The following is a 57,671-nucleotide window of genomic DNA, read 5'->3' as shown; positions in this document are numbered from 1 at the left end:
GCCGTCTGCAACAGCATCTGGCTTTATCATTGTAAACGTTCTGTTAGTTTTCATTGAAATAATTGTTTCTTTTTTTGGTTATTAATAGACTAAATGCCTTTGTTGGGTTAATTTTAAACTACACTTACGTGCTTATTTAAAATTTGCCGCAAAAATAGGCTTTTGTAACTGTATCATAAAGCTTTTTGAATTAAATTAGATGGTTTGTATTTCATTTATTTATTTAGCTTTGCAACTCTTTTTTTAAGAATTGATGTTAGATTTAGCTTCGCTTACTGACCTTTTAACGCAACCTCAAAAGATAGTAATCACTACCCATCATAAACCTGATGGTGATGCTATGGGATCGTCATTAGGCTTATATAATTATTTAATACAGCAGGGCCATCATGCCAGGGTTATTGCCCCTACAGATTATCCTGACTTTTTAAGCTGGTTGCCTGGTAACGAGAACGTTATTGTCTATACCGAGCACCGCGAAGAGGCTGCCGCCCTGATAGCCGATGCCAAGCTGATATTTTGCCTTGACTTTAATGCCCTGAGCCGTATCAATGATATGGGCGAACTGGTTGCCGAAAGCAGCGCTTATAAGATCATGATCGACCACCACCTGGAACCGGCTGATTTTGACGATTTCAGGCACTGGGATATCAACGCCTGCGCTACCGCGCAACTGGTGTATGATTTTATCGTAAATGAACTTCACCATAAAGAACTTGTAAATAAGGATGTGGCTACGTGTCTTTACACAGGCATCATGACCGATTCTGCATCGTTTAGGCTTCCTAATACTACGTCTGGGGTTCACCGCATTGTTGCCGACCTGATTGACGCGGGTGCCGTTAACTGGCGCATTCATGAGCTGGTTTATAATAGCGCGTCTGAAAACAGGTTACGCTTTTTAGGGCATTGCCTGGCGAATTGCCTGGAGGTATTACCAGAATTTAATACCGCTATCATTGCCGTAAGTAAACAGGACCTTCAGCGTTTTGACGTTGAAACCGGCGATACCGAAGGCGTTGTGAATTATGCGCTATCAATGGCAAATGTGCGATTGGCTGCTTTTATAGTTGAACGTACCGATAGGGTGAAACTTTCTTTGCGCTCAAAAGGCGAATTCCCGGCCAATGAAATTTGCAAAAAATACTTTAACGGTGGTGGTCATCGCAATGCGGCGGGAGGTCATTCAGATGATACCCTCGAACACGTTATCCAACAGTTTAAACAAATTTTACCTGAATATAAAAAACTATTAATACAGTAAAAAAGTAATGATGAAAAGAAAACTGATGTTTCTGTCACTTGCGGCTATAGGATTTGCAAGTTGCAACGGTGGGTTTAAGCAAGGCGATGGTGGCTTGCTTTATAACATCCACACTTCAAAAGGCAATCCTAAAGTTAAGGAAGGTGACTTTATGACACTGAACATGATCCTTAAAACCGATAAAGATTCAATTATCAACAATTCTTATGATAATGGCCAGCCTATTCCAACGCTGATGCCTAAACCTCAAATGAAAGGTGATATTGTTTCTGGATTAGGATTGTTAGGTGAAGGCGATAGCGCTACATTTAAAATCGCTGCCGATTCGGTATTTAAAGGTGGCCAGCAACGTCCTCCGGGCTTTAAAGGCAAATACCTGGTTTATACCATCAAAATTGAAAAAGTTATTGCTAAAGGTGCCCTTAACGAGCAGGTTTTCCGTGATCGTGTTACTCAGTACATGAAAGGCCAGACCGATGCACTTAAAGGTAAAGAGCCTGCTAAAATTCAAGGCTACTTAGATGCTCATAAAGATTTGAAATTTGTGAAAACAGCATCAGGCTTAAACTATGCTGTTACTACCCCAGGTGCCGGTGCAAACGTGGCCGTAGGTGATACTGCAGTAATTAACTATACTTTAAGACTTGTTACCGGCAAGGTTTTAGAAACCAGCTCTAAAGAAGTTGCTGTTAAAGAAAAAATGCAGATCAACCCGATGAACCCTTACCAGCCAATCCGCATCCCGGTAGGTGAAGGCAAAGTGATCAAAGGCTGGGACGAAGCTTTCCAATTGTTTAACAAAGGCACTAAAGCTGTATTGGTTGTTCCTTCATCATTAGGTTATGGTGACCAGGGTAGCCCGCAAATGCAGCCTTATACACCACTTGTGTTTGAAGTTGAGCTGGTAAACATTGTTCACCCAAATCCAAACGCGCCGAAACCGGTTATGCCGCAAATGCAAATGCCAGCGCCAACTCCGGCAACAAAATAATTATACTATTTTACAAAGCCTTTCCTGCACCAGCAGGAAAGGCTTTTTTATTTATAGCTTATGAAAAAGTACATTCTTTATTTTATAGCACCATTGTTAAGCCTATCGGCTTTAACTGCTAATGCGCAAACCGGTGCTGTAAAAAAACGCCCTGCTACAGCCAAAAGCGGCGTGGCTAAAAAGGCTGTTCCTGCAAAAAAAACAGTTACACCACCGCAGGTTGTTGGCATGTTGAAAACATCCAAAGGTTCTTTTTACAAGATCTATACCGCAAACACAGGGGTAAAACCTAAAACCAGTGATGTGATCACTTTTAACTTTATCCAGAAAACGGATAAAGATTCTGTACTTTATAATAGCTTCGCAGCAGGGCACCCTGCACAGGCGCAAATCCAGCCGTCGCGCGGTTTAGGCGATATGATGGATGTTTTCCCGCTTTTGGCTGCTAAAGACAGTGCTTTGGTAAAAATTCCTGCCGATTCGATATTTAAAGGTCATGAAGAAGCCCGTCCACCGTTTTTTCCTAAAGGCAGTTTCCTGAGCTTTGTGATTAAAATGGAAAAGATCCAGTCGATAAATGAAGCTATGGCCGAAAGAAATGCCGCTTTGGAAAAGCAAAAACAGGCTGAAGTAGCTGCTGCTAACGCGTATGTAGCTTCACACGGTCTTAAAACCACAAGCACAGCATCAGGCTTACAATATGTAATTACAAGCCCTACTGATAAAGGCAAACCGGCAAACGGAGATACCGTACTGGTTAATTACACAGGTAAGCTGCTTAACGGCAAAGTATTTGACAGCAGCATCGAAGCTAATGCCAAGGCTGCCGGTTTAGATCAGCCTGGTCGTCCTTACGAGCCAATTAGTGTGGTACTGGGCGAAGGCAGGGTAATACCAGGTTGGGAAGAAGCTTTGCTTTTGCTTAACGAAGGTTCAAAAGCTACTTTCATTATTCCATCGGGTCTTGCCTATGGTGATAGAGGTTCTGGCGCTATCCCTCCGGGCAGCACCCTTTTATTTGATATTGAATTGGTGAAGGTTAACCCTGCAAAAAAGACCAAGTAATCATATTAAAAGATCATAATAATCAACCTCTTGCCCTAAAAGCAAGAGGTTTTTTGTTTATAGGGAGCAATTTTTAGTTGGATGGGTTTATACTTTACGGTTATAAATTCGTTATTAAGTATTCAAGGTTTATTTTTGCAGCATGGTTTTAACCGACACGCATACACATCTATATTACGAAACCATTTCTGAAAAACGCGCGGCATTAATGCAGCGCTGTATCGATAATAACATTACCCGTTTGTTTTTACCCAATGTTGATGCCGCGTCTGTTCCGCTGGTTTATGGTTTGGTAAACGACTATCCTCAATATTGTTACCCTATGCTTGGCTTACATCCCTGCGATGTAAAGGAGGCCTGGGAAGACGAACTATCGGCCATTATGGATGCCCATCAGCAAAATAAGATCTATGCTATTGGCGAGATTGGGATTGACCTGTATTGGGATAAAACGCATTTGAAAGAGCAGGTAGATGCTTTTGTAAAACAGATCAACTGGGCTAAAAGCCTTGATTTGCCCATAGTGATCCATTGCCGTGATGCTTTTGACGAAGTGTACGAAGTGTTGAAACAGGAAGCGGATGAAAAACTGCGTGGCATTTTCCATTGCTTTGGCGGTACGGTTGAACAAGCGCAAAAAGTAATCGACCTTAATTTTTACCTTGGGATAGGCGGAGTTGTAACTTACAAGAACTCAGGACTGGATAAAGTAATACCGGAAATTGACTTAAAACATATAGTTTTAGAAACAGATTCTCCGTACCTTACGCCCGTTCCGTTCAGGGGTAAACCTAATGAAAGCTCGTACCTGGTGTATATTGCGGAGAAAGTAGCCGAGCTTCACCACACAAGCATTGAAAAAGTGGCCGAGGTCACTACCGAAAATTCCAGGCTTGTGTTCGGAATTTGAAATTGTTTAATATTTTACCACAGCATAAACTTAATTAATGAGCCAAATTTTAATCATCTATACCGGAGGGACAATCGGTATGATGAGTGATCCGGTTACTAAGGTGCTCAAGCCTATCAACTTTGAGCAAATAATGGATAACGTGCCCGAGCTTGAAAAGCTTAATTGCCGTATTAAAGTGCATTCGTTTGATGAGATCATTGATTCATCAAATATGAACCCTGAGATATGGAGCGAATTGGCAGGACTTATCCAGTCTAACTACCATGATAATGATGGCTTTGTAATTTTGCACGGCTCGGATACAATGGCGTACACCGCTTCGGCATTAAGTTTTATGTTAGAAAACTTAGGTAAGCCTATTATTTTTACGGGCTCGCAATTGCCTATCAGCGCTATCCGCACCGACGCGAAGGAAAACCTGATGACGGCTATTGAAATAGCCAAAGCCAAAAAGAACGATCGTGCCCGTGTGCCGGAGGTTTGTATCTATTTTGATTATAAACTTTTCCGCGGTAACAGGGCTTTTAAATATAACTCATCAAAATTTGAAGCTTTCCGCTCGCCAAATTATCCAATATTGGCCGAATCGGGCGTGCATTTGCGTTTCAGCGTAAACGACATCAGGCAACCTGAAGACGAAAGCGCCCTTATTATCCATAATAATCTGGTTAGTGATGTAGGTGTGTTAAAACTGTACCCAGGCATAAGCCCTAAGGTAGTCGAAAACATACTAAGTGCCGATGTGCGTGGCATTGTAATGGAAACTTTTGGAGCCGGTAATACCACAACGGATGCCTGGTTTATAGATTTGCTGAAAAACGCTATCGACAGTGGTAAGGTGATCCTTGATATTTCACAATGTAAGGTAGGCACAGTTGAACTTGGCCGTTATGAAACCAGCAAGCATCTGAAAGATATTGGCGTTGCCAACGGTTACGACATGACCTTTGAAGCCGCCGTTACCAAAATGATGTACCTGCTTGGTCAAAGTGATAACCCGGCCCAGGTTAGGGAATGGCTTGAAACTGATTTGCGGGGCGAATTGACTGTTTCGTAGATTCTCTAAAATAATCTAAGGAAAATAAGTTTATAAAAGCGTCATTGCGAGGAACGAAGCAATTCCCGATTTGCAGGTTCGCCCTGTAGAGTTTGGGATTGCTTCGTTCCTCGCAATGACGTTGTTTTTGGGATTTTATCTTATCGACTTTGCCGATTGAAATTACCCCTCCGGATTAAACATTGCCACCAAATTCTTTAGCCCATCAGCCGAATGCAGTGAATCTGTTTGTTCCAACGTCATAGCGGCGGTTTCGGATGCTCTCGCGCGCATTGTTTTTTCGTAAGCGGCTATAGCATCACGGGTGTTTTCAAACTCATTATTTAATAAGTGTTGGGCCAATTCTAAAGCGTCGAGCATAGCCATGTTAACGCCTTCGCCTGCGTAAGGCGGCATTAGATGGGCGGCATCGCCAAGCATGGTTATATTGGGCAAAGCTTCCCAGGTTTGATCTAAAGGCATACAGTATTGCGGGCGGGGAATAAATACGGGCTCAGCATTTTCAAACAATTCATCCCAGATATTGTCCCAGCCGGTAAACTCCTGCTTAAACCAGGCAAATACTGATGCTTTATCTTTGAAATCAATCCCGCTATCCTGCAGCCATGTTTCTGTTGATTTGATACCTGCATAAAATACCAGGCTGCCATCTCCCTTAGAACTTACTATCAGCGTTTTTTCGTCGCCCATGGCAAATATTTTACCGCCGTTCAGCAGCTCGTGAACCCGGGGACTTGCCTTTTCTGAGTCATAAACGGCTCCTTCTATCACACTCACCCCAGCATAAAATGGTTTAATAGGAGTAATGTATGGGCGGATCTTTGAATTTGCACCATCGGCGGCTATCACCAGATCGGCCCTCGCGGTTGAACCGTTTTTAAAATCCAGCTTAATTTTACCATCCTGCTCATCAAGTGATACAAACTGGCTATCCCAAACCACGGTATCCGGTTGCAGGGAATCGAGCAGGATTTTTCTTAATGGGCCGCGGTCAATTTCGGGGCGATTGTACGAGCCGCCGTCGGCTCCGTGCTCATCGTGTATAATGTTGGCGTATTTATCTACAACTCTTAGTTTATCGGCACCGGGACGATAGTTGGCGTTAAAGGCATCCATCAGTCCGGCTACTTCCAGGGCTTTTAAACCCGACTCTTCATGCAGGTCAAGGGTAGCACCCTGTACACGCACTTCACGATTTAAGTCGCGCTCGTAAACTTTTACGTTGGCACCGTTCATTTGTAAAATGCGTGCGAGGGTAAGTCCACCCGGGCCACCGCCCACTATTGCTATATTTTTGTTTTTAATTGCTTTCATGTTGTTTAATTATTTCATCATACCTTTTATTACCGCGTCACAACAGGCCGCTATCACTTCGTCGGTGATGATTTGTACAGGTCTGTTGAGATGATCAAAATACTCGTTCATCAAATCAAGCAGCGGCGAAAACATCAGGGCCCGCTGAGCATCGAAAGGAAGGTCGCGGATTACGCCTGCCTCGACATTTGACTGAATAAAGCGATGGATAGGAGCGAAGAACTGGCCTTGCTGAATATTTTCCCGTTGATAGGCTTTGTTAAGCAAAGGCGAAGATTTACCATAAAGAATTAAGGCGAAATGCGTACGGTTGTTTTTTAAGTACTGAAAGCCATTGTGCCAAAGCTTTTTGATACCGGTTTCAAAATCCATTTTTTCATCAAACCCCTTCAGAATAGCAGTTTCGTATGCTCCTAAAACTTCGGTGATGAAAAGCTTGATCAGCAGGTCTTCCTTATCCTCATACTTAATATAGATAGTGCGGGGCGATACATTGGCTGCCTTAGCCAGCTTTTGCATACTCAGGTTTTCGAGCCCTTCGTTGGCAATAATATCAAGGGCAATGGTGCGAATCGCTTGTTCCTTCTCTAAATTCTTTGGCCTCATAACACGAGTAATTTGAATTGTTATACAATTATAAGTAAATGTTCATTTACTTATAGCGTTTTTATTTCAAATGACTTTAAGATGATGGGACAAATAGGCCAGAGCCGATGTGCTGAGAGTAAACTAAAGCATTCTAAACAGGTAAGCCGCAACTAAGGTTATCACTCCACTTCAACGCCCTTCGGAAACTTCTTGAATACAGCATCAAAATTCAAGTCGGGATATTGCGCACTTGCCTTGTCCATAATAAACTTTAGCTGCTCGTATTCAAAAGATGCTATTTGCTGGTTTTCCCATTTTTTTTCGCCGGCTGCATAAGGGATCAGCCATTTTACAGCCGCTTTCATTCCCCGGCCATCTACGGTTTGTTTATGCCACAGGTCGATATTTAAATGGTTGGCTAAAATGCCCAGCTGGCACCAGGCATACAGGTTCATATTCACATAATCCCACGATTTGGTGCGGGCGAGTTCAAGGGGCTGGGCACCTTCAGGAGTGAATTGCTTATCAATGCGGGGGATAGTGGTGCTCTTAAGTAATTCTATAGCAGTTTTACTATCACCTGTAAAAAGCGAGTAATCTATAAGCTGTACATCATAATATGAGCCATGGTTGTTGAGCTGCGAATGTTCATCTTTACCGTTGGGGCTGGTTTGGAGCCAACCAGAAAATGCCTTAAACCAGTCTTTTATATCATTTACCAATTTCTCATCCATAGCCTTGCTACCGTTTAACATGGCAATAGCATCGGGTATCGCGGTAAGCTCCCTGCTTTCAATTATACCTATGCCCCGGCCGTCATTAAGGCCTGGAATATATTGCGCATAATTTAAATTAGGGTTCATGCGGGTTGCAGGTTCAACAAACCATGTTTGCAATAAACTTTTAGCTTTTACCGCGTACTTTTCATTCCCGGTATAATAATACGCGAAGCTCAGCTGCTTAACAGCTGTACACATATCGCCCAGTTGGCTGCGGTCATGCAGTAAATAAATTTCGGGGTTGCGTTCGCCATCTTTACGGATGTAGGGCAGGCCCTTAGGCTTTGCGGGATCGGCCCACCAGTAGGGGGCCTGGCTTACATAATCGTGCTTGTCGTTGCTTGGCGCGGTTTTGGTTTTGTTGAAAGTAACCGAATATGGCCTTTTGATAATTGCACTATCTGCCCGGTTAATCATCTTGTTGATTTTGGCAGATGCTTCCTTATCGCCTTGTTTTAACAGTCCTCGTGATTTGGTCAACAACTGTTCATCAACCAACAGAAAGCTTACTTTTTGCTGGGCGAAGGAAGAGTTATTAAATATGATAAATAACAAAAGGCACAGGCCGGATAGTTTTCTGAATTTCATAAGATAGGGTAAAGCCTGGTTCGCTTTACAGAAGCTAAAATATCCTTTTATTAATTATCGCCATAAAACCATCTTTAAATTTTTCGCTCACAGGGATATGTTTATCAGCTATGTAGATGTGATTGTCCTGAATTTTTGCCAGTTGTTTGGTGTTTACAATATAGGAGTTGTGCACCCGTACAAATGGAGCCGAAAGTTGTTCTTCAATATCTTTAAGCCGGCGATAGATCAGCAATTGTTCCTGTCCGGTAACGAGGCGTACATATTCTTTTTCACCTTCAAAGTACAGGATCTCGTCTAGCAGAATGCGGCGTAATACCTTGCCCGATTTTACAAAGAAGTAGCCTTCGTCGGCGGTTTGGCCTTGGGGCATTACTTGATCGATCTTACCAAAATAGGCTTCAATTTTTTGCATGGCCGCCAGGAAGCGTTTTAGGGTGATGGGCTTGAGCAGGTAATCAATAGTTTGATAGGTGTAGCTCTCGGCAGCGTATTCCGAATAAGCGGTAGTGAACACGATTTTGGTTTGCGGGGGTAGCAGACCGGCCAGTTCCATACCGGTTAGCTGCGGCATGTTGATATCCAGAAATATAAAATCCACCTTGTGGCTTTTCAAAAAAGCCAATGCCTCAAGCGCGTTGTAGCACTTGGCTTTAAGCTGCCATTGGGTGCTTTGCTGCACCAGGATCTCGAGCAGGTTTACCGCGTTGGGTTCGTCGTCAATGATGATACAGCTTAAGTTCATGCTACCGGGATCTTTAAAAATGCAGAAAAGGTGTTGTTGCTGTTGTCAATTTTCAGGTCAAAGTCTGCGCCATATAACATGGTTAGCCTTTTGGTTAAATTGGCAATGCCAAAACCTGCTGCGCGTTTGCTTGCTGCCTGAACATGGATGGCGTTATTGGTTTTAAAAAACAGGTAACCATCCTGCTGAATCAAAGATATGCCAATAAGGTTTTGCTCGCTCGATTTATCGATACCATGCTTAAAAATATTCTCAACAAAGGTCATCAAAAGCATGGGCGGAATCCGGAGATCGGAGTTGAAATTCTTTTCAAAAAATACCACTACTTCATGCCTGATCCTGATTTTTTCTAAGGCGATATAGTTTTCAATGAATTGTACCTCGGTACCAATGGTTACATCGTCCTTCGGACTTTCATCAACAAAATAACGCATGATATCCGAAAGCTTTTCTATCAATGCTGCCGTTCGTGGCGCTTCGCGATAGGCTTCGTAATAAATATTGTTGAGCGTATTGAACAAAAAATGCGGCTGCACCTGCGATTTTAACAGGTTCAGTTCGGCCTGGCTTTTTTGTATAATGATCTCTTCGGTTTGTTGTTTCAGCTTAAAATATTCTAATGCTATCCGGAATATCAGGCTTAACATATAAATAAGCACCCCACCCGAAATATAGTTGGTAATAGCTTTTAAGCTTACCGGTTCAGGTGCTTTTGCAAAGAAGCTGTTGTAGAGCAATAAAGTAATATACCCGCGGAGCGTGCCGGTTGCTGCTATAAATATGATCACCAGCAGCACATACCATGCATATTTGCCTTTTTGATAAAACAGGGGATACAAAACCGATATGTTTCCATATATAATGATGGCATAAAAAGCGGTAGTTACGCTGGCGTACATAGCCGATTGGGTTGCGCCATCCATCGGCAAATAAGAAAAAAACAGGAGCAGGCATACCGATATCCATACCAAAAGCTGGAGTTTTTTAATGGATGGCCGGGCTTTAAATAGTTGCATTTTTTAAAATTACTAAGCTTTTTGTTTGTTGATGCCGGCTTTAAACCATTACCTGCATTTATTCAATAAATGACGTTAATGGTTCAATAAACGTTGCTACAGGCACATTATTGAATAAATACCGTATCGGGCTAAAAAGAAAGCGGAAGTGGTTTAACTGATTTTATTTGCCGTTTGATAAAGGACAGTTTTGAACTATTAACAGAAAATTATCCTTATCAAACCATCAAATTATCATGAAAACCGAACATTTAGCTGAAAAGATCGTAGCCGTTAGTCTCAGCCTTTTACTACTGCTTTCACACACGCCTAAAGTATTTGCCCAAACCGATACTATCCGCATAAAAGATAAGCGCTTGCTTACCTCAACGCTTAAACCCGGCTTAAGGCAATACCTTGTTTATTTTCAAAATATTAAAGACAACCGTAGTCTGAAGTTCTGGCTTTGGCTGCGCGATATAAACCTCGAGACCCGTAACGGCGAAAAAGTATTTACCGTAACCCAGCATTGGTATGGTAATGATAGTTCATCGTACCGCTCTGTTTATTCTATTAATAAGGTTGCCGATTTCTCGCCTCTTTATCATTCGGAAACTATCGGAAAAAAAACAAAAGCCTTTAACTGGGCTCCTGATAAAATTGCAAGCGCCGATACCAATGCCAATAACGAAGCAAAGAATTTTAAACTTGATTTTACTTTCCCTAACCTTAACTGGAATTTAGACATTGAAACCTTTGAGATGTTACCGCTGGCCGAAGGCAAAAGTTTCGCTATCCCTTTTTATGAAGCCGGGATCCCGGCGCCGCTTTATGTGCTTTATAAAGTAACCGGCAGTGAGGTAATATCAACTTTAGATGGTAATAAAGTGGATTGCTGGAAACTATACAATGAAAGCGATTACAATGGCCGTCATTTTACAGAAACGTACTGGATCAGTAAAAAGAACCACGAGTTTTTGAAAGAGGAAGACGCTTTTGGCGGAGGTTATCGGTATAAAATAAAAATGATGGGTGCCGCCACTAATCTACTGCCGAGGTTTGTGAAGTAAAAAAATATAAATACCTATTCCTTTGAAAAGCAGCCGGGGTTATGATTTCAGTATCATAACCCCGGCCTTTTATATAAGCAGTTAATAGTTTTATTGGTTTAAGCCGAAAGCTTCCCAACCTGAAGCAGTGGCCCGGTTACAGGTCATGGCCTGGGTGCCATTTTCGCTGGAGATAAATTTGCCGTTGTTGCCCCGAATGGTAATTTTACCATCGGTAGTAACTATCCAGTCAAACTTTTCCCAGTCGCCGGGCGTAGTGCGGTTGCAGGTGATGGCTTGTGTGCCATTTTCTGACGATACATATTTGCCCATACTACGCAGGTAAATTTTGCCTCCGCCGGCGTCCAATACGGTGAAGTGTTCCCAGTCGCCCGCGGTGGCACGCGTACAGGTCATGGCTTGTGTGCCGTTTTCACCGCTCACATATTTATTGTTAAAGCCTTTTAGCGAAATTATGGTGCCAATTGGTGGAGATGATGGCGGTGTTGTGCTGCCATTGATCACAGAATTGATAGCCGATAATAGGGAGTTAGCACCCGTAACATCCTGCGATAGTTCCCACATCATGATACCACCCCCTTGGTTAATGGCGAGGGTAGTTTTGCTTTTAATGGTTGGGATACCGTTGTAGCCAATACCGTTCCAGGTATCCGAATTAGGACTGCCGCCGCCTGCAAGTATATCGGCATAAGAAGTATAAGGCTCCCTGCCGTAAAACGGAACCCCTAAAATGGCTTTGGCCTTAGGCAACCCGCGACCGATCCAGTAGTTTAATGATGTTTGCGCCAGTGAGTATGGTGAGTGGTTTGAGCCATCACCGTCATAAGCCATCAGGTTCAGGAAATCTACATATCCAAATACGCTGTTCAATACGCTTGAACCATCGTTGGATATTACTGCCGCGGTTAACAGCTTACCCTGGTTGTGAAGCGCTGTGCTTAACTGTGACATTAAGGCGGCATAGTTGTTAGCCGAAGCGCCGTCGTCAGGGTATTCCCAGTCGATGTCGATGCCATCCAGGTTGTATTGATTGGCAAAGCTGACAAGGTTGTTTACAAAATTGGTGCGGGATGTTGCGTTGGCGGCCAATGTTTCGAAGGCGCTGTCGTCGCCATTGTTCCAGCGCCAAATGATACCAGTACTTTAACGTTGTTGGCATGACCGGTTGATACCAGGCTTTGAAGTTTAGATACGTTATCAACGGCGCCAATGCCACCCGACGGAGTAGGAGGCACAAAAGCGTAGTTAATGTGGGTAAGCTTCGAGAACTGAACCGCGCTTACAGCGCCGGCCCAACTTGGCAGATAGCCTACTACTTTGAAGCCGGGAACTGCCTCAACAGCCACCGATTTTTGAGGCGCGTTATCAACCGGAGCACTGGGCTGATTGGATGAAAAATTATCCTTACGGCACGATGAAAGCGCAAAGAAAACTACTGCTATACACCATAGCAGGCGGGAGTTTAAAGTTGTTTTCATAATTTGGTTTATTGGTAATTGGATGAAAAGCGATATTCTTCAAATTCCCTCCCTTGGGAGGGGTGTGACGGAAATGTGTGATGGCAGGGAGGGGTTTGTTCGTTCTGCTCATTACAGCATGTTGTTGAAACTCCTCCCTACACCCTCCCAAGGGAGGGAATCGCACAGTACCCTGCTTTGAAATAAAATTTTTTCTATTGATTCAAACCAAAAGCTTCCCAGCCTGAAGCCGTGGCCCGGTTACAGGTCATGGCCTGGGTGCCGTTTTCGCTGGAGATAAACTTGCCATTGTTGCCGCGCAGGGTAATTTTGCCATCGGTGGTGACTATCCAGTCAAATTTTTCCCAGTCGCTTGGAGTGGTTCGGTTACAGGTAATGGCTTGAGTACCGTTTTCTGATGAAACGTATTTACCCATGCTGCGCAGATAAATTTTACCGCTGCCTGCATCAAGCACCGTGAAATGCTCCCAGTCGCCGGCTGTAGTGCGAGTGCAGGTCATGGCCTGCGTGCCATTTTCGCCGCTTACATATTTGCCGTTAAAGCCTTTCAGCGAAATTACAGTGCCAATTGGCGGCGTATTTGGGGGAGTAGTAGTGCCACCTGTAATAACGGAGTTCATGGCCGAAAGTAATGAGTTAGCCCCTGTTGCATCGCCACCCAGGTCCCAGATCATCATACCGCCGGCCTGGTTAAGCGCCAGTGTGGTTTTGCTTTTAATAGTTGGGATACCGTTATAGCCAAAAGTTTGGAAGGTATCGGAATTGGGACTGCCTCCCGCAGCCAGTACATCAACATAATTCATGGTCGAATAATCGTACCGGTTGTCCCTTGCATAGAATGGAACGCCTAATATAGTTTTGGCAACCGGTAAACCGCGACCGGCCCAATAGCTCAAACAATCAACCGCCGATTGGTAAGTAGAGTGCTGGAAGTTGTTGTCATCATAATCCATGATATTGATCCAGTCAAGGATAGTGAACATATTATTGGTAACATAGCTTGCGCCAACCGAGATGGAGGCAATGGTACATACCCTGCCACCGTTGTGCATAGCGGTTGACAATTCCTGCAGCAGCAGGTAAAAATTATTGGTTTCGGTACCGGCGGATGGGAATTCCCAGTCGATATCCACACCATCGACATTGTACTGGTTACAGAAGTTAACCATGTTATTAACAAACGTGGTACGGTACCCTGCATTAGCAACAATAGGATGGAAGGCATCGCCGCCACCGCCGCCGCCAACAGAAATAATAACTTTAACATTGTGACTGTGTGCATTTGATACCAGGGTAGTGAATTTTGAAAGGTTGTCAAGCGGATTTAGTCCCCCGGTGTTTGTTGGGGTAAGGAAAGCGTAGTTAACATGGGTTAATTTACTGTACTGTACCGCGTTTACATCGCCCTGCCAGCTGGGGAGGTAACCAATTACTTTAAATGAGGCAACAGGAACGGCGTTATTAACAGCAACCGTTTTACTGCTGTTGTCGGTGTTAGAGTTGCCCCCGGTTTTAAACTGGTCCATATTATCCTTTTTACAGGATGATAGTGCAGCCATCGCGACCAGGAATAGGCCAAGGAGGTAAGAGTTAGATTTTGATCTCATAAGTTAAGTTTGTTAAGTGGTTTTTGATGTATTATTTGGTTTATAAATAAGCCGGACAATAAAACATAAACCTGTTAACCAAATTCATGATACTTATGAATATCATATACTAATATCAGGAAAGGTGCGTTAATAGGTGTAATAGATGTTTTGGTATGAGTAAAATTATATAAACATCTAATTATAAATACCTAATAATAACCTCAATACGATTCAATCGCAAGCGTAGTAGTGCTTTTGTAGTGCAATCTTAACAGGGAAAATCCTCCTTTTGAGCAAAGAAATATTTTTGTGATACGCTTAACTCACAGTTATATATTATTATAGCAGGAGAAAATGGGTAGTTTGGGTAAATCGCTTACCCGGTTTAAAACCAGATAAGCGGGTGCCTGATAGGTAAATTGCGGATAACTTCTTCAACCTGAGGGTTATGATCCAGTTTTTGCCAGGTTGTTAACCACGCGTTTTCACGGTAAGCGTTAGCGCCGAATAACAGGAATGGCTGGGCAACCGGCCAGTTATCCCAATACATTACATCGGGTTTTAAAGTCCATTTGCTTTTATCTGCTACAAAAGGATATAAATAAGCTATACCTCTTTTAATGGATTTGCCATCAGGAGTTTCAAAGTTCCATAAATTATCCTGTGGGCTTGAAAGGATCTGGCATAACATGGTCATGGCATCAAGATTGAAAATGGAGTAACCATACGGCTTGGTACGCTCCAGCTCTAAGGGGAGGCTGCCATCGGAGCCCATTTGGCGTGGTAGCAGTATCGTTTTATAACGTATCCTTATCGAATCAAGCACTGCACCGTTTTGACAAAGTTTTGCAAACGAGGCAACCTGCATAGCCCAGCAGGTTGCGTGATTATTTTTTACATCTCTTTCCTGCATACCGGGTTTACTGGTCATAAGCCAGTTGGTATAGTCGGCAAACCATTTTTTTACTCCCGATTGGGTAGCCGGATCCATAGCCTTCTCCATCACAATCATACCCTGGGCAACTTCCATCAGGTGGATGGTATCGATAATGCCATAATTACGACCGGTGAATTGACCTTTGACAGCCTGGGCAAACCATAGGCTCGGGTTCATCATGATTTCAGGATCCATAAACCAGGCTTTAAGATGGATCACAGCCTGATTTACATATTTTTCATCTCCGGTTAGTTTATAGGCCGAAGCCAGCGCGCCGATGATCTTGCTGAAGCGGATCATCGCTTTGCGGTGTTCAACAAAGTTATCCGGGTTAGTCATGCCATCGCGGTTGATATATGGCCCTTCGGGATTTTTAGGATCTGGCCAGAAATAATCGGCCTCCGAAAAAAAATCGTGTTTGCCGCCGGCGCTTCTGGGCGATGATGACGCGGTAACCGTAACCGGCTGCTGCTGCATGGCCCAGGCTGCTTCGGCCATTATTTGTTTTTTGAGGGTTTTTTCGGCGATTTTTTCGACAGGGGATTTATCGGGCTTGACTTGTTCTGTAGTAAAAGCAAATTGCGAAAGCGTTGTAACGGCAATTAACATTGCGGTAAATAATTTTTTCATGGCGATGGCTTGTAATGGTGCGCCAAGATAAGAATAGGCTGGGGGAGATTGGGCGTTGTTCTTAGCTTGTAGGGGATTTGAAGGGGGATTGTAATGTTATTCCCGGTTTTTTGCAGAGATCGCATTTGTCCAGTCATATAAACCATCCTTTTCAAATACACCACCTATTAAAAAGTGCTGGAGGAACTCAAAAAATGAAGTGGTTAATACTAAACTGTTTTGATCTTTATCGGTACACGTTATTTCGTAGCAATTATTTGCAGCAGGATTAATGATCAGTTCCCAAAGATCGCTGTAAATCAGGAACTCAGCAATATAAAGAGAGTTGCTGTGAATAAGTTCATTAAGCGGGACAATGCGAAACAAGTCTTCATCCGATATAAAACCATTGCAGAACTGGTAAAATTGTCGGATATCATCAGGTAACTTAACGCCTGCGCTGTTCTCAAATTCATATATTTCCCGGTCCGTTGCACCGGCATACAGGGTAATGTCGGTTTCGTGCAGCCGATTTTTTAGATAGTTAATGATATCGGTAGTGGATTTAATGAGATGCAAGGTGTAGGTTGTTTTCGCTTTTAAGTTATAGCAAATATAAATTGATTGTGTGAGAAAAGCAGTACTGGTGAGGCACCTAACATTTGATTTGATGCTTTTTATTAGGCAAATGGCATAACTATTGATTAAATAATCTACATCTGTACGTAAAAAGCATTATTTAACCATAAAATTATGGTTGGGCACTATAAACATTATGCCAACGTTTTTTATGTTTACGCAAATCATTAGATATGAAAACTCTAAAAACACCTTTATTAGCTCTTGCAATAGCTGTTTTAGCTATCACTACCCAAGCCTGCAAAACCAAAAAAGCCGTGGTGCAAACACCGCCGCCAGCTCAACCGGTACAAGCTGCAACGCCGCCGCCAGTTCAAAAACCAGTGCAAACACCACCGCCGCCACCAGCTCCGGCTCCGGAAAAACCAGACTATAATTTTACCAATATCCAGTTTGAGTTTAACTCAGCAGTGCTAAAAACTGCTTCTTACCAAACGTTAGATCATATAGTTAAGGAACTGAAATTAGATCCGTCGGCTAAATTCATTTTGAATGGTAACGCTTCTGCCGAAGGTACTGCCGAACACAATCAGTCATTATCTGTTGATAGGGCAAATTCTGTAAAACTGTATTTAGTTAACAGTGGTGTAAACGGTGATAACCTGACTGTAAAAGGCTGGGGCGAAAGCAAACCAATTGCTGATAACTCAACCGAAGAAGGCCGTGTACTTAACCGCCGTGTTGAAGTAAAGTTAGCACAGTAAATAAAAACTTTTAATAAAAGTAAAAGGCAGCCCATTGGGCTGCCTTTTTTGTTGGGCAATTATTCGGTACTGTTTACCAGTTGAAAAATCGTGAACAGGTGATGGGCCTCATGCAGTACAAAAAACTCGGTCCATTTTGAAATAGTAAGCCTGCCATATTTAGGGTGTACACCAATACGCAATAGTTCTGTATCAGTGAGCCCGGAGAGCAGATCGAAAATTGTTGCTCTGTCTGCTTTTATAATATCCAGCAGTTCAGTTAGCCCCATCGATCTGAAGGGTGTAAACGCGGGATCAAGATCCCCATTATAACGATCAAACACAGGTACATCATCATTAAGTATCTGGTGTATTCTGTCTATAAATATTTTCTGGTAACGGGTCAGATGGGCTATATTATCCAAAGCACTCCATTTACCCGGTGCAGGTGGCGAAGCCAACTTCTCGTTGCTTGTAGCTGCAACCAATTCTGCTATAGCAAGGTGTTGGTTTCTTAATCTTTCGGTGAGTGAATTATACATTTTTATGTTAGTGATAAATCGGAAAGTTAGTATAAAATGCTGTATTGGTTTTGGTAATAATATTTAATAACTTTATCACTACCATAAGTCTCTTAAAAGTTTCGGCGCCAGCTGTTTACTTTATTATATACCTAAATCGTCTGCCTTATGTTAAAGAAATTGTTTCTGTGCTATTTGCTGGTTTCTCCTTTTTGGTGCCTGGCTCAAACCAGGATAACAGGCAGGGTTATCAACGCAACAGATAAAAAAACTATCGCGAACGCAAGTGTATTTTTAAGTAATGCTACTGTAGGGACAAAAACCACACCCGAAGGAACGTTTACCCTTGTCGACGCTAAAAATGGTAAATATGAGCTGGTAGTTTCCATTGTTGGGTTTGAAACCTATAAACAAAACATAACGGTAACCGGTAGTGATATGGTTTTGCCCGATATTATCATGTCGCCTAAAACCTATGCTTTAAAAGAGGTAATTGTAAAACAGCACACCGACCCCAATCGTGCGCAGTATTTAACAACTTTTAAAGAGCAGTTTTTAGGCAAATCGGAACTGGCCGATCAATGTAAAATTCTGAATCCGGAAATGCTTGATTTTGCCTACAACGATGATACGAAAACACTGGCTGCATCTTCCGTTGATTTTTTAACTGTTGAAAATCGTGGGCTTGGTTACCGGGTAAAGTATCTTATCACAAATTTTATTTATGATGATAAAGACATTTCAAACAGGAAACTGCACTATGAAGGTTCTGTGCTGTTTGAAGAGTTAAAAGGTACGCCATCACAACAGAAAGACTGGGAAAGGGCAAGATTACAGGTTTATAAAGGATCTGCTATGCATTTTTTACGTGCACTGCAGGCTAAACATTTGGATGAGGAAGGGTTTCGTGTATTGCAGTATGCTAACCCTGAACGACGGGACCTGCCTAAATCACTATTAAGCAAAAGAGGGCGCCCAATACTGATGACCTATCCTTTAAATGAAGATGAAATGATGGTTAAAACCGATCAGATTGGCGTACATGCCCTCGGTTGTGATTTTGATTCGTTCCATATCACTTATAATGAAGATCATCGTTTTACGAAACGCGGGCAAATGAATAGTATAAACAGTACCGCTAACCATGATGTAACGGTTTTGAATTTTAACCTGTCTTACGCCCTGTTTGATGATAATGGGGCCCTGCTTGATCCTAATAGCGTAACATATAGCGGCGCATGGGGCAATAACCGGGTAGCCGAACTTTTGCCAGTTGATTATGAGCCTTTAAATACTCGCGCTGTAAATGAAAAACCAGGATTGACCGATGTTATAAATAAGCTTAGAAATTACAATGCTTCATATACTGCCGAAAAAGTTTATTTGCATTTTGATAAACCCTACTATGCAGCCGGCGATACAGTTTACTTTAAAGCTTATATAACCGCGGGCGATCGCCACGAGCTATCGGATATAAGCGGTGTGTTGCATGCCGAGTTGATCAATACAGCAAACAGAATCGATCAGTCAGTTAAACTACAGATAACTGATGGTGTGGCCTGGGGGGATTTTGCCCTGCCGGATACTTTGCCTAAAGGGAATTATCATATTCGGGCGTATACCAAATGGATGCAAAACCAGGGTAGTAACAATTATTTTGACCGGGAAATTAAAATTGGATCGATCAATAATAAAATAGCCGAAAGCGCTGCTAAAGCGCCGTTGCCGGTTGTCGCCAATAAAATTGATGTGCAGTTTTTTGCCGAAGGCGGCAATATGATTACCGGCATTCAGTCTAAAATAGCCTTCAAGGCTATTGGCGCCAATGGAACGGGTGTAAATATCAGCGGGATTATTACCGATGATGAAAATAATCAGGTAGCCACATTTGCTTCATCGCACCTGGGGATGGGATCTTTTTACCTGAAAGCCCAACCTGGTAAAAGCTATAAAGCCGAACTTAATTATGCAGACGGAACAAAAAACACTGTCAATCTTCCAATGCCTATGGAAAATGGAATTAGCTTATCTGTTGATAATAGTGAAATTCCCCGTGCTATTGTTAAAATAAATGCTGCTGATGCTTTTTACCAGCAAAACAAAGGAAGGGAGTTTACATTACTCATTTATTCCGGCGGCACAGCTTCAACCATTGCCTGCAGGTTAGATAGTCAGACAATAACACGTGATATTTTAAAGCGGCGTTTAAAAACCGGGATAGCTACCATTACATTATTTTCTGCCGCTAATGAGCCCCTTTGCGAACGCCTGATTTTTGTGCAAAACTACGACCAATTGAGCCTGGCCATTAACAGTCCCAAAGCAGATTATAAAAAAAGGGAAAGGGTTGATATCAGCCTGAATGTAAAGAACAGGGCGGGTGATCCGTCGGTTGGCCATTTTTCGGTATCCGTTATAGATGAAAATAAAGTTCAGGTAGTTGGAAATTCAGAACGCACTATACTAACTGATCTGTTGTTAACTTCAGATCTGAAGGGAAATGTAGAACAACCCAACTATTATTTTACCAATGTGAATGACGAAACAACGAAAAACCTGGATTTGGTAATGCTTACTAATGGTTATCGTGGTTTTAAATGGAAGCCTTTATTAAGCAGCTCTTATCCGGCTATAGCATACCAACCTGAAAAGGGTTTGGAAATAAGCGGCAATGTAAAGCGTTCGGGAGGGAGCGCCATGCATGAAGGCACTGTTTCTTTGATCTCTTCGCAACCAACAACGGTGTTAAGTCAACCAGTAGACGATAGGGGCGATTTTGCATTCAGTAACTTGTTCTTTACCGATACCGGCAGGTTCATTTTACAGGCTGTTACAGCTAAAGGCGATAATTCAACAAGATTGACTTATAACAAAAACAATCAAAAACTGCCAGTATCGTCATTCGGCTTAAACGTCGTACCCAATGATATTAATTTATCAATGACGAACTATCTTGAAAATAACAAGCTACGGCAAGACGATTATTTGAAGTATAGCAAAATAAAAATGCTGAAAGAGGTGAAGATCAAGGCCGTTAAAAAGAATGAATATCGCTCTTCGGCTTTAGGAGGGCCGGGTAGTGCCGATCAGGTGATACAACTGGGGCAGCTTCCTGTTTCAGGTTCGTTAACTCAAATGGTAGAAAGCAGGGTACACGGCGGACGAGCATACGCAATGTTAAGGAGTGATTTTGATGGTTTAGTAATTTTGGATGGGGTGGCAATAGATAGTCGTATTTCGGCGAACCCAATACCTGGCGGAGGTTCGCTTGATTTTATAGGCGCCTCGGATGTAGAAACAGTAGAGTTTTTTTACAATGCCAATGCGGCAATATATGGAGCGCGGGGAGGCCATGGAGTAATCGTGATAACCACAAAAGCAAAAGGGGGGCTTACCGAAAAAGAAATCACATCAACCGGGATATTACCAATTTCGGTGCCCGGATTTTATAAGGCGCGTGTGTTTTACTCTCCTAAATATGAAAATCTTGAACAAGCCGGTAACCGCCCCGATTTGCGGAGTACTATTTATTGGCAACCGGAGCTGATAACAGATAAAAATGGCCAGGCGCTGTTTAATTATTTCAACGCCGACGGAGCTGGCTCGTATCGCATAGTTATTGAGGGCATTGATGAGGATGGTAATTTAGGGCGGTTGGTGTATCGGTATAATGTTCAGTAATAAATTGAGCTGCCTTATAGTTTAATTAAAGATGCAGATTACCGGGTCGTACCGTGTAAATGCCGCTCCTTTAGCCTGATCGGCATTTTGTCTCAAGATTGATACGATTTTACCAAGTATTGAGCCATTTTGTGCAAAAGGATTGTTTTAATTTGGAACGTGCAAAACTGTTCGTTGTGCTGTATGTTCAGGCATAATAGCTCCGGCCATTTTTAACCTTCCTGCTTTTTATTGAAAACATAAGTTTAACCAGCTTTGGCGCAGGTAATATGATCGCCTATGAATAAATATAAACTATATGCCGGTTTGTTTTTTACCGGTACAATAGCGCTTATTTCGGCTGCGTGGCAAACAAAAGTTGCTAAACAACCTGAACTACCAAAGAAACGGCCTAACATTATCGTTATCATGGCCGATGATATGGGTTTTTCTGATCTGGGCTGCTATGGTGGTGAGGTTAATACGCCAAATATCAATTATCTTGCTCAAAATGGCATCCGCTACAGGCAGTTTTATAATACTTCACGCTGCTGCCCAACAAGGGCTTCGTTACTTACCGGTTTATATAATCAGCAGGCAGGCATCGGCAAAATGACCGACGCTGAAGACGAGCCAGGCTATCTTGGTCATATCACCGATAATGCTGTAACCCTTGCCGAAGTGTTGAAATCTGCCGGTTATCATACGGCTATGTCGGGTAAATGGCATGTATCCAACACCAACGGTCAACCTAATGCACAGGATCAGTTAGCCTGGTTAAATCATCATAAAGATTATTCTGAGTTTTCGCCGATTAGCCAGTACCCAACCAGTCGTGGGTTCGAGAAGTTTTTCGGTACCATTTGGGGCGTGGTTGATTTTTATGATCCCTTTAGCTTGGTTAGCGGCACAACGCCTATTAAAACAGTCCCCAAAAACTACTATCATACAGATGCTATTAACGATACGGCGGTAGCTTATATCAAGGGCTATGCTAAATCGTTAAAGCCATTCTTTTTGTACGTTGCCGAAAATGCGCCCCACTGGCCGTTGATGGCCAAGCCAGAAGATATCGCCAAATATAAAAACACGTACAAAGGTGGCTGGCAGGCTATCCGCGAAGCCAGGTACAAAAAAATGGTGAAGCTTGGCCTCATCGATCCAACAAAAACCAAGCTATCCGACCGATGGAAAGGCGACCTGCAATGGGAAAATAACCCGGATAAAGAGTGGGATGCGATGGCCATGGCCGTTCATGCTGCCATGATAGATAGGATGGATCAGGGCATTGGCCGTATCATTAAAACACTGAAGGAAACCGGTCAATTGGATAATACACTGATTGTTTTCCTGTCGGATAATGGAGCCAGTGCCGAAAATTGTGCCGCTTATGGCCCAGGGTTTGACCGGCCAAACGAGACCCGCGACGGCCGTAAAATAGTTTATGCTACAAAAAAAGAAGCACTGCCTGGCCCGGAAACTACATATTCATCCATCGGTCCCCGTTGGGCGAACGTAGCCAATACCCCGTATGAGTATTGGAAAGCCGAATCATACGAAGGTGGCATTCATACCCCGATGATCGCTTTCTGGCCCAAAGGGATTACTGTAAATAAGGGTGGATTTAATGACCATGTAGGCCATGTGATGGATTTCATGAGCACATTTGTTGAACTGGCCGGCGCTCAATATCCTAAAACCTATAAAGGGCATAATATCCCGCCGACTACGGGTATCAGCCTTGTCCCAAGTTTTAAGGGAAAGCAAACGCCAGGACATGAAGATCTCTTTAACGAACATTTCGGGGCGAGGTACGCGCGGTCAGGGAACTGGAAGCTGGTATCGTTAAGTAATGATACTACCTGGCATTTGTATGACCTGTCGCAGGATAAAACCGAAACTACCGATCTGAAATCAAAACACCCGGAAAAGGTGCACCAACTGGATAGCCTCTGGCATATTTGGGCAAATACGCATCAGGTTTTTCCAAAGCCCGGCACTAAGAGTAAATAATTAAACCCAACAACAAATATTAAAACCAAAAAGTAAAACGTAGTTTATGAATCGCATTTTCAAGAAAACGTACCTCCTTGTTTCCGGACTGGCGGCATCGTTTGTTGCACAAACAGCGTTGGCTCAGGACAAGATGCCATCTTATCCGCTGATCACGCACAACACTTATTTCAGTATTTGGTCAAACACTGATAAGCTGAACGAATCAACCACCAAACACTGGACAGGAAAAGATCAATCATTATTGGGCCTTATTAAGGTTGATGGTAACTACTACCGTTTTTTGGGCGCATCGGCCGTTAATTATAAAACCATTTTAGCCGCTACCGACGAAAAATCATACACCAGCCAGTACCAGGCCGAAACTGCTCCGGCAGAAGGCTGGGAAAAACCGGGCTTTAATGACCAGGCCTGGAAAAGCGGAGCTGCACCATTTGGTGATGAACGCGCAAGCAAAGGCACCGATTGGAGAGGTAAAGACATTTGGGTTCGTCGTAAGTTTAATGTTGCCGAATTACCAAAAGGCCGTTTGATGCTGAAAATCTATCATGATGATGAAGCCGAAGTATACCTTAATGGTCAGCAGATTGCTACCGAAGGTGGTGCTAATGGCGATTTTGAAACTGTTGCATTATCTGCCAGTGCAAAATCAAATTTAAAAGTAGGCGAGAACGTTTTGGCTATCCATTGCAAAAACACCGGTGGCGGCTCATTTATTGATGCCGGTTTGGCCGAGGAAGTATTGAGTAAGGATGATGAAGCCGTTAAACTGGCCGAACAAACCAGCGTTAAAGTTACCGCTACCCAAACCGTGTATAACTTTAAAGCAGGCGAGGTTAACCTGAAACTTACTTTCACTTCGCCGCTGGTTATGAGCGATCTGAAATTGCTTACCACCCCGGTATCATACATTACTTACCAGCTAAAATCAATTGATGGTAAAGCACATGATGTTCAGATTTACCAGGGGATCTCGACTAATCTTGCCGTAAATACGCCATCACAAGAAGTTACCGCATCAAAATACAGCCAGAACGGGCTTAAATTATTAAAAGCAGGTACTGTTGAACAGCCGGTATTGCAGAAAAAAGGCGATAACGTACGTATTGACTGGGGCTATGTTTATGTAGCTTCGTCAACCGCGGGTGCTAAACAATATATCACTCCTGAAAGCGGTGCAGTATCATCATTCCTGGGCGCTCAAACAGGTGAAGCTACAGCTACAGGTAAACAATTCATGTTAAGTACGGTGGTGCCATTTGGTAAAGTGACTGCTTCGCCGGTATCTAAATTTATTTCTGTTGGGTATGATGATATCTACGCTATCCAATACTTTAAGACCAATTTAAGGCCATGGTGGAGAAATACTCCGGGTGCAACTATTGAAGGTGTACTGAGCGACGCTACCAAAGCTTATGCTAAAGTGATGGGAGCCTGTGCTAAAACCGATGCACAAATTTGGGCGGACGCTATTAAAGCCGGTGGTGAAAAATATGCTAAACTATGCGTAATGGCCTATCGCCAAAGCATTGCTGCACACCACGTGGTTAAAAGCCCTGAAGGCGAATTGTTGTTCCTATCTAAAGAAAACTTCAGCAATGGCTCAATCAATACGGTTGACATTACATATCCGTCCGCTCCAATGTACCTGATTTATAACCCTGATTTGTTAAAGGGCATGATGAACGGTATCTTCTACTTCAGCGAAAGCGGAAAATGGAACAAACCTTACTCATCTCATGATTTGGGTACTTACCCATTGGCTAATGGCCAAACTTATGGTGAGGATATGCCGGTAGAAGAAAGCGGCAACATGATCATTCTTAACGCTGCTTTAGCTAAAGTTGAAGGCAACGCCAACTATGCTAAAAAGCACTGGAAAACACTAACCATCTGGACTGAATACCTTGCTAAATCAGGTTTTGACCCTGGAAGTCAATTATGTACCGATGACTTTGCCGGTCACCTGGCGCATAATGCTAACTTATCGGTAAAAGCCATTGTAGCTATTGATGCTTACGGCGAACTGGCTGGTATGATGGGCGATGCTGCTACGGCTAAAAAATACAAAGCGATGGCTAAGGATATGGCTAAAAAATGGCAGGAAAAAGCCGACGCCGGCGACCACTATGGTTTGGTGTTTGACAGCAAAGATACCTGGAGCCAGAAATACAACATGGTTTGGGATAAAGTGTTGGGCTTAAAATTGTTCCCTCAAAAAGTATATGATACGGAGCTTAAATTTTATTTGGCACACCAAAATGAGTTTGGTTTACCATTGGATAGCCGTAAAACCTACACCAAAAGCGACTGGATCCTATGGACGGCGGCTATGGCCGATAACAAAGCGGATTTTAGCGCTTTAGTTGCGCCGGTTTATAAATTCGCTACCGAAACTTCATCGCGCGTACCACTGAGCGACTGGCACGAAACTACTAACGGTAAAATGGTAGGTTTCCAGGCGCGTAGCGTAATTGGTGGTTATTACATGAAAACTTTAAGGGATAAATTGGCAGCTAAATAAGCAACTGGTAATCTCTTCGAATGAAAAAGGGCCTGCAATTGCGGGCCCTTTTTGTTTAAAGCGAAGTCCTGGTTAAAAAACATGTCATTGCGAGGCCCAGCTCTGGTCGAAGTTTAGCGATAGCGTAACTTCGTCCTAAAAAGATGGAAGCATTCTGCTTCCGTGGTTTTGCATAGTTTTAATTACGGCAGGGTTAAGCTGAAAGCTTAACCTGTTTTAGGACGAAGTTATGCTATCGCTAAACTTCGACCAGTTAGGATAAGCTGAAAGCTTAACCTGTTTTAGGACGAAGTTATGCTATCGCTAAACTTCGACCAGTTAGGATAAGCTGAAAGCTTAACCTGTTTTAGGACGAAGTTATGCTATCGCTAAACTTCGACCAGTTAGGATAAGCTGAAAGCTTAACCTGTTTTAGGACGAAGTTATGCTATCGCTAAACTTCGACCAGTTAGGATAAGCTGAAAGCTTAACCTGTTTTAGGACGAAGTTATGCTATCGCTAAACTTCGACCAGTTAGGATAAGCTGAAAGCTTAACCTGTTTTAGGTCGAAGTTATGCTGTCGCTAAACTTCGACCAGGTAGCGAAGATCTTACCTATCCCCGTCACTTTCCCCTAACATTACAATCATCATAATTTGATATCCAATAATTAGGTTTTATGACTATTTTCATGCTTCGTTAGCTATAATAATTTCATATGCCGTTCCCCTTGAAAAAAGTATTGGTTAAAACGCTTAAAATAAGCGCTATTACCGTTGTTAGTTTATTGCTGTTGATGTTCCTGTTGCCTTACCTTTTTCCCGAAACTGTAACGCAAAAAATAAAACAATGGGCGGCCGGCAGCGTAAACAGCAAACTTTCATTTTCAAGTACACGCTTATCTTTCTTTAAAAAGTTCCCGTCGCTAACGCTCACACTTAATGATTTTGTGCTGAATGGTAGCGTGCCTTTTCAGAATGATACGCTGGTTTCGGCTAAGGAAATTTCGCTGGCTATTGATCTTTCTTCAGTGTTCAAAAGCAAGATCAATGTAAACAAGATCTATCTTGATCATGCACTGATCAACATACAGGTGGATAGCGCGGGCAAAGCCAACTATAACGTTTATAAGTCATCACCTCCAAAACAAGATAACAAAGCGGATACCGCAAGCGCATCATTAGGAATTGAGCAGATTCTGATAGATAAAAGCCATCTGGTTTATGACGACCGCTCATTGCCAATGCAAATCAACGCTCGGGAACTCAATTATAAAGGCAGCGGTGATTTAAGCAAGGATATCTTTGACCTTTACAGCCATGTGGATGCCGCTTCGGTTGATTTTTATTACGGTAACAAAGCTTACGTGCTTAAGAAAAAAGTAAATGCCGATCTGGTTACCAGTATCAACACCAAATCATTGGCCTTCGCATTTCAAAAAAACGACCTGCTGATTAACAAGCTCCCGGTTAAATTTAAAGGCCGGTTTGAGTTCCTGAAAGATGGCTATGATATGGATTTCAAGATCAGGAGCGATCAAAATGATCTTGGCGATGTTTTTACCGCCATACCGGATGAATATGCCAAATATGTTGATAACATGGATATCAGCGGTAACGGCATCATCCAGCTTGATCTTAGCGGAAAGTACATCGCCTCAAAAAATATTATGCCTAACCTGGGTATCAGCATGAAAGTGCGCGACGGCTCCATCGTTAACAAGAGTACCCCTGCACCGGTTAAAAACTTGTACCTGAACATGGATGCAAGTTTGCCCGGTCTTAACCCCGACAGTTTAAAATTAAATATAGATTCGGTTTATTTTAATATTGGTAAGGATTATTTTGGTTCGGTGCTGAAAGTAAGGGGGATAAAATCGCCATACATTTATGCTAAAGTGAATACCGAAATTGATCTGGAGCAATGGTACAAGGTTTTTGGTATTAAGCCATTCCAGGTAAAAGGCAGGTATGGTTTACATTTACTGGCCGAAGGTAAATACACTACCGGTATCAGGAAAACAGGGCTAAGGCAAAAGGTTGATACCGTGATAACCAGTATTCCTCAATTTAAACTTAAGTCGACGTTCAGGAACGGGTATTTTAAATACAGCAAGCTGCCGCAAGCTATCAATAATATCAGCTTTGATCTGGATGCCGCCTGTCCAGATCATAACATTGCCAATGCCACTATGGATGTGCGTAACCTGAACATTAATGCACTTAATAATTACATAAAAGGCTATCTGAAACTAAGCAATAAGGCTGGAGCCTTAATTGATGCCGGCTTGAATGCTAAATTTCATTTAGATGATATCAAGCAGTTTTACCCGGTTGACAGCATTGATTTCCGTGGTGATTTTGACGCTAACCTGCAAAGCAAAGGCAGGTATATTCCAGCCCGCCGCATCTTCCCGGTTACAAATGCGGAGATCAACCTGAAAAACGGGTATATCCAAACCAAATACTACCCGCACCCAATGCAAAACGTGCAGGTTAGCGTGAATATCTTTAACAATACAGGCTCGTTGAAAGGGCTTAAAGTGAATATTAAACCGGTATCGTTCAACTTTGAAGGACAGCCATTTTTGCTAAGGGCTAATCTCCGCAATTTTGACGACCTTGATTATAACGTAGCCTCGCGAGGCAGCCTTGATCTGGGTAAAATTTATAAGGTATTTGCCGTTAAAGGTTATGATGTAAATGGCTTTGTAAGTACCAACTTTAAATTGAAAGGGAAACAAAGCGATGCTACCTCGGGCCATTATGATAAGCTGGACAATTCGGGTAGCATGAAGGTGAAAAACATCAAGCTTACAACCGAGCTGTTCCCGAAACCGTTTTTTATCACCAACGGTGTATTCAGCTTTAACCAGGATAAAATGAAGTTTGACCAGTTCAAGGCAAACTATGGTAAATCGATAGTGGTGCTTGACGGTGCTTTATCCAACGTGATAGGTTATGCCATGCAACCAAATTCGCCCTTAAAAGGGGAGTTTAACCTGAAGAGCGATCTGATCATAGCCGATGATTTTATGGCCTTTGCCGGTGTGCCGGCATCTGCCAAGCCAACCAAATCATCAGGTGTGATATTGGTGCCTTCCAATCTCGATCTTAATTTTGTCGCTGATGTAAAAAAAGTAAAGTACAACGGTTTGGATATCAGCGATGCCAAAGGTGCGATGAACATTACCAACGGACAGATCATACTTAAGCAAACCGGCTTTAGCCTGATAGGTGCACCTGTAGTGATGGACGCCACTTATGGTAGCATCAATCTGCAGAAAGCGTTTTTTGATTACCATATTAACGCCAAAGAGTTTGACATTCAGCGTGCTTACCGCGAGATTAAATTATTCCATGATATGGCAACCTCGGCGGCGCATGTACAAGGTGTTGTATCGTTAGATTATAAACTGGCCGGTAAGCTCAACAGCGATATGAAACCTGTTTATCCGTCATTAAAAGGCGGCGGCGTACTTTCTGTAAAACAGGTTAAGGTATACGGATTGAAATTGCTGAGTGCGGTAGGTAAAGAAACCGGGCACGACAGTGTTGGGCATGGGGATGTTAAAAAGGTTGATATCAAATCAACCATAGCCAACAACATCATGACCATTGAGCGCACCAAAATGCGCATTGCAGGTTTCAGGCCGAGGTTTGAAGGACAGGTAGGTTTGGATGGCAAGTTGAACCTGAAATTCAGGCTGGGATTGCCGCCTTTCGGCATTTTCGGAATCCCGATGACCATCACCGGCACCCAGGACAAACCTATTATCCATTTGGGCAAAGGCAAAAAAGAAGACGAGCTGAAAGAAACGCAGGACGAAGAGTAAGAGACTTTGAGGCTGTCATAGTTGACAGAGAAAAAAGCGTTGGATAGTGCGATTCCCTCCCTTGGGAGGGTGTAGGGAGGGGTTTCAGCGAGATGTCTCTGTCGTAGCAAAGCTGTATAAACCCCTCCCTGCCAACACACAATTCCAACACACCCCTCCCGGGGGAGGGAATTAGAAAACTGCCATTGCTATTCAATGAATGTAAAATAGTTAACACATGGCTGTTAGTTAACATTAAGTTCATATTGAAATGCTTTTTTTGTTTGCCTTTTTATGCTCAGGTAGCTGAGGGCGACTTCTTTGCAATGGCACCTGCTCAATTTTCAGATATGATTAAACGCTACATCAGGATTATTCAACTTACGTTTTACCTGTTTGTATTAATATCTGGTACAGCGGCCCGGGCTCAGTTAAGCAAAACGGATCGGTTTGAAAAATTACAGTTACTTGCGCAGCAGCATCCCGACTCTGTACTGCTCGTTCTGAAAAAGATCCATGCCGATGCAATTCAGGATAACGATAACCTTACAGCGGGTATGAGCCTGCAGCAAATGGGGCAGATCTGTTTTAACCAGGGCCATTACGCGCAGGCACTCGATTTTTATTTGCATGCCGATAAAGTATTTGGACAGATAGGTAATAAGGACCTGCTGGCCGAAAATTGGGGCAAAATGGGAATCCTGTATTATTACAACAGGCAGTCGGATAAATCATTTCAATTATATAACCGGGCGTTAAACCTTTACAAGGCGACAAATAATAAAAAAGGGCAGGCCGAAATATTGGGTGCTATTGGTCATTTGTATGAGAAACATCACAAATATGATAGCTCATTTTACTACCAGCGCCTGGCCCTGAACAGCTACCAGCGTATAGGTGACGACTACGGGCAGGCGAAAATTTATGAGAACCTCGGCAGTATCCATGAAGATCTGGCCAATTACGATTCATCATATTCCTGCTTTAAAAAGTCATTAGAGATCTATAATAAGTACAATAATGAGGTTGCCAGTATTGAGGTGATCAATAATATCGGCGATATTTTAAGGAAAACCGGCAAATATGAAGCGGGAATCCAGCAATCGCGCAAGGCTTATGCGCTATCGTTAAAAACAGGAAACCTGTACCAGTTAGCAGCTTCCTGCCGCGATCTGGGGAAATCATATCAGCTGCTTAACCGTATGGATAGCGCTTACCATTATCTTGAGCTCAGCCGTAAGTATTCGCTTGATGTATACTCAAGGGAAAGTTTGAAGCAAACCTCGTTTTTGCAAGTGCTGTATGATATGGATAAAAAAAGCGATGAGATCACTCGTCTTAACAATATCCGTAAAACCAACCAAATTGTCACCATTGCAGGTGTTACTATTTCCTTGTTGCTTATTATACTTGGTTTTGTAACCTTCAGTAGACAGCGCCTTAAAATGCGCGACCAGCGTGCTTTGGCCGAGCAAAACCGGTCAATATTTGAAGCCCAGCGCGATTTAATGGAGCTTGAACTTAAGAACAAACAACTACAGGAGGAAAGCCTTAAGCAGCAACTGGAACTTAAAGGGCAGGAGTTATCGTCACATACATTAAACCTCATTAAGAATAACCAGTTGCTGGAGAGTATGCGCAATACTTTGCAGGATATGGTGAAGGAGGATAAGCGCGATCAGAAACGCCAGATGCAGCAAATCATTCAGCAAATAAATCAAAGCTTTAACCACGAACAGCACTGGAAGGAATTTACGGTTGCTTTTGAGCAGGTTCACCAGAGCTTTTTTGACAAACTGAAGCAACAGAGCAATGATCTTACCTCAACAGATCTGCGTTTGATAGCCCTGCTTAAAGTAAATATGGATTCAAAGGATATTGCCGGGTTATTAGGCATCTCTATTGACAGTTTGCGGGTTGCCCGCTACCGTTTGCGTAAGAAACTCAATATTGATCAGGGTGAAAACCTTACCACTTTTATACAGGCCCTGTAGTTTAATTGCTGTTGATTTCTTTGTCTTTTTGCAGCTTAACATTAGCTTAATGTAACGGTAACTGAATGATAATGGAGGTTTGTGTTTTTGTTATATTATTGAAAATCAACTAATTGTAATTTTGTGCTGCTGTTGCGTATACGCCTCATGTAACGCTGTTTCCTTTTTGTAACGGCATGTTTTAACAGATGTATTGTTGGTTTAAACACTTTTGCGCCGTCAAAAAGCAAATCACAATTGCATTAATCGTTTCGCAAAATGAAAAAATACTTACAAACATTATTACTCCTGCTTTTGTGTGTTACCGCCGCTAACGCACAAAAGTTAAAAGGTCATGTTTATGACCGTAAAACCGGCGAGCCTATGGTGGGGGCCACCGTAAGTCTCGACCGAACGAAGATTGCCACGACCACTGGTCTGGATGGTTCGTTTGAATTGAAGAATTTGTCTAAAGGTTCTTATACGGTACGGGTATCTTATGTTTTGTACACAACCACAACGCAACAGGTAGAAGTATCTAAAGATGATAACCCGCACCTGAAAGTATACCTCGAAGAATCGAACAAGCAATTGCAGGAAATCACCGTATCATCTCACGGAAATGGCTCGACCGAAAGGACGGCCCGCCGTATTGAGCAGCAAGCTACACAGGTAATGAACATTGTATCGGGCAGGGCTATCGAAGTATCTCCCGATTTGACAGTGGCTAACGTGATCTCCCGCGTATCTGGTGTATCAGTTGAGCGTAATACCAACGGTGATGCTCAATATCCTATTTTACGTGGTATGGATAAGCGTTATAACTATACCCTGGTAAATGGCATCAAAATCCCAAGTCCTGATAACAAATACCGCTACGTACCGCTTGATATTTTCCCTTCCGACCTGCTATCAAGGCTGGAATACTATAAAACGCTAACACCTAATTTGGAAGGTGACGCTGTTGGCGGTGTTGTTAACCTGGTAATGAAGGATGCTCCTGAACGCTTTGAAGTAAACGCCAATATTGCCGGTGGTTACAGCCAGTTGCTTTTAGATCGTAAGTTTATGAGCTACGATTATTCAAGTATCAACCACAAATCGCCTTATGAGCTTAACGGTAAAGCATACCAGGCAACCCAGGCCGATTTTGGTACCGGAACTTTAAACTATACGCTGAAACACCCTTCGCCAAATGTTGTTGGTAGCTTGTCATTAGGTCAGCGTTTTTTTAACAACAAATTGGGCGTGTTAGTAGCCGGTAGTTACCAGAACACCTATCGCGGTAGCAACAGTGTATTTTATAACACTAAAGTTGTTCCAACAGCCGAGTATGCCGCCGTAACCAGCCGTGCCGATAGGGAGTACTCTGAGCAGCAAAAACGTTACGGCGTATTCTCAAAAATTGATTACGTATTAGACAGCCGCAATAAACTGAGCTTCTTTAATACTTATGTTAACTTAACCAGTATCCAGGTTCGTGACGAAAAATCTACCAGTTTTTCAACTGATTACGACCCGGACAAAGGAAACGCGCAGTTAGGTTATTCAACCCGCAGCCGTTTTACCGAACAACAAATTTACAGCGGAACATTACGTGGTGATCATAAGCTGTTCAACGATAAATTAAAAGTACAATGGTCGGCAGTTTACTCTTCGGCCGAAAACGAAGTGCCTAACAACACAACCATCAGCTTAAATGGTGTGCGCGAAAATTTTGTTGACAGGCGTACTTATCTTACAAACGGTACATCGCTTACCCACCGTTGGGAGCGCAATACCGATGAGGACAAAGCAGGTTACTTAGACCTTACTTACACCGCGCCTATTGCTGGTGTTAATGTTGATTTCTCTGCCGGTGGTTTATATCGTGATAAAGAACGTACCAGCTTCTATAATAACTACAACCTTACTGCCGCCAACCCAAGTGCGTTGTACGGTACCGATTTTACAAATTATACCCAGCTCAACTTTAACGTAACTAACCCGGCTGGCGCTGTAAATAATTCTTTAACCAATGATGCATCTGAAAAAATTGGCGCAGGTTATGGTATGTTTAAATTTACTACAAAAACCATCCAGGTAGTTGGCGGTGCACGTGTTGAACATACAGACCAGGGCTACAGGATGCTTTTCCCTCAGGGCGAGTCAAGACCAAGCGGTAACCAAACCTATACCGATGTATTGCCAAGCTTAACCTTGAAATACTTTTTAAGCGATAAACACCAATTGCATGCTTCTTATTTCAAATCAATCAACAGACCGGGCTTTTATGAGCTTATTCCGGGTGGAAGAATTGGTGACGAGTATAACGAGCGTGGTAACCCCGACCTTAAACATGCCGTTGCCGATAACTATGATTTAAGGTATGAGTTGTTCCCGGACGCAAGCATGCAATTGTTAGCAGGCGCGTTTTACAAAAGGATCACAAATCCTATTGAGTACAGCTTCCAGGCTGATGCCACACGTGGTCAGGATACCTATTATGTGCCGGGCAACTTTGGTACAGCTAAGAACTACGGTTTGGAGCTTGATTTTACCAAATTCTTTAACAAGTTTGGTGTAAAGGCAAACTATACTTACACCCACTCACGCATCACTACACCTAAAGATACTTATGTAACTGATGCCACTACAGGCGATACCCACAAGATTTCGGTAAACCAAACCAGGCCGCTATATGGTCAGTCGGAGCATATTGCTAACCTTTCATTTTTATATAAGGACACTAAAAAAGGCTGGGATGCACAAATTGCCGGATCTTACACCGGGCCGCGCATCAATACCGTATCGCAGTTCCTGAACAACGACCTTTGGCAGCGCGGCTTTATCCAGATGGATGCATCTGCAGAAAAACGTTTCAAAAATAACCTGAGCGTATTTATCAAGGCTGGCAACTTGCTTAATAGCCCGGCTAAGTTGTTCCTGAAAGGTACCAACCCTGAAAACGCGACATTGAAAGATGATAACATCGTAGCAAACGGTCAAACATTGATCCGTAGCGATTACTATAAGCAAACGTATTTGATAGGTGTTCGCTATAAACTCTAACTTAATTTATCAACTATAAATAAAAGGCATTACAATGAAACTAAAACAAATATTCGCGGCAGTGCTGCTATCGGCTATAGCCTTTAGCAGTTGCAGAAAAGCTAACCTTGATGTTGACACGAGCTCTGCCGATGGTTCGGCAAGTGGTGAGGTATCAGGTGTTTGGGCAAAAGGCAGTACGCAGATCATTAAAGGGGATATTATTATTCCCGAAGGTAAATCTCTTACTATTGAAGAGGGTGTAACTGTATTGATGGATACCATAGCAAAACCTGAGTTTATAGTAAAAGGTAACTTATACTCTTTAGGTACAGCCGAAAATCCGGTAAGGATAACCGTAAACCCGGAATACCGTACCGATGCTAAAAAATTCGGAAAAATGTGGGGCGGCATTCTGGCAGCCAAAACCTGTGCCGAGCTGGTACTTGACCATACTATTTTGGAGTACGGTGGTAACACTACGTCTGATGGTTCGTCATCGGTAAAGATGGGACTTTACAAGGCTGTCGCGGGCGAAAACCTGCCTGCGCTTTGGTTCTCAAATGTGAACGGTAAACTTATTGTGGTAAACTCAACTGTGCGCAACTTCCAGGAAGATTGTACTTACATTGAAGGTGGTAAGATCATTTTTGCCAACAATACTTTTTACACTACCGGCGTTACCGGTGGTGAGGCCATGAACTTTAAATCTGGCTGTTTGGCCGATGTTGGTTTTAACTTTGTTTACAGTGCCAATACCAACGCCCTGAAGCTATCAAACTCTGGCGACCGTGATCCGCAGGCTTATATCATTTGCTATAATAATACCATGGTAAACACCGGCTGGCGCAGGCCATCGGCTAAAGGTGGTTCGGTATGGGTGGAGAACAATGTTCGTGCAGATATCCGCAATAACCTGTTTGCAAATACCCGTTTCGGCATCAAACGCGATACTAAATCTACCGAAGATAAACGTACCGTGATCAGCAATAACCTTTACTATGGTTATGATCAAACCACGGTAAACCAGTTCCAGCCATCAAAAGATATTATTGGCGGTGTTAACGAAGTGATAGGTACCAAAGCAGGTGATAACGATCCTAAATTTGTTAACTACCCAGAATCAACCCCGGTATTGAATGCTGTTTTTGATACCAACTGGGATTTCCATTTACAAAGCGGTTCTCCGGCCTTAAATCACGGCGTAACCAACTTTACCCGCCATCATGCTGCCGGTATTACCGTAAACGGGATAACTTACGTATCTCCTGATCCGGCTACCTATATCGGCGCTTTCGGAACAAAATAAATTAACTCATCGCAATGATCCTGCGTACCCCGGCAGGATCATTTTTTTAATAATGATCAATGAATAAATTAAGCAAATTAGCTTTTGTAGCGCTTGCTGTTGCTATAGGTAATACCGCTTGCGGTCAGAGCCAGGTGCGTAACAGTAAAGGCCTTACTATCCCCGGCAGCACAGCCCCCGAAATAAAACCCGTAGTTATTACCGAACCGGTATTGTATGATACCGATGATCCTGCAATATGGGTTAACCCCGCTGATCCGTCTAAAAGCCTTATTATCGGCACCGATAAAAATAGCGAAGGTGCGCTGTTCGTGTTCGATTTGCAGGGCAAAATTATTAAGGATAAAGTTGTGCATGGTTTAAAACGCCCAAACAATGTCGACCTTGCCTATGGTTTAATGCTGGGCGGTAAACCAACAGATATTGTTATTACTACCGAACGCATGACCCACAAACTCCGGATCTATTCATTGCCGGATATGAAACCTGTAGATAATGGCGGTATAGATGCTTTTGTTGGTGAAACCGGTTTGGAATACCGCGATTTAATGGGGATCTCTATTTATACCGCGAAAAATGGCAAGATGTACGCTATCGTTGGCCGCAAAAATGGTCCGCAAAACGGGGGATACATCTGGCAGTATTTGCTTGAGGATGATGGCTCCGGCAATGTAAAAGCTACATTGGTGCGTAAGTTTGGTAAATACAGTGGCAAAAAAGAGATAGAATCAATTGCTGTTGATAACGAGCTGGGCTATATCTACTATTCAGATGAGCAGGTAGGTGTACGCCAGTATTATGCCGATCCTGAAAAAGGCGACCAGGAACTGGCAATATTCGGCACCTCTGGCTTTAAGGCCGATCACGAAGGGATTTCGATTTATAAATTAACCGATACAACAGGCTATATCCTGGTATCCGACCAGGGCTCTAACCGCTTTCAGATTTTTAGCAGAGAGGGTACCAAAGCAAATCCTTTTGAGCATCAATTGCTGAAAATTGCCAACGTTGCCGCAAGGGAAAGTGATGGCAGCGACGTGATTGCTACTCCGTTAAATGATACTTTTAAGCATGGCATTTTTGTGGTGATGAGTACCGATAAAACTTTTCACTATTACCGCTGGGAAGATATAGCTGGTAAGGAGTTGAAGGTAAAATAGCGTAGTAACAGATGTTTGAAAATTCAGTTTTGTGTAGCGACGCATATTTGCGCCTCTCACTGGACAAATCCGTGTTTCCTCAGGGTCGGTCTCTCGCAGAGGACCCTGAGGTTCGCCGCGTTCTAAACATCTAACGGGATATTTAGAACAATGAATCTGCATGGCGTATACATCAGGGTCCTCTGCGAGAGACCCTGATGGGACGGCAAGGAGTTGAAGGTAAAATAACAACAAAACATAAGGAATCGTCATTGCGAGGAACGAAGCAATCCCCGATTAGCAGAGCCGCTCTGTATAGTTTGGGATTGCTTCATTCTTCGCAATGACGACCTTTTTATCTTTTTGGCCAGAATCATAGTATCTGATTAATAATCGTCAAAAACTCCAGCTGAAAGCTTACGCCTTTATCTTCATTATACCATTTTTGTAACACGATCTTCTTCTCGCTCATTTCAACATGGTCTTTAACCATTTGCAGGTATAAGCGCTGACATTCTGCCGGTCGCGGGCCCCAGGTGCCCAGGTCCTGATTGTTTTCATCCGAGATAATGATCTTCGGGATTGACCGGGTGCCGTTGGTAAGGTAGCTTTCAATCAAAAATGGCGGCGAATCCCTTAACTCGTAATCAACTTTAATAAGCGGGTTAAGCTCCGAAAGACGGTGCAGAAACGGTATAGTGTGTGAGGCATCGCCGCACCAGGCTTCGGTAATTACCGTCCATGTTTGTGGTTTACTGATCTTTTCAATAGCGGCAGTCAGATCAGGATTTAATATCCCTACTTTTAGCCAGCGTTGCTGGCGCGACCAATTAAGCTTTGTATAATTTAAATAATCCGGGTTATCATACGGAGCCGGGGGATTAGGGCTGTTTAAAATATCGAAAAATAGCTGTTGATATGCTGTGAAATCCATAATAATTGCATTTGGCGCCATGTATGGCAATTCCTTTTACGATATGAAATTAAATAATGTGCAGGGTAATTTTGTTGATGCAGGTCAATTTCTATAACCTTTACAGGGCTATGATAAAATATACTATGTAAATTTGGTTATCAATACAGCCAATATGAGAGCCAGGGTTAGCATAAACAAAATATTACTGATAGCATTAATTATCATAAGTATAGGGGCATTATCGGCTTATAAATCTTCGCCGGCTAAAAATGTTCCCGTTAAGTCTAAGTTGATTATGGGGGCCGATATTTCCTTTATCCCTCAACTGGAAGCCGAAGGACATAAGTTTTATGATAATGGCGTAAGCAAAGATCCGTTCACTATTTTGAAAGACCATGGCTTTAACTACGTGAGGCTTCGCGTTTTTAATAACCCCAAAGCCGATAGCGGCTATTCGGTAAAGGGCTATTGTGGTTTAGAGGATACCAAAAAGATGGCTTTACGCATTAAGGAAGCCGGAATGGGCTTTTTGCTTGATTTTCATTACAGCGATACTTGGGCGGATCCAGCCCATCAATATAAGCCGGCCGCATGGAAAAATCTCAATAACCAGCAATTACAGGATTCTATAAAAGCATTTACCAGGCTTACCCTGCTTGCCCTTAAACAGCAGGGCACACTGCCCGATATGGTGCAGGTAGGCAATGAAATTAATCATGGTATTTTATGGCCCGATGGCCGCGCTAAAAACCTGGATACACTGGCCGGTTTCCTGAAGTCCGGTGCAAATACGGTAAGAGAGGTGAGCAGCAAGATTAAGGTTATGCTGCATATAGCCTGTGGCGGGCAAAATGCCGAGTCAAGGTACTTTGTTGATAATATGCTTAAGAGAGGGGTTAAATTCGATATTATTGGCGAATCATATTATCCCGAATGGCATGGCACGCCCGATAGTTTACGGAACAATCTGACAGATCTTAACGCCCGTTATAAGCAAGACGTTATTGTAGTTGAATATTCACAACGCAAACGCGAGGTGAATGACGTCGCGTTTTCATTACCCGGCAATAAGGTTAAAGGAACTTTTATTTGGGAGCCCTTTAGCTGGGGCGAAACCTTTGTTGATAAACAAGGAAACACCAATGCACATATGGCTACTTATGATAGCGTCAAAACTCAATATCACATTGCAGATAAATAAAAGGCGTTAATAAGGTTCGTAATCATAAGGCAATTTGGTTGCCATTTTTTCCCACCATCCCCAAAAGCCGTTCAGGTACAGGTTGGTATTGTTGTAATAGCCATTTTCTGTAATTTCTACGGGGATGCCTTTCTCCAGCAGTAGCTCGGTGAAAGGATACTGTTTGTTGGGCATAACCAGCTGACTTGTACTTATGCCGCTGCTTTGCACCGTTGTGCTTTCGGTGGTTAGGGCGGCGTGGTTACGGTAGTTATAATATTCTTCCGGTTCTTTAATCTTTTTATAAACGACTTGCAGCTGATCTTTAAAATTTAAGGTAATGTTATTTTCTGATTTTGCAGAAATGTCTTTTGCCCGTAATGGCTCACTCATTTTTATTTCGGATTTATCAGACAGTATTTTTTTGTAATACCGCAACGAGTCTTTGTTGAATATTTTGGAAGCTATTTGATTGGTGTCTAAGAGTTTGTTTTTCTCAATTTTTGCCGAGTCCAGGTATGTGTTAAGTTTTTGTGCATAAAGTTTTTCAATTCTTTCTTTTTCCCTGATGTTTCCCGCGCTAAATTGCCGCACTTCAAAACCTTCTTCTTTTAATTTGTCGTTGTATAACGCCCGGGTAAAATGCATAAACGACAATGAATAAGCTTTCAGCCTGTTTTGCTCCCAGGTAGCCTTCTTCCGTTCGTTTCCGTCTATTTCTTTAAACAGATAATACCCCTGGTAATCGACTTCGTTTTTTGATGTGTAAAATGTAAAGTCAACCAGTGTCAGCGATACCAGGTAGCCAAGATCTTCATTCCTGATAATTAATGGTTCGGAGGCGTAGGCATGAAGCTCCTGTTTGGCGTTGTCATAATCAAAACCAATCGCTTCCGGATTGGTAATGGTACAGTGTGCGGCGAATGCCGATGTGCCGATAAATTGTTCTGTAAACATTGCTCCCCAACGTTTCCAGTTATCATTGGCTTTAGACGTAATGATTACGTCTTTTAGTTGATGACTTACGGGAGTTAAAACAAAATCAATGTTTGATGAAATAGAACTGGTGTTTAATGCCCTGGCGGTGGTTTTATAGCCGATATAAGAAACTACAATTTTGAAATTCCCTTTGGCCTGCAACGTGAGTTTAAAATGCCCGCTGGTATCGGTCATTGTGCCGTTTTTTGATTCAGCAACGAATACGCTTGCGTTTACCAGCGGGCTGCCTTTTTCATCGGTTACCTTACCGCTAATTTGCTGCTGGCCAAAAGCATGAATAACAAAAAGACAAAAAATGATAGTTAGTGCTTTTTTCATGACCCTGTTGCTCTTATTTAATAGCATATTCCTGGTATTGATAACCTATTTTTCCATCGTCTGAAATACCTTCAATCGTAAGAGCTATATTTTTTACCTCAGCGCTAACAGGAAACTCCAATACCGATTGTCCTTTATCATTAGTTTTTACTACCGGGTTCCAAAACAGAGTTTCGGGCGAATTCCTTTTTGTCCTATCGGCTACAGGATACTTCGGCACATAAAATTCCCGGTATTTTTGATAACCGTTATAAGTAAAGTTAATTACACCAGGTGTTGATGTAACCGTGATATCCTCCGGCTCATCCATCTCATTATAATTAATGCCACCTTTTTTCGTGGTGATCACCAACACACCGCCGCTGCCAGCCAGGCCATAAGCTGCAATTAATGAGCCTGAACGCAGTACTTCTATACTCTGCACATCGCGTGCAGGTATGCTGTTTAAGGATATCTGGCCTGGCTGTATCGGAACTCCGTCAAGCACAAATAACATTGGTTTGTTCAATCCGCTGGTGCTGTAAGGCACTTTTGTATAGCCATGGCTAAACGGGTCTTTTTTTATTCTAAAATATACGCCCACTAATCTTCCCTCCAAACAAATTTCCAGGTTATCGCAATGGTTGAGGTCTTTATAGGTTATGATTTGATTGGCATTTCCTGCACCATTAAAGTTTGCCGATGGCGCGACAGCCTTTTCAGTGGCGCTTAGTTTTTTTGATTTCACCACAACTTCACTTAACTGGCGCGTTCCGTTTTTGATGGTGTGCGCTTGATTAGTTGGGGATTGTGCAGGGTAATTTGACAGTTCTTCCTTTATAACATGGCTGGTTGAATCGGCAGGTGCAAATTGATCAAGAATAATGTTGATATCTTTACTATCTGTAGATGCTATTACCGAAAATTGATGTTGCTCCTGCAGTTCGGGCAAATTAAAAGTAAACCTTCCTTTGCTATCGGTCACGGTGCGTATTGTAAATGCCGAATCGCCTTTTGATACCAGCATAACATTTTGCTTGGATAAAGCTGAGCCTTTGCCTGTTTGTATTTTGCCGCTTAACGTTTGTTGTGTTTGAGCCGGGTAAATCACATCCGGAAATTTACCGGCTAAAAGATCTTTCCATATAAATCTTCGCCAACCCTGTGTCAGCATTAAATTATCGAGCTGTAAGCTGATTTGCGGTTCCCGGCTTTTGAAGTAATGGTCGGGATATTCAATGTAGCCACTAAGATCGGATGTCAACAGCAGATCGGATAAAATAGAAGGAGTTGAGGTTGTGCTATCAACCGGAGCTTTTCTGTTTACAACAGCAACTGAAAAATTTGCGCTAACCGGATTGGCTAACTGATCTGTAGCCTCAATCGGGATTTGAATAACAGAATTTGTTGATGATACTTTTGGCGTACCTACATTTAACCGTAGCTGATCATGCCGGTCTATAAATATCAAACGTTCGGCTTTAGGTTCTGAAAGGTTATTAAAAAGGGTGAATTGAACAATGCCGGTGGGTAGCGTTCGTTTTGGGATGGAAATACTGCCCTGATTGCCAGTAAGATTAAGTTTTGTTAAGCTGATCAGCTTATTGTTTGCCTGAGCGGCCAGCCAAACCGGTTCAGTAGTGTTTAAGCCACCGGCCATCACTTGTACAATCACATTAGCTTTATCCTGATTATTTACAGCCAAAGCATATCCGGAGGGTAAGGCAGGGGGTAAAGTGATCTTTTTTGTAACCCCATCCTTAAACCTGACATGGGCTTCATAACTATGGCCTTGAGTAGGTGTAAGATTAAACCTGCCCATGCCCGCAAATGAAGATTGAAGGTTTGACAATATCTTTCCGCTTTCATCGGTAATTGTTCCTGACACATCTTCGCCCAATCCCGTATTGCCAATGGCTTTAAATGCTATAACTGATGTAATACCGTTTACCAGATCACCACCTTCGGGGAAAAATTGAATGTTGTGGAGTTCTTTACTATTTGTCTTTTGGGTTTCTCTGGAGATATTCTGTTTTGAATTTGCCGGGTTGTCTATTTTTAAGGTGGTACGATAAAATAATTCAGGTTTGAAATTTCGCATCCAGGCGGTGTAGGCGCGTAAGGTATAAGTGCCTTTTTCCAAGCTGTCTGGTAGGGCAACCCAACCGGATACGCCGCCATCATCAATAGGAAACCGGAGTTCGATAACACGGGAATCCTGATTGTTTAAAAGATCAATGTATAATACTTTGCTTAGGTCTGTAAGCTGATTGTTTTGGGCATTTACTACATAAGCCCTAAAGCGTAAGGTATCGCCGCTTGAGTGATAATTTCTATCCAAATGCAGGTGCACTTTTTCCTGCGGAAATTTCTCTCCCAATTGTTGTAAAAGCGGGAAGATTCTGCTTTCAGGACTTACTGTTTGACCAAAAGCAACCATCCTGAAAAAAATAGCGGGCAGGAGAAAAAGCAAACCTTTTTTAATGATCATAAGGCAATAGGTAATGGTTTGTTAAAATCCGGTATCGGTAAGCCGGAGCAAGTGCGTACTGACACTTGATTGTTTATAACTGGCTGTTTAAAGCAAGATAAAAATGCCTTATTATTTATTCAACCTATTAGTCAAATACTCTCATTGTTTGGTTGTTTTATCTCGTTTTACACGAAAGTTGTTGTTGTACCGGCTGGTAATCAAGAATATTGGATAAAAAACTTGCCGAACGACAAAGGGAAATATGTCAGCGAAGCAAAATTTGATTAATCGATAGCTCCTGAATTTTTTATTGATATCCGGCTGCCTGTAAGTTGAAAAGTTCGGCATAGCGGCCATTGTTGGCCATAAGCTGTTCATGTGTGCCGGCTTCAAGAATACTGCCCCTTTCTAATACAATGATCCGGTCGGCCAGCCTTGCTGTTGAAAACCGGTGTGAAATAAGCACTGCCGATTTGCCCCGGGTTAAAGACGAAAAACGCTGGAAAACCTCGTACTCAGCACGGGCATCAAGAGCGGCTGTTGGCTCGTCAAGAATAAGCACTTGTGCCTCTTTCATATAAGCCCTGGCCAGCGCAACTTTTTGCCATTCCCCGCCAGATAGTTCCACCCCCTCGTTAAACCGCCTGCCCAGCCATTGGTCATATCCCAATGGAAGTCTGGCAGCCAATGTATCGGCGAGGCTCTCATGTGCTGCCTTGCGGATCAATTCAATATTGGCCTGCTCATCAATATTTCCAACCGCGATATTCTGCGAAAAGCTCATCTGGTAACGGATATAATCCTGAAAAATAATACCGAGGTTTAGCCGGAGATCGGCAATGTCGTAGTTTCGCAGGTCGGTGCCGTCCAGCAGGATACGCCCCTCAGTAGGGTCATATAAGCGGGCAAGTAATTTAACAAGTGTAGTTTTGCCTGCGCCGTTTTCACCAACCAATGCTATTTTTTCGCCGGGTTGCAAAGTAAAGTTCAGGTGCCGGTTGGCCCATGATTCGGTATTGTTATATTTGAAGCCTACATCTTCAAATGTGAAGCCTTGCTTTATCGGTTTTGGAAATGGCAAAGGAGATGAGGCTACAGTAATTTTGGGTTTGATCTCAAAAAACTCATGAAAATCATTGAGGTAGATGGCTCCCTGTGATACCGATGTAAAACGGTTTAACGAATTTTCCATCAGGCTGCTAAGCTGCCGGAAAGACCCGGCAAGGAAAGTAAGTGTACCTACCGAAGACTTACCTGTAACCGTTTGATAAATAATGAACCCATAAGCCGTATAATAGCCGGCGCTACCCAAAACAGAAAAGAAAGTGCCCCAGGCCGAGCGTCTTACAGCAAGTTTACTATTATCGGTATAAAATTTATCTGATAGCGTTTTAAAGCGGTTGATGATAAAATCAGCAAGGCCAAAAATCTTAACTTCTTTTGCCGTTTCATCGCTTGCGCCCAGGTAGCGTACATAATCCAGCTCTCTTCTTTCAGGAGTCTGGCTCCTTGTTAAAGCGTAATTTTGACTGTTAAAATAGCTTTCGCCCATAAATGACGGGATAATGGATACGAGTAATAGCAGGATTAACCAGGGGTTTAAAGTTAATAAGCCGGTAAGCAGAAAAGCGATGGATATAAAATCTTGTATCTGGCTCATTACTTGCGATAAAAGCACCGTGCGGCCTACGGTTTGCTGCCTTGCCCGTTCCAGTTTATCATAAAATATAGAATCTTCAAATTGCTCGAGATCAAGTGTGGCCGCATGGCGCATGATGCGCATGGATGTATAGTTAGAAAAAAGATCGCCAAGCAGGCTATCTATCAGGCTTATCATCCTGTTTAAGCCGTCGGTTACTATAGCCAGCAAAAATTCGATGATAACCAATTTCCATAATTCGTGCTGACTTCCCCCGTGGCGGTTAAGCAATACCACTTGGTCGATGATTAGCTTGCCAACGTACAATAGGGCAACCGGCATAGCCGAACGGATAATACGCAGCAGAAAGCTCATTGTTGTTTTGCCCGGACTGCTTTGCCAAACCAGCCCGAAAAATTCAGGAAGGTTACTTAGTGCAGACAGCCGTTCTTTGAATGAGATCTTTTGCTCGGGTTTGATATTTCTTGTTTTAGCCATCCGCCACCTTTAATAAGTGCGATGTTAAACAAATTAATATTCAAATGCAGATAATCAGCATACTTATGAACATTTACTGACTAAACTTATGGTGCCTCAAATAGGGAGATATTTTATCTGTTTTGATGCCTTAAATTTTGTACAGGTTGAAAGTAAATAAAGATCAATTTGCGCAATCGATTGAATGATTTCCTTTCATTTCCTACTTTGGTAAGATAAATACTATTAAAGTACATGCCATCAGTATACTTATAATCGTTTAACAACTAAACTTATTTCGTTTGAAATAGATTTGTGCAATCGATTGAATAATTAATTTTTATTTCTATCTTGGTAGGATAAACCGCAAATTTCAATTTTTCAAAGTTATGAGGCCAGTGAAGCTACTGATGCAGTACTGTGCATGGGACGGAGAAGATCTGTCGCAATTTGTGATAGCCGGTGCTGATAAAAAGTTTGTTTGGGGCAAAGGCCTTTGTTAAGGGAGACAAATAAGGGTTTGGAATGATAAAATACATACATGATTTATGTAAGGTATGCCAGGACTGATAATCCGAATGGTGTAGAATTGTACAAAAAAAGGCCTGCATCACCTTTGTGTACCAGCGATAAATGATAACAATCTTTAAATAAGAAGAAATGAAAACCACAGCTTTGTTTTTCTTACTCACATATGCCGTGATGGCAAAGGCGCAAAATACCCCGCCGGTAAACTTTACAGCCGATCAGGATCATCAGAATATGATGAAACAATTGGGAATTAAAACATTGCGTAATGGTCCCAGTGGCGATGAATCGGCTCCCAACCACGCCAATTATGACGAATCGTTAGCAAACCCTTATCCGGATTTGCCCGAAGTACTTACTTTAAAAAACGGCAAAAAGGTTACTACCTCCCAAATGTGGTGGAAGCAAAGACGCCCCGAGATTGTGGAAGATATGGAGCGCGAAGTTTACGGTCGTATCCCCGCCGATGTACCCAAAGTAACATGGACAGTAAAAGTGACTGATAAAGAGCGCGTTGGTTTCTTTCCGGTGATTGCCAAACAACTGATAGGGCATGTTGACAACGCGGTATATCCGCTTATTAACGTAAACATTGAAATGACTGTGGTGTTACCCGCCAATGCCAAAGGCCCGGTTCCGGTGTTGATGATGTTTGGCCGAAGTGTTTTACCTGCACCGGCGCAGCCCCCTGCTGCTGATGTTGAAAAGGTTAACAACGCGTTAAAGGAATTACTGGTAAAAGATCATCCTGAACTGAAAACTATTTTTGAACAGTATCCGGCTTATAATCCGATAGCTGAACAATCTCCCTTTGGGCCAGGCGGTTTTCCGACGATGAAAGGTGATCCGCCGACAGCCACTCAACTGATAGCCAACGGCTGGGGGTATGTACTGATAGATCCTGCTTCGATCCAGGCGGATAATGCCGAAGGTTTAACCAAAGGAATTATTGGATTGGTAAACAAAGGTCAGCCGCGAAAACCTGAGGATTGGGGGGCTTTGCGCGCCTGGTCATGGGGAGCAGCACGCGCCCTCGATTACCTGGAAACAGAATCCGCCGTAGATGCTAAACATGTGGGTATTGAAGGGGTATCCCGCTATGGAAAGGCGGCGCTGGTAACGTTGGCCTTTGAACAGCGGTTTGCAATGGGATTGATTGGTTCGTCGGGAGAGGGTGGGGCAAAGCTGCACCGCCGCAATTTTGGCGAGGCGGTTGAAAGCCTTACCGGGGGCGAGTATTATTGGATGGCCGGCAACTTTATGAAATATGGCGCTGCAGAAGGTAAGTTTGGCGTCAAAACCGCAAAAGACATTCCGGTAGATGCGCATGAACTGATTGCCTTGTGTGCCCCACGACTTACTTTTATTAGCTACGGTATCCCTGAGCAAGGTGATGCCAAATGGCTCGATCAGCAGGGGAGTTATATGGCAACTGTAGCCGCCGGCCCGGTATTTAAGCTGCTTGGCGCAAAGGACCTTGGTGTTTCAAGTGATTACAAAACTGAAAAAATGCCGCCGGTAAATACCGGTTTACTTAATGGAGAACTGGCCTGGCGGCAGCACGACGGAGGCCATACCGATGCGCCAAACGTAAAATATTTTATTGCATGGGCAAATAAACTGATGGGCTATGGCAAGGAGGGTGCAGATAAAAATAAATGATTTTAAAGGCGCATGTTTGCATCAATTGTAAACAGGATTTTAAAAACTGCATCCTGCAGCGGGTGTAATTCCTTCCTTATCCTGTGTTAACGATGGATTACCTTTTTTGAAGGTCACTATCCAGATGCTGTCAAAATCATTATCGGGCCATTGCAGGTCTTTAACTTTAAGGCCTAAAGCTTTCAGCAAAGGTTTAAGCTCGTTGTGTTCCCAAACAATAAGGATGGTGCCTTTTTTTGATGTAAGCTCCTTGGCCATGCCGTTATCATCTTCTTCCTCAAAACTACTGTTGATGGTAAGGTTGTATTTTACAGCAAATGGCGAGATAGTTTGGAACATACGCGACCTCGGGGTTGATTTGCCCTGGTGCATTGCCGGTACATAAATATGATCGGGCAAACCAAATTTGGCTTTTAAAACCTCAGGCAGTTTAAGCGAACGGTTAAAGCCGGCACAGGAAAGGTTATCTCCTACTTCGGGCTTTTCGGCATGACGGATAAATACCAGTTTCAGGTTTTTCCCCTGGCCGCAGGCGGTGAGGCTGGCCCAACCGACTATTAAAAAAAGTATGAATGTTCTTTTTATCATGCCGGTTATGGTTAGCGTTTTATTCAACAGAAACTGTTAACCCTTCCTGCTGAAGGATTTTGCGGTAGATCTCCATCTCGGTAAAGGAGCCTTCAAGTACGGCGCATTTGCCTTCATTGTGTACTTTCCAAGCTATCTTTTCGGCTTGCGGTTCAGAGTAATCCAGGTACTTCATCATACAGTGGATCACGTGATCAAAAGTGTTAAAATCATCGTTCCAGAGTATCAAACGATGTGTCTCTTTAAGTCCTGCAAGTAACTCTTCGAGGGTAAATGTTTCTTCCTGTACTTCGGTTGGCATACGTAACTACAAATTTACTCAAAAACAATAATAAAAGTGTTAAAATCGTGTTCCATGGTCTTAAAAATCATGTTACACACAAACCCCTAAAAAATTTCACATGAAAAAGGCATACCCGGCTTTTGCTTTGGCATTAGCTGCACAACTTTTAACCGCTCATCATTCATCTGCTCAAAACACAAAAAACAATCTGCAAGGCCCGCCTGCTAACATCAATGTTGACGGCGACCTGAAGGAGTGGGGCGATAGTCTGCGTTATTATAACGACGAAAAGAAGTTAAATTATGCATTGGCTAATGATAAGGATTACCTGTATGCCGCCATCAGGGTGAGTGACAGGCTTGATAAAATGAAAGTGCTGAATGCCGGTATTACTTTAACTATAGATCCCAAAGGAAAAAAGAAAGATAGTTTTACCCTTACTTTTCCGTTAGCCGCCCCTGGCGAAAAGCCCGAGTTTCCAAAGCCCAAAGATGATAACGGAGAGATTACTCAGGCAGATCGTGACGAGCTGATGCGCGAACGCATAACCAAGTTAAGATATATTAAGGTTGTTGGCTTTAAGGATATAGAGAGTGACATGATCACCACATCCAACACCTATGGTATTAAAACTGCCATAAATTATGATGCCAACGGCGACCTGGTTTATGAGGCTGCTATTCCATTAAGTTTTTTTCATGCCGGTAACGATACTTTTAAAAGTGAATGGGCTTTCAATTTTAAAATAAATGGTTTTCAACGGCCAACCGGTGGTGGGGCAGGAGAAGGCGATCATGATGGCGGCGGCTTTGGCGGCGGCGGTCGTGGTGGCAGAGGTGGAATGGGCGGTGGCATGGGTGGCGGTCGTGGAGGAAGGGGTGGCCGTGGAGGCATGGGCGGCGGCATGGGCCGTGGAGCAGCAGGAGGAGCCGGCGAAATGTCAAAATCGGTTGATTTTTGGGAGAAATATTATTTAAGCTCCAAATAAGTTTTTTAAAAGAAAAAGTCCGAAAGAAATAAGCATTGCTCAAATCTTTCGGACTTTCCCACTACGGACTTCCAACTTAAACTATTCCACTTTATACCTGTAAACCTGTCTGCCCAGATTACCATTGGCATCGATGCCTTCAATGGTTACCCGGTAAATACCACGGGTATCGGCGTTGAAATAACTGAAGGATGCTTCGCCCGTTTCATTAGTAACAATGTTGGGCTCCCAGAAAATTGTGGTACGATAATCAGGGGTATTGGTATTAACATTTGCTGCAGTGTATTTAGGCGAGTAAAATGTACGGGCTTTATAAAAACCTCTAAAAGGATAAGTAATTACACCTAGTGACGAACTGGCACCGGTTACATAATTATCTCCACCTTGTTTGGTGGTAATAGCAAGGGCACCTCCCGGAAATTCAGAACCAATCGCTACTGCATAGGAAGCTCCGCGTAAAACTTCTATGCTATAAACATCCGCCGCGCTAATACTATTCAAAACGCTGCCATCTAATACGGCACCATTCAGGAGAATCGCCATTTTTTTATTGTCGCGGCTATTGATGGGATTTCCGTTTACATCAAATATTACCCCAAAAATCTGGTTTCTCAGACAGTCGGATAGTTTAGTGCATCCCACAAGTTTTTCGCCCATAATAACTTGGTCTGGTGGTGGGCCTAATTTTCCTGCAGAGTAACCTCTATAGTTTGCTTTATTTGTTTTGGTAGAGCGGATAGTAACCTCTTTTAAAACAGTTGTATCTGTGCCTGCGTATCGTTTGGTAGTGATATAAATTAGCGGATGGTTTGAATCACTAATAGGTGGCTGCCATATTAAACTTACACTTTCTATTTCATCTACTCTGTAAACTGAAAGCAATGACGCGTCTAATGCTGCTCCGTCAACTATAATTGTTCCATTGCCGTTAAGAATGTCATTTTTGGCCGCAGATACGTTGATATGAGCAAGGGGCTCATTCATGTATAATGCATCCTTTAATGAAGCGTCTTTGTCCACTCTTAATTTAGCCATATTAACAGCGCGCTGTTGGAAGGAGTTGTTGCCGTTAAACTGAGTAGGTTTAAATTGCTTTTTATCCTTTATTACTACTTCATTAAGCACAACCCCGTTTTGCAGTGAGTCTTTTTTTTGCTGAATAGAAGATGCCATCAACTCCGATATTGAAGGCGGCTGCCATTTGGTTGTTATATCGCTTAATTTTTCAACTTTTGGATAATCGGTCTGCTTAACAAATATGGTTACATTTTTTCCATCGTTTTGCTTGCGGGCCTGAACCAGCAGGTGGGAAGTGTCTGAAACATCAACATCTTCAAATTTAAAATCACCATTCAGGTTGGTTACGGTATCTGCATAAAAGTTTTCCCTGTTGCCCAGCAATGTAACCTTGCCGTTGGGTATCGGCTTTCCCCCCGGGGTTTGTAGTGCCCCTGCAAGGCTCAGGGATTTTTCGGCTTTAAAATCTGGTTGTTCCTGTTTTTCGCTTAAAGTTTTGCGCCACTCAAAACCATGATAGCCCTGTGTAAGCATGAGCATATCCAGGTCGCTTTCGGTTTTATCAGTAATGTTATTAAAATAGTAATTAGGTTGCTCAATATATCCCTTAAGGTCGGATGTCAGGAGCAGGTTATTGAGTATGGTGCTTTCGGCATTTTGATTAAAAGGAATACGGCTCTCGTTTATTACAGATACAGAAAAAGCGCCAACTACCGGCTTGCTGGCGTTATTAGCGGCCTCCATAACCACAGATACTGCGTTTCGCGTCGCGAATTTTTGAGCGGCTATATTCAACTTAAGTTTCAATGTGTCGTTGGCGCGTATAAACGCTATCCTTTCATTAAGTGGTTCTGCATCGGCACCAAATAAGGTAAACTGGGCTATCCCTGATGGAAAGCGTTTCTTTTCAATCTTGAATGAATAACCGGGGTCTTCAAGTTTGAAAGAAGTAGTGTAATAAACCTTGCTTCCCGACTGCCCAACCAGGTAGTAGTAAGCGTGCTGCTTTGCCCCGAGGGTTTTAGAAGAGGTTGTTAATTTGATATTAATACTGTCAGTAAGCCGATTGTTCACTGTCATGGTAAAACCTTCATCGCCGGCTTTGGGAAGATCAACAGTAAAAAAAGGAATGCCGTCTGTTGCTATTTTCGCTTTATAGGTTTTACCTGCCCGTGGAAGCAACGCAAATATGCCCATACCGAGGTGAGTGGTTTCAAATTCAGCAACTTCGTTACCGTCATTATCGGTTATTGAGCCTTTGGCATCCCGCCCAAGTCCGTTTTGGCCAATTACTTTAACTGCTATTTTAGATCTTAGACCATTCACCAGGCTTCCACCTTCTGCAAAAAACTGAACGTCAGGTTTATTTTCTGTAGCAGGTTGGTTTTGTGGTTGATTTGCTCCGAAAACCGGGCGGCCGTTTACCTGGATCCGCTGATCAAACATGGCTGCAGTTCCCTGGTTTCGCATCCAGTTGGTGTATGCTCTCAGACGGTAGCTGCCGGCTTTATAATTGCCGGGCAATACAAAATCGCCCCAGGCCACACCGTTGGTAAGTTTCAGGTTAATCCGCCGGGCAACAGAATCTTTGGCATTAATAAGTTCAACATGTACCACGCCGCTTATATCTGATAATTGATGTTCGGCACCGGTTACCGTATAAACTTTAAACCAGATGGTATCGGTGATATTGTAAAATGGCTTATCTAAATGCAGATAAACTTTTTCAGTGGGTTTGTCGGTTAATTGTTTGTTTGATAGTGCAACGGCTTTTTTCAAAAAGCTGCTATCGGTTTGAGCAAATGATTTTAAGTTAAGCAGCAATAATACGAGTAAGGGGATTGCACGTAGATATTTCATAAGGTTTAGTAGGATTGTAAGTGTCCTGTATGACTCTAAAATATCACAAAGGATTAATAATATCCACTAAAAAAATAATATTATTCTACCTTATATCTATAAACCTGTCTGCCTAAGTTACCATCGGCATCAATGCCCTCAATTATTACACGATAGATACCCTTAGCGTCGGCATTAAAAAAACTCATTGAGGTATTACCATCCTTATCGGTTATCAAGCCTGGCGACCAGTAAATGGTGCTTCTAAGATCCTGCATCTGCGCATTGGTTTTAGGATCATCATATTTAGGCGAATAAAATTCACGTGCTCTGTAATACCCTTTAGGTGCATAAGTGGCAATACCCGGTGCATATTTGTTATAAACAGCATCGCCACCACCACGTTTGGTGGTTATAACTAAAACACCGCCCGAACCTCTTGCTCCATAAATTGCTGTGGTACCAATTGTTCTTAATACTTCAACAGTAGCAACATCGCTTGGCGTAAGGTTATCCAAAAAATCCGATTCAACATACGCGCCGTCAAGTATAATTTGCATAGGCGTGTTTGGGCTCCGGGTAGAATATGGGATACCGTTTCTGAATGTTACAAAATTAAGCCGGCCCTGCAGTACCTGCGAAAGCATCCCTCCGTATATCAGATCTTTACTCGTAAGTGTTTGATCGGCATTGCCGGCCCCGTTAAGGTTCGCCGAATTTTTGAATGGATTTTCCCGTTTCTCTTTTATCACCACTTCTTTTAGTACGATGGTATGGTTGCCTATACCATATTTTACCTGCTCGTCATAGAGTTTTTTGCTGTTTAAAAGATAAGCTGATGCCCCATCATTGATGTTTACCTGGATATCGGGTGCGTTTTTATTTGGGCCAACAGCTTGCGGTGTTATCTTATCAAGGGTGATGTCGAGGTTTTTGCGGTCTTTAGCGGTACGTGCCTGGATCACAAATTTTATACTATCCCTAAATACCAGATCTTTAAAAGTAAACTTTCCTTCGGCATCGGCAACAGTATCAATAATGAAGGTGCCTCCTGCTGTCGAAAATAAGGTAACCTTACCGTTAGGTACCGGTTTGCCGCCAAAGGTTTTAAGATGACCTGTTACTTCAAGGGATTTCTCGGGCTTGAAAACTATCGGCGTAAATTTACCGGCAAGCAGTTGTTTCCATTCAAATCTGTGGTATCCCTGGGTAAGCATCAGGGCATCAAGATTAGCCTTTGTTTCGTTGCTTACATTGGTAAAGTAATAGTTTGGCTTTTCGATATATCCCTTCAGATCGGAAGTGAGTAGCAGTGTTGAAAATATTGAGCTTTCGTTAGCCTCGTCGGTATTAACTTTCGACTCATCAATAACCGATGCCGAAAAACTACCTATAATGGGTTTGTCGCCGCTGGTTTTTGCATTGAGGTTAATGGTTACTTTTTCCCGCGGTTTGTAGCTTTGTTTTTCTGATGTAACGGCAAGCTTAAGCTGGTCGGGGTTTTGAATAAAAACAAGGCGTTCATTCAATGGTTCGCCGGTTGCTGAAAATAAGGTAAACTGTACTATACCCGATGGGAATTTGTCTTTAGGAATGGCTGCCGAAAAGGATGTTGCTCCATCCTTGCTTTTCCCAGCATAACAAAGCTCTCCGCCTGATTGTGCTATAAGCGTTAAGCCCGACAAGGATGCTGTTCCGTTTGCTGCATTTTTACCCGGAATGATAGACACAAATACTTTATCATCACGCATGCTGTTAACGCTTAATACATAGCCATTGTCAACCGCTTTGGGCAAATCAAAAATGCCTTCAGAGCCATCGGCATAGGTGATATGTGCTTTGTATGTTTTGCCGCTTTCGGGTTCGAAATTTACGGTACCCATACCAAAATGGCTCTCGCCCAGCGCCGAGATCTGGTTATTTTGATCGTCGGCGATATAGCCTTTAACGTCAACGCCCAAGCCATCGGCTCCAACAGCTTTGAAAGCTACCTTTTCAAAAATGCCGTTAATTAAATTTCCGCTCTCCGGAAAAAACTGTACATCAACTTTGTTAGATAATGTTTTGATAGGTACGGCTTTCGTAATGGTACGCTTATCGTCAAGTTTAACTTCGGTATTGATGTGCCCGGTTGTGATTGCAACAGGTGAGTTGTTGGTAAAGCTGGCTGTAAGGTTGCCTTTATCGTCGGTTATACCTTTTCCTTTCGCAATTGATTTGCCATTTATTTCAGCCTCATAACTTACAGGTTTATTAACGTAAGGTATACCGTTTAGGTCAGTATAAGTAATTACGGCCGTTACCTTCTGTTTACCGTTTAATGTGCTGTAGCTATAGGCGGTTTTGGTAAATACTTTATTGCTAATGCCGTTTACTACAGTTATGGTTTTATCAAAGAAATAAGCTTCGCCCTGGTTACGCATCCAGTTGGTGTAGGCGCGGATCCGGTAATTCCCTTCAGACATGCTGTCTGCCAATGCAAAATCGCCCGCCGCTAAGCCTGCTGTTAAAGGGAGTTTAAGGCTGCGTTTTACCGAATCATTATCGTCAATCAGGTCAACATTCAGGGTTTCACTGTAAGCCGAAAGTTTATGCTCACTGCCAATGGTAACATAGGCTTTAAACCAGATGTCCTCACCAATAGCATAAGAGGGTTTATCAAAATGGAGGTAAACTTTTTCTTGCGGATACTCGGCGCGCCATTTATCAAGCTGCGCGATGATTTTTGTTACCAGTTCATCGTCGGGTATTATAAAAGCTAAAGCAGTACCAATAAATAAGGTGATAAGGGTTACAACCGATAGTCGTTTGAAGTTCATAGGTAGTAAAATGGTGACTACCAAGATACGCAAAAAGTACTAAGTCTGAAGTTCTGAGTCTGAAGTCTTAAGTTCGAAGTCTTGAGTCAAAAGTCTGGCTTTTTCTATATTCAGAACTTACGACTTTCGACTTCAGACTTTCGACTTAAACAACTACCACTTATTCTTCCACATCATACTTTCAACCGGACGGGTAGTAGGGTTGTTGTATTTGGCGTTGGCTTTGCTGTTATATAAAGTTTCAATTTCGCCTTCAACCACAAAATAAATAAGCTGACCGATTGGCATGCCAGGATAAATGCGTACCGGCTGAGCACATGAAATTTCAAGTGTCCAGGTATTGCAGAAACCAACATCGCCCTTGCCAGCGGTTGCATGGATATCGATACCTAAACGTCCGGTACTTGATTTGCCTTCCAAAAACGGCACATGACGATGGGTTTCGGTGTACTCCATGGTAACGCCCAGGTAAAGTGTGTTAGGCTGAAGCACAAAGCCATCTTTAGGGATTTCAAAGCCATCAATCTCGTTATGAACTTTAGCATCCAGCACCCGGTTACGGTAGGTAGCCAAATATTTACCCAAATGCACATCGTACGAGTTGGTACCCAGGTATTCGCGGTTAAATGGTTCAATAATAATATGGCCTTGTTCAATTTCTTCGAGGATGCGCTTATCAGATAGTATCATACGGGCAGGTTATTGCTGCCGCTAAATTATAAAAATTAGCCCAATTGCTTCCGGCTTTTGTGAACAATATGGGAAAGCGAAAGGCGTTGATATAATACGGAAACTACCCCTAAACCACATATATGTCAGTTGATTATGAATATGTAGTTGCAGGTATACAATTTAATATTTTTTGACATATGTTTGCATCCTATTTTGCAATTTTACTTTTATGGCGATAGCATACAGGCAGCGTATTGATGATGATACCGAGTTTGCACTCTGGCGTATTGAAGAGGAGGCTACAGACCTGTATAGCCAGTTACAACTTAATCAGCAGGAGAAAGATTTTGTAGAGAGCCTGAGCAACGGCAAGCGCCACCTGCACTGGCTGGGAACCCGTGTACTGCTGCGTAAAATGCTCCGTACCGACGAGTATATCGACTGCAAGGTTGATGAACATGGTAAACCTTACCTGGTAAACCTGCCTTATCATATCTCGTTAAGTCACTCTTTTGATTATGCAGCTGTAATGATCAGCAAAACGCATAAGGTTGGGATAGATATTGAGCAGATAAAGCAAAAAGTTGAGCGTATTGCCAACAAGTTTATGCGCAAGGAAGAATTGGCTTTTATAGGCGGCAGACAAAAAATAGAGCAGCTATATGTTTGCTGGTGCGCCAAAGAGGCTGTTTATAAATGCAACGGCCAAAAAGAAGTTTCCTTTGCCGATAACATTTTCCTTGAGCCGTTTCAGTTTGAGCACCATGGTGTGGTAAATGCACAATTACATAAAAAAACTAATGTTATCGATTATACTGTAGGCTATATGCAGTATGAAGATTATATGATAGGCTACGTAAAGGGCGAGTGATGAAAAACAAAAAAGTATTTTTTCAGGACTGGGGCCTGATCGATTACCAGCAAGCCTGGGATAAACAGGAATCTATTTTCAGCGAAACGGTTAAAACCAAAATTGAAAACCGCAACCGCGAAACGGCGTATGAAGCAGCAGCTAAAGATGGAGGTACCGGTGTAGCTTACGATACTATTGAGGCCGATGAAACTTTCAACTATCTTGTATTTTGTGAGCATCCGCACGTATATACTTTAGGCAAAAGCGGTAAGCCCGAACATTTACTGTTAGATGAGGAAGGCCTGAAAGAAAAACACGCCGTTTACTATCCGATAAACCGCGGTGGTGATATTACCTACCATGGTCCGGGTCAAATTGTATCATACCCAATCCTCGATCTCGACAATTTTTTTACCGACATTCACCTGTATTTGCGTACGCTGGAAGAAGCGGTGATCCTGACCCTGGCCGATTTTGGTTTAAAGGCTGGCCGGTATGAAGGATATACCGGTGTTTGGTTTGATGCCGATAATGAAAAAGCCCGTAAAATATGTGCCATGGGTGTGCGCTGCAGTCGCTGGGTAACCATGCATGGCCTTGCGCTTAATGTAAATACCGATCTCAGCTATTTTAAAAATATAGTGCCCTGTGGTATCGATGATAAGGCTGTTACTTCTATGCAGCAGGAACTTGGGCAAGAAGTTGATATTAATGAAGTTAAAAAAATCTTGAAACATCATATTTCCGTACTTTTTGGTATGGAGATATTATAAATGAAGGGAATAATTTTAAGTTTATTTACGGCGTTCGCATTATCGGCCTGTGCAGGCAAAAATACCCCTGCACCGGTTAGTTATACTCCCCCGTCAAAACCAATTACAGTGATACAGGATACCTTGACATACCTTGCCCTCGGCGATTCATACACTATTGGGCAGTCTGTCCCTATTGATCAGGCTTTTCCTAACCAACTGGCTACCCAGCTACAAGGTTTTAAAGTAAATGCCCCAACCATCATCGCCCGTACCGGCTGGACAACCGATCAATTGATCGAAGCCATTGATAAAAGCGATATCAAAAGCAAGACTTATGATGTGGTGACTTTACTGATAGGTGTTAACGATCAATACGGTGGTTTAAGCCAGGAAAATTACCGCGTTAAGTTTGAACAGGTT

General features: G+C 42.7%; 42 protein-coding genes (2 of these 42 cut by a window edge). 21 read left to right on the top strand and 21 right to left on the bottom strand.

Annotated features, from left to right (window positions below; genetic code table 11):
- Positions 1-54: the beginning of a nucleoside-diphosphate kinase gene (locus DUL71_RS27700; RefSeq protein ID WP_091220172.1), read on the bottom strand. It extends 366 nt beyond the left edge of the window; 54 of the gene's 420 nt are visible here — the first part of the coding sequence; the start codon lies at positions 52-54; the stop codon falls past the left edge of the window.
- Positions 55-253: 199 nt separating this feature from the next.
- On the opposite strand from DUL71_RS27700, the gene DUL71_RS27695 reads away from it, so the two are divergent.
- The 5 genes from DUL71_RS27695 (at position 254) to DUL71_RS27675 (ending at position 5,290) form a co-directional block, all read left to right on the top strand.
- Positions 254-1,264, top strand: coding sequence for a DHH family phosphoesterase (locus DUL71_RS27695; RefSeq protein WP_114941075.1), 1,011 nt, complete (start codon positions 254-256; stop codon positions 1,262-1,264).
- Between the two features lie 7 nt (positions 1,265-1,271).
- Entirely contained in the window at positions 1,272-2,255 is a 984-nt protein-coding gene (locus tag DUL71_RS27690; RefSeq protein WP_114941074.1) for an FKBP-type peptidyl-prolyl cis-trans isomerase, read from the top strand.
- Positions 2,256-2,315: 60 nt separating this feature from the next.
- Positions 2,316-3,320 carry an FKBP-type peptidyl-prolyl cis-trans isomerase gene (locus DUL71_RS27685; protein ID WP_244228854.1) on the top strand — a complete coding sequence of 335 codons (1,005 nt, stop codon included), beginning with the start codon at positions 2,316-2,318 and terminating at the stop codon, positions 3,318-3,320.
- A gap of 142 nt (positions 3,321-3,462) precedes the next feature.
- Positions 3,463-4,230, top strand: a complete 768-nt coding sequence (locus DUL71_RS27680) for a TatD family hydrolase (protein WP_114941073.1) — start codon at positions 3,463-3,465, stop codon at positions 4,228-4,230.
- Positions 4,231-4,267: 37 nt separating this feature from the next.
- The gene (locus DUL71_RS27675; protein WP_112568868.1) at positions 4,268-5,290 is read left to right on the top strand and encodes an asparaginase; all 1,023 of its coding nucleotides are present in this window, start codon (positions 4,268-4,270) and stop codon (positions 5,288-5,290) included.
- A 162-nt stretch (positions 5,291-5,452) separates the two neighbouring features.
- Here the strand turns inward: DUL71_RS27675 and DUL71_RS27670 are convergent, their stop codons facing one another.
- The 5 genes from DUL71_RS27670 to DUL71_RS27650 all read right to left on the bottom strand — a co-directional run bounded on the left by DUL71_RS27670 (position 5,453) and on the right by DUL71_RS27650 (position 10,320).
- Positions 5,453-6,604: an FAD-dependent oxidoreductase gene (locus tag DUL71_RS27670; protein ID WP_114941072.1), complete on the bottom strand. Its 1,152-nt coding sequence runs from the start codon at positions 6,602-6,604 to the stop codon at positions 5,453-5,455.
- 9 nt (positions 6,605-6,613) lie between these two features.
- Positions 6,614-7,210: a TetR/AcrR family transcriptional regulator gene (locus tag DUL71_RS27665; protein WP_114941071.1), complete on the bottom strand. Its 597-nt coding sequence runs from the start codon at positions 7,208-7,210 to the stop codon at positions 6,614-6,616.
- Between the two features lie 161 nt (positions 7,211-7,371).
- Positions 7,372-8,559, bottom strand: coding sequence for an alginate lyase family protein (locus DUL71_RS27660; RefSeq protein ID WP_114941070.1), 1,188 nt, complete (start codon positions 8,557-8,559; stop codon positions 7,372-7,374).
- 34 nt (positions 8,560-8,593) lie between these two features.
- Positions 8,594-9,304 (bottom strand): LytR/AlgR family response regulator transcription factor, encoded by a 711-nt coding sequence (locus DUL71_RS27655; protein ID WP_114941069.1) that lies wholly within the window; start codon positions 9,302-9,304, stop codon positions 8,594-8,596.
- Positions 9,301-10,320, bottom strand: coding sequence for a sensor histidine kinase (locus DUL71_RS27650; protein WP_114941068.1), 1,020 nt, complete (start codon positions 10,318-10,320; stop codon positions 9,301-9,303). The genes DUL71_RS27655 and DUL71_RS27650 overlap by 4 nt, the downstream gene beginning before the upstream one ends.
- Before the next feature lie 236 nt (positions 10,321-10,556).
- Here DUL71_RS27650 and DUL71_RS27645 point away from each other — a divergent pair, with 236 nt between their 5' ends.
- Positions 10,557-11,369, top strand: a complete 813-nt coding sequence (locus DUL71_RS27645; RefSeq protein ID WP_114941067.1) for a DUF3108 domain-containing protein — start codon at positions 10,557-10,559, stop codon at positions 11,367-11,369.
- Between the two features lie 90 nt (positions 11,370-11,459).
- Here DUL71_RS27645 and DUL71_RS27640 read toward each other — a convergent pair whose 3' ends face one another.
- The 5 genes from DUL71_RS27640 to DUL71_RS27620 form a co-directional block, all read right to left on the bottom strand.
- Complete coding sequence (locus DUL71_RS27640; protein ID WP_208645664.1) at positions 11,460-12,458, bottom strand: glycosyl hydrolase family 18 protein; 999 nt, start codon at positions 12,456-12,458, stop codon at positions 11,460-11,462.
- A complete protein-coding gene (locus tag DUL71_RS27635) occupies positions 12,422-12,847 on the bottom strand; it encodes a glycoside hydrolase family 18 protein (protein WP_114941065.1) in 426 nt (141 codons plus the stop codon). Before DUL71_RS27635 ends, DUL71_RS27640 begins: the two co-directional genes overlap by 37 nt.
- A gap of 194 nt (positions 12,848-13,041) precedes the next feature.
- The gene (locus DUL71_RS27630) at positions 13,042-14,454 is read right to left on the bottom strand and encodes a glycosyl hydrolase family 18 protein (RefSeq protein ID WP_114941064.1); all 1,413 of its coding nucleotides are present in this window, start codon (positions 14,452-14,454) and stop codon (positions 13,042-13,044) included.
- A gap of 367 nt (positions 14,455-14,821) precedes the next feature.
- A complete protein-coding gene (locus DUL71_RS27625) occupies positions 14,822-16,003 on the bottom strand; it encodes an alginate lyase family protein (RefSeq protein ID WP_114941063.1) in 1,182 nt (393 codons plus the stop codon).
- Between the two features lie 96 nt (positions 16,004-16,099).
- On the bottom strand, positions 16,100-16,561 hold the full coding sequence (locus DUL71_RS27620; protein WP_161964523.1) for an SMI1/KNR4 family protein: 462 nt from the start codon (positions 16,559-16,561) through the stop codon (positions 16,100-16,102).
- A 233-nt stretch (positions 16,562-16,794) separates the two neighbouring features.
- Between DUL71_RS27620 and DUL71_RS27615 the strand changes: the two genes are divergently transcribed.
- Positions 16,795-17,325: an OmpA family protein gene (locus tag DUL71_RS27615; RefSeq protein WP_114941061.1), complete on the top strand. Its 531-nt coding sequence runs from the start codon at positions 16,795-16,797 to the stop codon at positions 17,323-17,325.
- A 59-nt stretch (positions 17,326-17,384) separates the two neighbouring features.
- On the opposite strand, the gene DUL71_RS27610 is transcribed toward DUL71_RS27615, so the two are convergent.
- Positions 17,385-17,846: a DinB family protein gene (locus tag DUL71_RS27610; RefSeq protein WP_114941060.1), complete on the bottom strand. Its 462-nt coding sequence runs from the start codon at positions 17,844-17,846 to the stop codon at positions 17,385-17,387.
- 147 nt (positions 17,847-17,993) lie between these two features.
- Here DUL71_RS27610 and DUL71_RS27605 point away from each other — a divergent pair, with 147 nt between their 5' ends.
- The 8 genes from DUL71_RS27605 (at position 17,994) to DUL71_RS27570 (ending at position 37,287) form a co-directional block, all read left to right on the top strand.
- Complete coding sequence (locus DUL71_RS27605; protein WP_114941059.1) at positions 17,994-21,506, top strand: carboxypeptidase-like regulatory domain-containing protein; 3,513 nt, start codon at positions 17,994-17,996, stop codon at positions 21,504-21,506.
- A 279-nt stretch (positions 21,507-21,785) separates the two neighbouring features.
- Positions 21,786-23,498, top strand: a complete 1,713-nt coding sequence (locus tag DUL71_RS27600) for an arylsulfatase (protein ID WP_114941058.1) — start codon at positions 21,786-21,788, stop codon at positions 23,496-23,498.
- 46 nt (positions 23,499-23,544) lie between these two features.
- Complete coding sequence (locus tag DUL71_RS27595; RefSeq protein ID WP_114941057.1) at positions 23,545-26,022, top strand: glutaminase family protein; 2,478 nt, start codon at positions 23,545-23,547, stop codon at positions 26,020-26,022.
- 697 nt (positions 26,023-26,719) lie between these two features.
- The gene (locus DUL71_RS27590) at positions 26,720-29,836 is read left to right on the top strand and encodes an AsmA family protein (RefSeq protein WP_114941056.1); all 3,117 of its coding nucleotides are present in this window, start codon (positions 26,720-26,722) and stop codon (positions 29,834-29,836) included.
- Between the two features lie 329 nt (positions 29,837-30,165).
- Entirely contained in the window at positions 30,166-31,809 is a 1,644-nt protein-coding gene (locus DUL71_RS27585) for a tetratricopeptide repeat protein (protein ID WP_244228853.1), read from the top strand.
- 258 nt (positions 31,810-32,067) lie between these two features.
- Positions 32,068-34,839, top strand: coding sequence for a TonB-dependent receptor (locus DUL71_RS27580; RefSeq protein WP_114941055.1), 2,772 nt, complete (start codon positions 32,068-32,070; stop codon positions 34,837-34,839).
- A gap of 34 nt (positions 34,840-34,873) precedes the next feature.
- Positions 34,874-36,127, top strand: a complete 1,254-nt coding sequence (locus DUL71_RS27575; protein ID WP_114941054.1) for a right-handed parallel beta-helix repeat-containing protein — start codon at positions 34,874-34,876, stop codon at positions 36,125-36,127.
- Between the two features lie 59 nt (positions 36,128-36,186).
- Complete coding sequence (locus tag DUL71_RS27570) at positions 36,187-37,287, top strand: phytase (RefSeq protein WP_114941053.1); 1,101 nt, start codon at positions 36,187-36,189, stop codon at positions 37,285-37,287.
- 352 nt (positions 37,288-37,639) lie between these two features.
- Here DUL71_RS27570 and DUL71_RS27565 read toward each other — a convergent pair whose 3' ends face one another.
- Positions 37,640-38,200, bottom strand: coding sequence for a thioredoxin family protein (locus tag DUL71_RS27565; RefSeq protein ID WP_114941153.1), 561 nt, complete (start codon positions 38,198-38,200; stop codon positions 37,640-37,642).
- A 154-nt stretch (positions 38,201-38,354) separates the two neighbouring features.
- Here DUL71_RS27565 and DUL71_RS27560 point away from each other — a divergent pair, with 154 nt between their 5' ends.
- Positions 38,355-39,383, top strand: a complete 1,029-nt coding sequence (locus DUL71_RS27560) for a glycoside hydrolase family 53 protein (protein WP_154402488.1) — start codon at positions 38,355-38,357, stop codon at positions 39,381-39,383.
- 6 nt (positions 39,384-39,389) lie between these two features.
- Here the strand turns inward: DUL71_RS27560 and DUL71_RS27555 are convergent, their stop codons facing one another.
- From DUL71_RS27555 to DUL71_RS27545, 3 genes are all read right to left on the bottom strand, one after another.
- A complete protein-coding gene (locus tag DUL71_RS27555; protein WP_161964522.1) occupies positions 39,390-40,679 on the bottom strand; it encodes a carboxypeptidase-like regulatory domain-containing protein in 1,290 nt (429 codons plus the stop codon).
- Between the two features lie 13 nt (positions 40,680-40,692).
- Positions 40,693-43,149, bottom strand: coding sequence for a TonB-dependent receptor plug domain-containing protein (locus DUL71_RS27550; RefSeq protein WP_114941050.1), 2,457 nt, complete (start codon positions 43,147-43,149; stop codon positions 40,693-40,695).
- Positions 43,150-43,438: 289 nt separating this feature from the next.
- On the bottom strand, positions 43,439-45,268 hold the full coding sequence (locus DUL71_RS27545) for an ABC transporter ATP-binding protein (RefSeq protein WP_114941049.1): 1,830 nt from the start codon (positions 45,266-45,268) through the stop codon (positions 43,439-43,441).
- Between the two features lie 639 nt (positions 45,269-45,907).
- On the opposite strand from DUL71_RS27545, the gene DUL71_RS27540 reads away from it, so the two are divergent.
- Positions 45,908-47,437, top strand: coding sequence for a glucuronyl esterase domain-containing protein (locus DUL71_RS27540; RefSeq protein WP_114941048.1), 1,530 nt, complete (start codon positions 45,908-45,910; stop codon positions 47,435-47,437).
- A 39-nt stretch (positions 47,438-47,476) separates the two neighbouring features.
- Here the strand turns inward: DUL71_RS27540 and DUL71_RS27535 are convergent, their stop codons facing one another.
- Both DUL71_RS27535 and DUL71_RS27530 read right to left on the bottom strand, forming a co-directional pair.
- Complete coding sequence (locus tag DUL71_RS27535) at positions 47,477-48,025, bottom strand: histidine phosphatase family protein (protein WP_208645663.1); 549 nt, start codon at positions 48,023-48,025, stop codon at positions 47,477-47,479.
- Between the two features lie 19 nt (positions 48,026-48,044).
- The gene (locus DUL71_RS27530; protein WP_112568816.1) at positions 48,045-48,326 is read right to left on the bottom strand and encodes an ATP-dependent Clp protease adaptor ClpS; all 282 of its coding nucleotides are present in this window, start codon (positions 48,324-48,326) and stop codon (positions 48,045-48,047) included.
- 100 nt (positions 48,327-48,426) lie between these two features.
- Here DUL71_RS27530 and DUL71_RS32430 point away from each other — a divergent pair, with 100 nt between their 5' ends.
- Positions 48,427-49,296: a DOMON domain-containing protein gene (locus DUL71_RS32430; protein ID WP_208645662.1), complete on the top strand. Its 870-nt coding sequence runs from the start codon at positions 48,427-48,429 to the stop codon at positions 49,294-49,296.
- Between the two features lie 81 nt (positions 49,297-49,377).
- Here the strand turns inward: DUL71_RS32430 and DUL71_RS27520 are convergent, their stop codons facing one another.
- The 3 genes from DUL71_RS27520 to dcd form a co-directional block, all read right to left on the bottom strand.
- Positions 49,378-52,173, bottom strand: coding sequence for a TonB-dependent receptor (locus DUL71_RS27520; RefSeq protein WP_114941047.1), 2,796 nt, complete (start codon positions 52,171-52,173; stop codon positions 49,378-49,380).
- Positions 52,174-52,253: 80 nt separating this feature from the next.
- Positions 52,254-54,971, bottom strand: coding sequence for a TonB-dependent receptor plug domain-containing protein (locus DUL71_RS27515; RefSeq protein ID WP_114941046.1), 2,718 nt, complete (start codon positions 54,969-54,971; stop codon positions 52,254-52,256).
- 153 nt (positions 54,972-55,124) lie between these two features.
- Positions 55,125-55,661, bottom strand: coding sequence for a dCTP deaminase (gene dcd / locus DUL71_RS27510; protein WP_112568810.1), 537 nt, complete (start codon positions 55,659-55,661; stop codon positions 55,125-55,127).
- A 211-nt stretch (positions 55,662-55,872) separates the two neighbouring features.
- Between dcd and DUL71_RS27505 the strand changes: the two genes are divergently transcribed.
- The 3 genes in view from DUL71_RS27505 to DUL71_RS27495 are tightly spaced (each overlapping or abutting the next) and all read left to right on the top strand, a layout consistent with a single transcriptional unit that may run on beyond the window.
- Positions 55,873-56,514 (top strand): 4'-phosphopantetheinyl transferase family protein, encoded by a 642-nt coding sequence (locus DUL71_RS27505; protein WP_114941045.1) that lies wholly within the window; start codon positions 55,873-55,875, stop codon positions 56,512-56,514.
- Positions 56,514-57,269: a lipoyl(octanoyl) transferase LipB gene (lipB, locus tag DUL71_RS27500; protein ID WP_114941044.1), complete on the top strand. Its 756-nt coding sequence runs from the start codon at positions 56,514-56,516 to the stop codon at positions 57,267-57,269. The genes DUL71_RS27505 and lipB overlap by 1 nt, the downstream gene beginning before the upstream one ends.
- On the top strand, positions 57,270-57,671 hold the 5' portion of the coding sequence (locus DUL71_RS27495; protein WP_114941043.1) for an SGNH/GDSL hydrolase family protein. The gene runs 318 nt beyond the window's last position; the window shows 402 of its 720 coding nt (coding positions 1-402); its start codon is at positions 57,270-57,272; its stop codon lies off the right edge, out of view.

The sequence above is a fragment of the Mucilaginibacter endophyticus genome (assembly GCF_003351025.1).
GTDB lineage: Bacteria > Bacteroidota > Bacteroidia > Sphingobacteriales > Sphingobacteriaceae > Mucilaginibacter > Mucilaginibacter endophyticus.
This window is presented reverse-complemented; position numbering and strand designations above follow the sequence as displayed.

Bases quoted from the DNA above. Each gene is read 5' to 3' on its own strand.
- DUL71_RS27615 (WP_114941061.1), top strand. From the start codon at position 16,795: ATGAAAACTCTAAAAACACCTTTATTAGCTCTTGCAATAGCTGTTTTA.
- DUL71_RS27550 (WP_114941050.1), bottom strand. From the start codon at position 43,149: ATGATCATTAAAAAAGGTTTGCTTTTTCTCCTGCCCGCTATTTTTTTC.
- DUL71_RS27580 (WP_114941055.1), top strand. From the start codon at position 32,068: ATGAAAAAATACTTACAAACATTATTACTCCTGCTTTTGTGTGTTACC.
- DUL71_RS27630 (WP_114941064.1), bottom strand. From the start codon at position 14,454: ATGAGATCAAAATCTAACTCTTACCTCCTTGGCCTATTCCTGGTCGCG.
- DUL71_RS32430 (WP_208645662.1), top strand. From the start codon at position 48,427: ATGAAAAAGGCATACCCGGCTTTTGCTTTGGCATTAGCTGCACAACTT.
- DUL71_RS27515 (WP_114941046.1), bottom strand. From the start codon at position 54,971: ATGAACTTCAAACGACTATCGGTTGTAACCCTTATCACCTTATTTATT.
- DUL71_RS27655 (WP_114941069.1), bottom strand. From the start codon at position 9,304: ATGAACTTAAGCTGTATCATCATTGACGACGAACCCAACGCGGTAAAC.
- DUL71_RS27645 (WP_114941067.1), top strand. From the start codon at position 10,557: ATGAAAACCGAACATTTAGCTGAAAAGATCGTAGCCGTTAGTCTCAGC.
- DUL71_RS27585 (WP_244228853.1), top strand. From the start codon at position 30,166: ATGATTAAACGCTACATCAGGATTATTCAACTTACGTTTTACCTGTTT.
- DUL71_RS27530 (WP_112568816.1), bottom strand. From the start codon at position 48,326: ATGCCAACCGAAGTACAGGAAGAAACATTTACCCTCGAAGAGTTACTT.
- DUL71_RS27555 (WP_161964522.1), bottom strand. From the start codon at position 40,679: ATGAAAAAAGCACTAACTATCATTTTTTGTCTTTTTGTTATTCATGCT.
- DUL71_RS27610 (WP_114941060.1), bottom strand. From the start codon at position 17,846: ATGTATAATTCACTCACCGAAAGATTAAGAAACCAACACCTTGCTATA.
- DUL71_RS27625 (WP_114941063.1), bottom strand. From the start codon at position 16,003: ATGAAAAAATTATTTACCGCAATGTTAATTGCCGTTACAACGCTTTCG.
- DUL71_RS27600 (WP_114941058.1), top strand. From the start codon at position 21,786: ATGAATAAATATAAACTATATGCCGGTTTGTTTTTTACCGGTACAATA.
- DUL71_RS27590 (WP_114941056.1), top strand. From the start codon at position 26,720: ATGCCGTTCCCCTTGAAAAAAGTATTGGTTAAAACGCTTAAAATAAGC.
- DUL71_RS27680 (WP_114941073.1), top strand. From the start codon at position 3,463: ATGGTTTTAACCGACACGCATACACATCTATATTACGAAACCATTTCT.
- DUL71_RS27535 (WP_208645663.1), bottom strand. From the start codon at position 48,025: ATGATAAAAAGAACATTCATACTTTTTTTAATAGTCGGTTGGGCCAGC.
- lipB (WP_114941044.1), top strand. From the start codon at position 56,514: ATGAAAAACAAAAAAGTATTTTTTCAGGACTGGGGCCTGATCGATTAC.
- DUL71_RS27575 (WP_114941054.1), top strand. From the start codon at position 34,874: ATGAAACTAAAACAAATATTCGCGGCAGTGCTGCTATCGGCTATAGCC.
- DUL71_RS27670 (WP_114941072.1), bottom strand. From the start codon at position 6,604: ATGAAAGCAATTAAAAACAAAAATATAGCAATAGTGGGCGGTGGCCCG.
- DUL71_RS27685 (WP_244228854.1), top strand. From the start codon at position 2,316: ATGAAAAAGTACATTCTTTATTTTATAGCACCATTGTTAAGCCTATCG.
- DUL71_RS27635 (WP_114941065.1), bottom strand. From the start codon at position 12,847: ATGAAAACAACTTTAAACTCCCGCCTGCTATGGTGTATAGCAGTAGTT.
- DUL71_RS27520 (WP_114941047.1), bottom strand. From the start codon at position 52,173: ATGAAATATCTACGTGCAATCCCCTTACTCGTATTATTGCTGCTTAAC.
- DUL71_RS27540 (WP_114941048.1), top strand. From the start codon at position 45,908: ATGAAAACCACAGCTTTGTTTTTCTTACTCACATATGCCGTGATGGCA.
- DUL71_RS27505 (WP_114941045.1), top strand. From the start codon at position 55,873: ATGGCGATAGCATACAGGCAGCGTATTGATGATGATACCGAGTTTGCA.
- DUL71_RS27665 (WP_114941071.1), bottom strand. From the start codon at position 7,210: ATGAGGCCAAAGAATTTAGAGAAGGAACAAGCGATTCGCACCATTGCC.
- DUL71_RS27605 (WP_114941059.1), top strand. From the start codon at position 17,994: ATGTTAAAGAAATTGTTTCTGTGCTATTTGCTGGTTTCTCCTTTTTGG.
- DUL71_RS27565 (WP_114941153.1), bottom strand. From the start codon at position 38,200: ATGGATTTCACAGCATATCAACAGCTATTTTTCGATATTTTAAACAGC.
- DUL71_RS27660 (WP_114941070.1), bottom strand. From the start codon at position 8,559: ATGAAATTCAGAAAACTATCCGGCCTGTGCCTTTTGTTATTTATCATA.
- DUL71_RS27560 (WP_154402488.1), top strand. From the start codon at position 38,355: ATGAGAGCCAGGGTTAGCATAAACAAAATATTACTGATAGCATTAATT.
- DUL71_RS27650 (WP_114941068.1), bottom strand. From the start codon at position 10,320: ATGCAACTATTTAAAGCCCGGCCATCCATTAAAAAACTCCAGCTTTTG.
- dcd (WP_112568810.1), bottom strand. From the start codon at position 55,661: ATGATACTATCTGATAAGCGCATCCTCGAAGAAATTGAACAAGGCCAT.
- DUL71_RS27595 (WP_114941057.1), top strand. From the start codon at position 23,545: ATGAATCGCATTTTCAAGAAAACGTACCTCCTTGTTTCCGGACTGGCG.
- DUL71_RS27545 (WP_114941049.1), bottom strand. From the start codon at position 45,268: ATGGCTAAAACAAGAAATATCAAACCCGAGCAAAAGATCTCATTCAAA.
- DUL71_RS27695 (WP_114941075.1), top strand. From the start codon at position 254: ATGTTAGATTTAGCTTCGCTTACTGACCTTTTAACGCAACCTCAAAAG.
- DUL71_RS27570 (WP_114941053.1), top strand. From the start codon at position 36,187: ATGAATAAATTAAGCAAATTAGCTTTTGTAGCGCTTGCTGTTGCTATA.
- DUL71_RS27675 (WP_112568868.1), top strand. From the start codon at position 4,268: ATGAGCCAAATTTTAATCATCTATACCGGAGGGACAATCGGTATGATG.
- DUL71_RS27690 (WP_114941074.1), top strand. From the start codon at position 1,272: ATGATGAAAAGAAAACTGATGTTTCTGTCACTTGCGGCTATAGGATTT.